The following is a 56160-nucleotide window of genomic DNA, read 5'->3' on the forward strand; positions in this document are numbered from 1 at the left end:
ACCGGGTCCCCGACGTTCTTCAGCCAGGTCGCGACGGTTCCCTCGCTCATCCCCATCCCCCACTGGGGCAGCAGGACTTCTACTCGTGGCATTTTCTTCTCCTTCGGAACAGTGGTTTTTGGTTGACAGCTCAGAGGTGCGGGGCCGGGGAGGCGAGGCGGGCTGCCTCGGACGTGCTCCCGGCCCTCGTGCCGGTGACCCGCCGGATCGCCTCGGCGATGCTGTCCCGGTTCGGGTAGAGCTGCTTCTCCAGGGCAGGGCTGAAAGGGATCTGCGTGTCGGGGGTGGCCACGCGCACGATCGGGGCACGCAGGGACTCGAAGGCCTCCTCGGCGACGATCGCGGAGATCTCCGCGGCCGCGGAGCAGGTGCGGTGGGCGGGGTCGGCGACGACGAGGCGCCCCGTGCGCTGGACCGAGCGGATGACCGCCTCGGCATCGAAGGGGACCAGGGTGCGCGGGTCGATGACCTCGACCGAGAGGCCCTCCCCTGCCAGCGACTCCGCGGCGGCCAGGGCCTCGGGCACGGCGCTGGAGATCGCCACGACGGTGACGTCGTCGCCTTCCCGGGCGGTGCGTGCCTGGCCGAAGGGGATCCGGTACTCCTCCTCGGGGACCTCTCCCTTGGTGCCCCAGAGCATGCAGGCCTCGAAGGTCAGGACCGGGTCGTCGGAGTCGACCGCGGTGCGCAGCAGGCCCTTGGCGTCGTAGGGGTTGGAGGGGACCACGATCTTCAGCCCGGGGACGTTCATGAACATCGGGTAGGGGCGGTCGGAGTGGTGGGCGCCGGTGTTGAGCCCGTAGAACATCGCAGAGCGGAACACGACAGGCATGGAGGCCTGGCCGCCGAACATGTAGCGGTTCTTGGCGACCTGGTTCACGAACTGGTCCATCGCCATGTACAGGAAGCTCGAGTACGAGAGGTCCACGATCGGGCGCAGCCCCGTCATCGCGGCCCCGGCGGCGGCCCCGACGATCACCTCCTCGGAGATGGGCGTGTTGCGGATGCGGTTGGCCCCGAAGAGCTCGAGGAAGTCGCCCTTGTCCTTGCGGGACTTGCCCGCGCCCGTGGTGCCGTAGACGTTCGCTTCGACGTCCTCGCCGATGATCACCACGCGCGGGTCGGCCTCCATGGCCTCGCGCTGGGCGGCGCCGATGGCCCCGAGATAGCTCATGAGGGTCATGACAGGACTCCGATCGGTTCGGTGTAGAGGTCTTTGAAGGCGACGCTGGGGTCGGGGTAGGGGCTCCTGTCGGTGAACTCGACCGCCTCGTCGACCTCGCGCAGGACCGCCGCCTCGAGCTCGTCGAGCTGCTCGGCGGTCGCGGTGCCGTCCGCGATCAGCCGTTGTCGGAACAGGACGATCGGGTCCCGCTCCAGCCACGCCGCCTTCTCGTCCTTGTCCCGGTAGTCGGTCCCGAGCCGAAGGCCCTCCGAGTGCTCGTTGAAGCGGTACGTGATGACCTCCACCAGGGTGGGGCCCTCGCCGCGGCGGGCGCGGTCCACGGCGGCGGCGGCCGCCTCGTAGACGGCCAGGACGTCCTGCCCGTCCTCCACGCGCACGCCCGGGATGCCGAACCCGGCGGCCCGCTCGGCGATCACGCCCGAGGTGACCGTGTGGGCAGGGGTGGAGAGGGCGTACTGGTTGTTCTCGCAGAGGAACACGACCGGGAGGTCCCACACGCCGGCGAGGTTCATCGCCTCGTAGAGGCACCCCTGGTTGGCGGCCCCGTCGCCGAAGAAGGCCAGCGAGACGCGCCCGTTGCCCAGGACCTTGCTGGAGAGGCCCGCACCGGTGGCGATCGGGATCGAGGAGCCGACGATGCCCGACTCCCCCAGGCTCCCGACGGCGAAGTCGGCCAGGTGCAGGGAACCCCCCTTGCCGCCGCAGACGCCGGTCGCCTTGCCCACGAGCTCTGCCATGAGCGGCCCGAGCGGGGAGCCCTTGCCGATCGGGTGCCCGTGGCTGCGGTGGTTCCCGCTCATGTAGTCGCCGTCCCCCAGGGCCATGCAGGCCCCGACGACCTGGGCCTCCTGGCCGATGCTAGTGTGCACCGTGCCGGGGATGTGGCCCCGCTTGACCATGAGCGAGGCCCGCTCGTCGAAACGCCGGATCCGCAGCATCCGCCGCTGCATCTCCAGCAGCGTCTCCGCTGAAAGGTCCATCAGGCTTTCCCTTCGGGTAAATATTCGGATGACGAATTGAAATTTATTCTACGGGTGCATCAAGGGTCCTGCAAGGCATTCACCGCTTCGCTCCCGCTAGTCCTCGAGGGGCTGCAGCAGGGCGTCGATCCTGGGGAGGATGAAGGTCGGTCTCCGCTCGGGCGGCAGCTGGGCTGCCATTTCCTCGGTGCTCTCCCCGGTCAGGACGAGGGCCGAGTCGATGCCCGCGTCGGCTGCCATGGCGATGTCGGTGTGCAGCCGGTCCCCTACCATGAGGCATTCCGCGCCGGGCAGTCCCAGGACGTCCAGGGCCGTCCGCAGCATGAGGGGGGCGGGTTTGCCCACGTTCGCCTCGCATCTGACGCCTGTGCTGGCCTCGATCGCTGCTATGACTGCTGCCGCGTCGGGTTCCCCGCGGCCCTCCGGCATGGGGCAGTAGGCGTCGGGATTCGTCGCCACCAGCCTCGCCCGCCGGTACTGCCAGAGCGCGTCGAAGGCGATCTGCAGCTTGCGGTAGTCGAAGCTGCGGTCGTAGCTGGCGATCACGATGTCGGTCTCGCGGGGGTCCTCGGTGGTGCGGATGCCGGCGGCCCGGATCGCCCTGATGAGCGGCTCTTCGCCGATGACGAAGACAGTTGCCCCTGGGGCCTCTGCGAGCAGCCAGGCGACCATCGTCACCACCGGGTTCACGATGCGGTCCAAGGGCGTGGGCAGGCCGAGCCGGGTGAGCTTGTCTGCGTACATCTGCGGGTCCCGTGTGGGGTTGTTCGACAGGAACAGGGTTTCCCGGCCCGACCGGCGCAGTCCCGTGACGAGTTCATGGGCTCCGGGGAGGAGGCTGTCCCCGAGGTAGATCGTGCCGTCGAGGTCGAAGAGGTATCCGGCGTAGGACCGCAGCGGCGCGGGGGCGAGCCGGCCCGGGGCTGTGCTGGTCATCGTGTGGCCTCTGCCAGTCGGGCGAACAGCTCGCGGTTGGCGCTGTAGATGTCGCGGTAGACGGCATAGAGCTTCTCGTACGCTGCCGCCGGCTCCGGCTGGGGATCGTAGGACCTGCCCGTCCCGCTCATCGCCTCCACAGCAGATTCAATGGACTCGTGGACTCCGACGGCGGCGGCGGCGAGCATGCCCGCGCCGAGGCAGGTGCTCTCCGGTTCGCGCACGACCGAGACGGTGCGCTGCATGACGTCGGCGAGGATCTGGCACCAGAGGGGGCTGCGGGATCCCCCGCCGAGTGCGATGATCTCGGTCAGGGGCTGGGCCTGGGCCTCCTCGGCCCCCGTGGTCAGCAGGCGCTGCTCGAAGGCCAGGCCTTCCAGGAGGGCCCGGTAGACGTGGGCCTTTTGGTGGATCCCGGTGAGGCCGAGGAGGACCCCGCGGGCGTTGTGGTCCCAGTAGGGGGTCAGGGCCCCGGTCCAGTAGGGCAGCGACAGCAGGCCCTCGGCGCCCGGGGGCAGCTGGGCGGCTGCCGTTTCCAGCACCTGCTCAGGGGTCAGGCCGAGCCCGAGCAGGCGGGCGTCGATCCCGGCGAAGTTCTCCACGAACCAGTTCAGGTTCACGGTGCCGCCGCCGATGAAGGTCTCGAGGGTGTAGCGTCCTGGCACGGCCGCGGACAGAGTGCGGTATTCGCGGGCATAGGAGTAGCGGTCGGTGTAGGTGCCGGAGACGATCCCGCTGCCCAGATTCAGGTAGGCGCGTCCCCCGATGGTCCCGCCGGTGCCGAGCTGCGCGCACTGGCCGTCTCCCGCGCCGGCCACGACAGCCACTCCCGAGGAGAGTCCGAGGCGTGCTGCGACGTCGTCGCCGAGGTACCCGAGGATGCTTCCGGGGGGACGCAGCTGGCTGAGGTTGCCGCGTTCGATTCCAGCGGCCTTCAGCAGGGATTCGTCGTAGTCGAAGGTGGACATGTCCACCAGGCCCAGGGGATCAGCTGAAGCCCACGAGGTGAGCCACTGCCCGGTGAGGCGGTGGACGAGGAATCCGTGCACGTCGACCACGCGGCCGATCCGGGCCAGTGTCTCGGGCTCGTGCTTGGCGAGCCAGAGCAGCTTGTACCAGGCGGGAGTGGGGTTGGGGGGCTTGCCTGTGATGTGGTGCACCTCTTCGGTGCCGTATCTGGCGACCTCGTCGGTTGCCCGGGTGTCCATCCAGAGCATGGCCGGCCGGAGGGGAACGCCTCCCTCGTCGACGCAGACGAAGCTCTCGCGCTGATGGGTGATGCACAGGGCTCCGATCCGGGAGGCGTCGATGGTCTGTACGGCGCGGCGGATGGCTTCGGCGGTCGCGGTCCACCAGTCTTCGGCGTTCTGCTCGCCCCACCCCGGGCGGGGCTGGCTGAGGTCGAAGGCCCGGCGCACCTGGGAGAGCACCTCGCCTTCCGCATTCCAGACCACGGCCTTGGCGGCGGTGGTGGAGCAGTCGATCCCGATCACGTGGTCGCGCATCAGGCTCACCCCTGGCCTTCGGCCGCGGCGACGGCCTGGTGGGCCCGCTCGAGGACCTCGCCCACGTCGCCGGGTTCCCACCAGCCCAGGAGGGCCAGCAGGTCGACGACCGTGAAGCGGTTCCGCATCAGCGCGCAGTTCGCCACGGCCCACTGCTGGAGCTCGGGGTCGACGTGCTGGCCGAGGTCAGAGAGCCGGGCCGGGGCCCCGGCCCGGCTCAGGGCGGATGCGATTTCCCCGGGGGGACGCACCAGGCTCCGGAGCTCGTCCTGGTGCTCTGCCCAGTTCCCCACGAGGTCCCGCACTCGGTGGAATTCCCAGGCGACGGCTTCGAGCTTGGCCGAGTAGTCGCTCCAGCATTCCTCAGCCACCTTCAGAGAGGAGTCGACCCGCTCGAAGGCCGCGAGGACCTTCCTGCGGCCCCTTTCCGGGTCGAGAGCCGTCTCGATCGGAGCGATCTGGGGGGCCTGCCGGTCTGCGAGCCTGTCGAAAAGCATGTCCCAGGCGCTGGCTGCGATCACCGCCCCTGCCCCGACCTGGGCCCCGTGCAGGCCGATGGGTCTGCCGTGGCCGGAGTGGTACTGGTCGAGCATGTGGCTGATGAGATGTTCGACCCCGGACAGCACGGCGCTCGTGCCTGCCACCCCGGTGACGATCCCGCGGAGGGCCAGAGCCCTGGTCAGCGCTGCCACAGCGTCGGGTCGGCCTTCCCTGAGCCCGTCGCTGCAGCTTTCGAGGTCGGGGACGACCGAGGCGAGGAGGCGGACGGCGCTGGGGTTGTAGGAGCGGTCTGCGCCCACCATGGACGCGAGCCTCCAGTCGGCCGGGGCGGTGAACATGGAGGTCATCTCCCCGAACCCGGCCCGGTTCATCTTCTCGGGCGCTTCGGAGATGACGTCGGTGTCGGCCACGACCGCCTCCGGCCAGCGCGAGGGGACGGTCCGCTTCACACCGTCCCGGAGGACGACGGAGACGTCGTCGGTGTAGCCGTCCACGGATGCCGCGGTCTGCACGGTGACCAGGACGGGCCCGGCTCCGCGGGCGGAGGCGCGCTGGACGGCGACCTTGGCGATGTCGCTGATGGTCCCGCCGCCGACGGCGACCACGGCTGCCTTGCCGACGACCGCGGCGGAGGCTTCGTCGAGGATGTGGTCGACCACGTGGAGCTCCGAGTGCCCATCGTCCAGCACAGTCCGGGTGACAGGGAAACGCCGCCCCAGCTGCTCCTCCATCAGGTCCTTGACGTCCTCTCCGCGCCGGCTGATCCGGACCGGGTCGACCAGCAGCGCCACTGCGGCGGTCTCCTCTTCCCCGGCTCCGCTGGGCTGCCTTCCCCCGAGGAGCTCGGCGACTGTCTCTGCGACGACCGAGAGGGCCTCGGAGCCGAGGATCAGCCGCTGGATGCCGCAGGCAGCAAGGCTGCGCTCGGGGTCCGCTTCCAGCAGCAGGGGCTCGATCGGTTCGACGGCATAGGTCTTCGCGGGCATTGGGGTCCTCTCGGAATCGGCGGTCAAAGGGCCTTGGGTCAGGCGCCTTGGCGGGAGCGGCTGGCCCGGTCGGTCAGGACTGCGACGATGATCGCGATGCCGATGACGACCGGCTGGAGGTTCGGGGAGACGTTCAGCAGGTCCATTCCGTTGTTGAGCACTCCGATGATCAGGAGGCCGATGAAGGTGTTGAGCATGCCCCCGGAGCCGCCGGAGAGGCTCGCGCCGCCGATGACGACGACCGCGATCACGTTCAGGAGGTCCGCGGTTCCTGCCGTGGGCTGTGCCGAGTCGAGGCGGGAGCCGACGATCATGCCCGCTACTGCGGCCAGGAGGCCGGCGATGACGTAGACGCCGATCTTGATCCGGGTGACGTTCAGGCCCGAGAGCCGTGCTACCTCGGCGTTGCCGCCGATCGCGTACAGGGCCCGGCCAGTGGGCCGGAAGCGGAGCCAGAACGCAGCGACGAGGAAGATGGCGACCATGATCACTGCCTCGAGGGGGATCCCGAGGACGCGGGCGCTCGTGATGGCGAGGAACCAGTCGGGGAAGTCGTTGATCGGGTTGCCGTTGGTGATGTAGAGGGCCAGCCCTGCGGCTGCGGACATCGTGGCGAGCGTGGCCACGAAGGGCTGGATGCGCCCGTAGGTTGAGAGGATCCCGTTGGCCAGGCCGACGCCTGCCCCCACGGCGAGGCCGGCCAGGATGCAGAGCCAGAACGGCAGGCCGACCATGTGGTAGAGCCAGGCGTTGACCATGAGCGAGACGGCCAGGTTCGACCCGACGGAGAGGTCGATCCCGCCGATGAGGATGACCAGGGCGGCGCCGACCGCCATAATCCCGAGGTCTGCGTTCTGGGTGACGATGTTCATGACGTTGTGCCAGGTGAGGAAGTACGGGGAGAGGATCGACAGGGCGATCACCACGACGATCAGGCCCAGGAGGGGGCCGGGGAGGGCGCGCAGCCCCCTGGCCAGGGCGCTTCGGGCACTCGTCGCCGGCCTGGGCTCGGCGGCCCCCTGCGTCGTCGGCTCTGCTTCCGCCTGCTCTGTCCTGAGGGTCGACGGTGTCCCGGCAGCGGCGTGGCGGGTGGTGGTTCGCATGACTGCTCTTTCTATTGCTGGGCGGTAGGGGCGGGCGATGCCGGAGACGGATCCGGTGCGACGGGGGAAAACGGCTCCCCCCCCGCCGAGTGGACGGCCAATTCCATGACGCGCTGGGGTTTTGCCTCGTCCCGGTTCAGGATTCCGCGCTGGCGGCCTTGGGACATGACCAGGACGCGGTGCGAGAGTCCCAGGACCTCGTCGAGTTCGGAGGAGACGACGATGACCGCGATCCCGGAGGCAGCCAGCTTCCGGATGATCTCGTAGATGGCCATCTTCGCGCCCACGTCGACCCCGCGGGTCGGCTCGTCGACGATGAGGACCTTGGGGTCCTTGACCAGCCATTTGCCGATGAGGACCTTCTGCTGGTTCCCACCCGACATCGACTTGACGGGAAGTGCCATGTTGCCGCGTACGTCGAGGCGCTGGCGTTGGGTGGCTGCGACCTTCCGGATGAGCCTCTTGGTCACCAGGCCGCCTCCTCCGGCGATCTCGCGTTCCCAGGGCAGGGTCAGGTTCTCCTCCGCCGTGCGGTCGAGGTTCAGCCCCTGGCCCTTGCGGTCCTCGGGGACCATCACGATGCCCGCCCTGATCGCAGACCTCGGGCTGCTGCACGGGAGGGCCTTTCCTTCGAGGAGGACCTCCCCGGCGTCCAGCCGGTCCACCCCTGCGATGGCCCGGACCACCTCGGTCCGTCCGGCCCCGACGAGCCCTGCGATGCCGAGGACCTCGCCTGCGGAGACTTCGAAGCTGATGTCCTTGAAGGCCCCGCGCCGGCCGAGTCCCCGCACTTCAAGCACGGTCCTGTCCTGGCTTGGCGCGGGGGGGACATGCTCGTAGGTGAACTCGCGGCCGACCATCGCGTTGATGATGGCTTCCCTGGGGACGTCCCCAGTCGGCCAGGAGGCGACTCTGGCCCCATCCCGGAGGCAGACGATCTCGTCCGCGACCTCGCGCACCTCGTCGAGGCGGTGGGAGATGTAGACCACTCCAGCCCCGCTGGCCCGCAGTGCCCGGATCCGCTCCAGCACATGCTCGGTCTCGGACTCGCCCAGAGAGGCGGAGGGCTCGTCGAAGACGACGTACCGGGGCCGACGGCTGAGGGCCTTGGCGATCTCGATCTCCTGCTGGGTGGCCATCGACAGCCCGCGGACAGGGCGCCGCACGTCCAGTCCGACCCCCAGCGAGTCCAGGATGGCCTTGGCTTCGCTGCGGGTCCGCTCCCAGTCCACCCGGCCGCCGCTCTTCGGGAGGCGGCCCAGGAAGATGTTCTCGGCGACCGAGAGATCCTGGATGAGGCGTGTCTCCTGGTGGATCAGCGAGACCCCCTGACGCAGCGCTTCGGCCGGGCTCGACGGGGAGAACTCCTCCCCGTCCAGCAGCATGCTCCCACCGTCGGGCTTCACCACACCCGTGATGATCGAGCTGAGTGTTGACTTCCCGGCCCCGTTCTCCCCCACCAGGCCCACGACATTCCCCGGGAGGACACTGAAGTCGACCGACTTCAGGACAGTCACCCCGCTGTAGGCCTTGACAAGGCCCGAGCACCTCAGGCCGGAGTTCCCTGCTTCATTGCTCACGATTCCTCCCACGATGGCCGTTCAAGGTCCTATGGCGTGCCCGGCGGTAGGATCACTTCATCGACTGAGCGTTGGGCCCGTAGAACGGGTCGTCCTTGTACTGGGCGACGTTGTCCTTGTTGACCAGGACGGTGTCCTGGTACTGCACGGCGGGGATGCTGCTGCCCTTGCCGTTCATGAGGGCGATGGCATTGTCCACCGCCATCTGGCCCATCTTGTAGGGCTGCTGCGCCTCGGTCCCCTGAGTCAGCCCTTGGGCAATCGCATCGAACATGCTCGGGAAGCCGTCGATGCCGACCGAGAAGATGCTCTTGCCGGCGGCCTTCGCAGCCTTGGCCGCCCCGAGCCCCATCGCGTCGCTCTCCCCGAACACCGCCTTGATCTCCGGATGGGCGGTCAGGATGTTCTGGGTCGCGCTGAAAGCCTGCGTCTCGTCCCAGTTCGCCGTCGCCTCCGCGACGACCTTGATCCCCGGATTCTCCTTCAGGGCCTTCTGGCACCCCTGCGTCCGCTGGATCTCGGCCGTCGAGCCCAGGACACCATGGAGGATCGCGATGTCGCCCTGGTCTCCGATCTGCTTGAACATCCACGTGCACAGGTTGTATGCCGCCTTGACACTGTCCGTGGCGATATAGGTGGCGAGCTTGCCCTGTCCCGGGTCGGGCCGCTCGTCCACTGCGACCACAGGAACGTTCGCGTTGTTCGCGGCCCGCACGCCGGCTGCCGCCGAGGTGGAATCCTGGGGCGTGAAGATCAGAGCGCCGACCTGCTTGGTCAACAGGTCGTTCACCTGCTTCACCTGCGCCGTCGAGTCGTTGTTCGCCGAGGTGACGTCGACGTCGTAGCCCTGCTTCTTCGCCTCGTCCTTGATCCCATCGACCTCCGCCACATAGAAGAGAGACTTCTGGTCGGCGACCGACACCCCAATCACCTTCTTGCCCCCGCTGGAGGAGCCTCCGCTGTCCTGCCCACAGGCAGCAAGCGAGAGCACCGCCAACCCGGCCGCAAATGCGGCGCACCCGAGTCGGACAGGCATTCGTGAAGTCATCTGCGTCTCCTTTGTCCTGATGACTTTGCCGCCTTTTGCGGCATCTTTATGCAAGCTGCTAATTCCTATGCGTCGATATTGCGACGCAGCTCACATCCTTGTCAATAGCTCACGGGCCTCCCCGACCCCACGCTGTGGCAGCGCTGACCAGGGTGAAGGTAGTTCACCCCCGACGTCCAGGCCGGCCTGCTCGACAACCCGCGGCTGAGGCCATGCACGCCCAGTTTCACCGCCTGCTCACCGCCCTCGAACACAAGCTCCCGCTCAGCGTCGGGCACCTCAAGACGGCGCGCGAGCAAATCCTCGCCTTCGACGTCCGTTCCGAGCGGGGCTACCGCCAAGGAACGCGAACGCGCGAGCTTCGGGAGGGCGAGGTCTCCGGCGATCCTGCCCCCCGTCGAACCACGCCGGCCTGTCCGCCCTGCTCTCCGGTCGGAGTGCGGCGGAGCAGTCTGCGTCCTGGTCCTGCGGTTGCTTCGCGTCCGTCTGCTCGGGTACTCCAAGACCAGCGAGCGAGGGCCCTTCTCCAGCCTGGCCCCGGGCGGCCCGTGCGCTTGCCACAGGGGCGTCCGCTCCGGTGCAGTCATGATGCGGCTATGGCCGGGGCGGACGTTCCCGAAATTGGGGCCGACAGCTGGGTAGGTACAACGGGCCCAATAAAGCGCAGAGCGGTTGTGAGGGCACCCTCGACGATGCACGCTCATCGGCCGGCCTGGCGGTTGATCAGTCAGGTTCAGCCTTGCCTCTGCCGGTATCGCTCCGGCGGCGAAGGAAGCCACCTGAGTCGACTTTTCGCCGTGGTGCTGGCTGAGAGGACGAAGCCCCGAGACGGCACAAGCGAGCCCAGACCGCTTCGCGATGCGCTCTGCGGCGGCTATGCCCGCTCGGGCAGCCCCTTCTGCCACGGGTGGTCCTGGGGGAGCCCGACGCGTGGGTCGAGGGCGAGCTCGCGGAAGCGTTCGGGCAGCAGGAAGGGCGCCTGTTCGGTGGGTGCGCCGAGGAGGTCCCACCGGTCCTCGTAGCGCTCGAAGACGTCGGCCGAGACGCGGGTCTGGGCGACGCTGGTGCTCCGCCTCCCGGGGGGTGCTCCCGGGTCGATGAGCCAGTCCCGGCGGTGGATCCAGGCTACGGCGGCGACGTGGTCGCGGGGCACGATGAACGTACGGGGTGCTAAGACCGGGTTGTCCCGGAGGGCGACCAGGGCGAACCACTCATGGCGTGACAGCGCTGCCTGCTGCGCCTTGGAGCCCAGGAGCCAATTGGGCCGCTCGCCAGGGCCGGCGGTCTTGACCTGGACTTCTATGGTCCGGCGGGCCTCGCCTTCGGTCCGGACGGCGAGGATGTCGGCGCGCTCGAGCCCGTCGCGGATCAGCGCCGCGGCCCACCCGTAGCGGGAGAGCACGGCGCACACCCAGTGCTCCCCGGCGCTCCCGGTCATCTTGTTCTCAGCCATGCGTTTCTCCTACGCCAACCCGCTGCCCATGCGCAAGCGGCTGCCTGTGCTTGGAAGGCCGGGGTAGTCCGGGGGCCGCTCCTGCTGCCGCCCGGCAGGGACTGGAATGGAGCCGCCGGGGCGGCCTGTCGTTGGCCGCGGTGGTCCTCGGCCGAGAAGCGGGGCGTCGGCAGGCCTGCGGCGCCGGCCCGGCCGTTCCCCGCCGCGCGGCCCGTGCTGTAGCCCCGGGGCGCTCTCGTGGACGAGAGGGAACAATGACCGAGCGCATCCAGGATCCGCGACAGAGCAGCCGGCTCACGAGCGCCGCCGGACGGTCGAGCTGATCCGCCCGAGCTACGGTGGCGATGAGCGGCTTCACCGGCGCGAGCTACCCAAAGGTGGGTGCCGCAGGCCCCCGGGGCCCGGAGGGAGCGGGCCGCCGGGGCAGGGGAGCCGTTCAAGGTGGGCGTGCTCATCGGTGCCTCCAGCGCCCCGGAGCTCGACCGGGCGCAGGCCCGGACCAAGGGGATCGAGCTGCGCCTGCCCTACCAGTCCGACTCAGTGCTGCTCCTCGTCGACATTGCCTCCCTCTCGGATGTCGAAGCTCCCGGAGCGACGATCTTCAGCGCAGGCCGAGGAAGTCACGGAGCCAGAGGTCGATGGACTTCATGGTGTTCAGGTCCACGTTCCCTGCGGTTCCCGTGATTCGTTGGCGGTCGATGGTCCTTGGCTGCTCTGTCATTGCATAGCTTTCTTGGTCGAGACTCAGGTCCGGACCCTGGAGGCGGACGTGGTGAGGCAGTCCACGGTCACGGGTGGTCACGGGAAGGACGACCACCACGTTCGGGATGATCGAGTTGAATTCGTCCGTGGAGATGACCAGAGCCGGCCGATGGCCGGCCTGTTCACTGCCCTTCGTGGGATTGAAGTTGACCCAGACCACCTGGCTCCGTTCCAGATCAGGCATCGGCCAGGCCGTCGCCGGAGGTCTCGTCCCAGACCTGTGTCTCCTGCGCGTACGTGTCGTCCCCCGGAAGACGCCCGTATGCCTCGCGGATCGCCTCGAAGCGCCGTGAGCGCTCATAGCCGTCCAAGAGCTCTGCCAACAGTGCGGCGGCAGAGAGACCCCGCTCTCCGGCATCGTGATTGATTCGGTCTCGCAGCTCGTGCGGAACCTTGATCGTCGTAGCAGCCACAGGACGAGCCTAGCATCAAGGATACCGAAGTAACCATATACGAGTATACAAGTAGGTATACGGTGAAAGAGCCGATCCTCCTTGAGATCCTGCCAAGGGTCAGGGCCAGCGGGCTAGAGCTGTTGCTGCCCTTCGCTTGGTCATTGCTAGTTGGCCGGCCCGGTGACAGAGGCACGCTCTAGTAGACGCCCCGGTTCTAGCGGCGACGTTTTACGACACGCCGACTGCCGGCGGTTCCGGTACCGCCGGCAGGGCTTAAGCAAGGATGGCTGGTATGAGCGAGTCGTACGCAACCCCGAAACTCGACGGCAACCGCGTCGCGTTGCGCGGCCGGGTGCTACCCGACCAACACAAGCGCGCGACCACGGAGGCAACACGCGCGGGCCTCTCTCTGAGCGAGTACCTCGGCGCGCTCATTGACCGCGCCTGCGGTCTACCCAACAAACTCGACAACGACAACGATGGGGAGGCACTCTTCCCGAAGGCCTCTTAACGACTGAGGGCCCGCCTCTCGGCGGGCCCTCGTAAAAGTCTCCCATCACCGCTTTGCTTGCCGGCCGACCGGTGATGGATCCGAAACCCTCCCTTGCGGGTGGGTCCCTTTCGCATACCTCCTGGGAAGGAGTCTGCCCTCTTATGGTAGCCGAAGCTGCCGATCTGACAATCGCATTGGCCGGCGCCCCGGGCGTGTCCTTGGCTGCTCCGGCGGTGAGGTCTGCCCCTATTGAGAAGCACCGGCAGGCGTGGTCTCTGGCTCCGCTGATCGCTGGCCAGCCCTTCTACCGTTCTGGGCGCTGGGTGCGTGGGAAGTTCGGGTACCCCGGTGCTCCACGCGAGATCACCGGTTCGCTGCCGAAGGCTCCGGCGGCGGTGCTGGTGCACGGGGCGGACGGGTCGGTGGCGACGCTGTGCCTGGACTTGGACACCTCGAGCGCAGCCCAGCAGGTCGTGGACGGGGACGCCGGGCGGCTGGGGGCGCTGCTGGCGTCGTGCGGGCTGCGCTGGGTGGAGGACGTCTCCCCCAGTGGGGGCCGGCACCTGTACGTGCCTCTGGCGGAGCGGATGGGCGGTGCTGAGGCCCGGGAGCTGGTGGAGGCGCTGGCCCGGCTGGCACCGAGCCTGGACGCGAGCCCGCACCGCAACCCCTCCACTGGGTGCATCCGCGTCCCGGGCTCGGTCCACAAGCGCGGAGGCCACCAGGAGCTGGTGACTCCGCTGTCGGCCGCGTACGGGGTGCTGCGTCACCGCAACGCCCCCGACGCGATCGGGCGGCTGTGCCGGGCACTGGCCCCGGAGCTGCGCCGCAACCGGGACGAGGCGACCCGACGTGCCCGGGGCGAGGTCTCCCGCCCCCAGCCTCAGGCCCACGGCGCACTCCCTGCCGCAATGGCGCACCCAAGTGGCGGGTGGCAATCCCCGCTGCGGGCAATCGCCGAAACAGGCCTGTACGACCCGGCACGCTACCGGTCGGCCTCGGAGGCCCGGATGGCGGTCCTGAACCACCTCGCCGCGTGCGGGTGGACCCTTCCCCAGGTCCGCGGCGAGCTCACGGGCCAGTTCCCGGGCCTTGCGGCCCTGTACCAGTCGAGGTCCCAGCTCGAGCGGCTCCTGGAGCGCGAATGGGCCAAGGCGATCGAATTCACCGCCAACGACGCCGGGACGAGGAGTGCCCGCAAAAGCGACACAAGCCCCACTGAACCCACCGGGGGGGCAAAAGCCTCGGTGGCCTCGATCCACCAGCTGGTCAACGATCTGGAGAACGTCCTCTACGCGGTGCTCGATGCAAGGTTCCACTCCCTGGGCAGGGAGGGCATCGGGCTGAGGTTCCTCCTGCGCGGAGTGTTGGCGTACATGCGGACGATGGAGACCAATGTCCTGGACGTCGGCTGCCGCACCTTCGCCCTGGCCTTGGGTCAGCACCACGGCACGGTGGCGAGGCTCCTGCGCCGGCTCTCCGAGCTCTCCGACGGCATGGTCACCAAGATCGCCGACGCCCGCCACCGCAACGCCGACGTCTATCTGGTCGAACTCCCGGAGCAGCACAGCCAGACTGCCCGGGACCTGACCTGGCGCCAGGGCAAGATCCACGCCATCAGACCCGTCTTCCGTGCCCTCGGGCCCGCCGCAGCCCTGGCCTACGAGGCCATCGAACGCTCCCGGGTCTCCCCCACCACCGCCGAGGTCGCTCGCGACGCCCGCATCGGGCGCACCACCGCCGAGATCGCCCTGGCCGAGATGGCCGGCTACCAGATGATCCACCGCGACCAGGACGGCCGCTGGCACCTCACAGCCACCACCAGCCTGGCCCAGCTCGCCCACCGACTCGGCGCCGACGCCGACGTCGCCGCCCAGCTCACCCTCCACCGCCTTCAACGTGCGGCCTGGCACGCCTGGCTCGACCGCCACAACCCCGCCCAGGAGATCGCCGAAGCCGACCTCTACGACCCTGAGGCCGAACAGCACTGGATACCCCCAGACGATTCCCCTCGATTCCCCTACTAAGAGCCGGCCTGGGCTTAGCCTGCAGGGTGCGGTGACCAGTGCCAGCAGGCCTCCGCGTGTGGGCGTCGTCGGGTCTCTTGTAGAGCGGATAAAAACGGGGGCAGCGCGGGTGCCATGCGGCAATAAGGCAAGCTTGCAATATTGCAAGCAAGAAATCATGCATCCAATATTGCTGTATTGCTTTGCAAATCGTCTTTTGGTAGGGTTCAAGGAAGGCAAGCAATATGTCTTGCAAGACGCATTGCTTGCATGCAATATTGCAAGCAAGCTTTTTCTCGGAAGGGGGAGCAGGTGGCGCACGTAATCGCTGTAGGGAACCGTAAAGGCGGCGTCGGCAAGACGAGTTATGTCCTCAACCTGGCACACGCGTTGCAGCTGGTCGGCTGCCGGGTGCTGGTCGGCGATCTGGATCCGCAGAGGAACCTCACTGATGTACTGGTCGGGAGCGATAAGGAGTTCGACCTGACGCTCTTCGACGCTATCTACAACGAACAGGCCGGGACGCTTGCACAGGTTGTCTCGACCACCGACTTCCACGGGATCGACCTGCTGCCCGGAGATGAGCAGCTCGCCCGTATCGAGGCAGAGAACCTGATGGCCCCCGAGCAGCGGCTGCGGAACGCAGCAGACGGAGCAGGCCTCGCCGAAGAGTACGACGTGATTCTCCTTGACATGCCGCCCGCCCTTGGCCGGTTGACTCTCAACGGCCTCATCTACGCCAATGAGACCCGCGTCGTTGCTGATGCGGAGGCCTTCAGCGTGAAGGGTGTCGTGAAGTACTTGGAGCTTGTCGACCGGGTGCGGGGGAGCAGTATGTACAACCGCGCCCTTGGGGACCCGAAGATCGTCATCAACCGCTACGCCTCGACCGCCGAGCACAGCTACCAGCGCGAAGCCCTGATCAACGCCTACGGAGACGCTGTGATCGAACCAGCGATCCCACGGACGACAGCGATCGCCGACGGACAGTCGGCGCGAGTGCCCTTGAGCCGGATCTCCTCACGCGGGGCCGTCAAAGCCGGTGAAGCCTATTCAAACCATGCTGCCTCAATCAAGAAGGAGCTGAACCACCGATGAGCGTTAAGCGGGAATCGCAGATTCCCAGCCTCGCAAGAGCGCCCAGGACCGATGTCGTGGGTGCCGTCGCTGCCGGCGCTGAACAGAATGTGTCCGCACCTGCTCAAGAGCCGGCTAGCTCGGCCAACCAGACGGTCCCCCAGGAAGCACCGGCTGCCCCTGCCCCCTCGTCGGCGGCCACACGGCGAAAGAAGCGTGCCGTGACCTTCACGAACAGGCTCGACCCAGAGCTGCTGGATTGGATGGCGGGGTACAAGGACGAAGCCGACACCACGATCGCAGCCATCCTCGACGAGGCGTTGCGGGACTACATCGAGAAGACCACCGGCACCCGCCCTCAGCCATAGATGCTTGCAATATTGCAAGCACCCTCTAAAAAGAGGCGCGGAGGAGCGAGGTGCGGGACCTCTTGGGCGACGCGAGCGGGCCTGCTTACCCTGGCAGGCCCCATTGGATGCGGGATTCGCAGTGCCCGATTCCATCGAACCTGTATACCAACTTCGGCTCCGATTTGGCCCGCTTCGATGATTCAGGAGGACAGGATGAGCGAAGAAATCCCCGGCGTCGTCCGCGAGGCCGATGCGGTCTACGAATCCGTCCGTGCAATCTGCCACGACAGGCGAACTCATCCCGCCCCCACGGTCTACCGGGTGCTGGGGAACCTCAAGGGAGCCAGCGGCCCGATGCTCGCTCAGGCGCTGAACCAGCTCGCCGACGGTTTGGAGCGGTCCCTGGCCGAGCTCGATGTCTACGAGGACGACGGCCGGGATCCGGCCGAGTCCGTTGCTGCGGCCGCAGGACATATGCGCCTGGCTGCTCACTTGGCCGCCGAGCTGGGCGAGCACCTGGCCGAGGCGCAGAACGCCCTCGCCGGACAGGGCTATCGCGAGCCCAGGGAGGACTGAAGCGAGGATGGCCATGTCCGATCTCTGAATCCTCCGGCGGCGCATCCATTAACTAAAGGATCGTTTGTGAGAGACCCGGGTTCGTCTTTGCGCACCTGCGGATTCTTCCCGTTGGTTTGTAACGCGTCCCGCGTACTCACCCTTGCCTTGGTTTTCCCCTGTTTCTGATCAGTCTTCCGTGGGTTGGGAGATCCCAGAGTGCCAGCACGTGGTCGCCTGGTGGGATGTGCCGGTGGCGACGGGATGCGACGGGACGGGCGTCCAAACGCGTGGGGTGGGGGGGCGGGCGCTCGGGGGCGGAGGGCTCCACTGCTGGAGGTTGGACCGGGGGCGGGATCGGAGGACCGCCGGCGCCTTCCCTCCGATGGGTGGAGGCAGAAGGCGCGGCGCTGCCGCGTACACCAGCCTACATCGTTTCCGCTTGGCGGAATCTTGGCGGAGACGGGCGGGTAGTGTGGAAGATGTGGACTACAGCGGTTCGCCCCGGGCGCCCGGGGGCGGGGGGCGGGCGTTTCCGATCCACGCGCTGAGCGCGGCCCTGGGCGAGGACGTGCTGGACCATCCCGAGGAACACGGGTTCGGGGAGTGCGACGCCGAGACGATGGAGCAGCTGCGGCGCGTGCGCGGCGCCCCCGGGGCCAAGGTCCGGATCTACCGGGCGCTGCCCCCCAGGGTGGGGCAGATCAACCGCGGGGACTGGGTGACGCTCTCGAAGGACTACGCCGGCCAGTACGCGATGCGCGATGACGTCGCGGCCAACGACTGGCCGATCGTGCAGGCCGAGGTGCCCGCCTGCACCGTCTTCAGTGACGGGAGGGACCTGGACGGGTACGGCTACGATGGCCCGTCCCTGGCCGGCCTCCGGGACCAGGGTGGTGCCGGAGGCGGGGCGGCCGCGGGGGCAGGGACGCCCTGGGAGGAGGACCAGGAGTAGCCGGCACTCCCGGGGCCCGGGCTGGGTGGGACGCCTGCCAGCACCTGTCCCTCGCGTTGGGATCGGCCTTCAGCGCGGGGGCGTAGACTTGGTGCAAGCGATCGGCGACCTGCCCCTGGCTTCCATGCGAAACGCGCCTTCCGGGTGCGCGCAGCCGATCGAACGGTCTACCCCATCACCGCAGTGTCCAGCACCCCCATCCATCCTGGGCCCGAACAAGCGGCCCACGAGGCCCCGGCGTCCTTCCCGCCCCTGACCCGCGCCTACCTCCAGGTCTCGCAGGCGGTGCGCGAGCGGGGCCTGCTGCAGCGGGCCCCGCTGTTCTACGCGCTCCTGGGCGCTGCCCTTGCAGCCGCCCTGGCGGCCCTCCTGGCCGGTTCGGTCCTGCTGGGTGCGAGCTGGTTCCAGCTCCTGATCGCCGCAGGGCTGGGGATCGTGTTCACCCAGGTCGCCTTCCTGGCCCATGAGGCCGCGCACCGGCAGGTGCTGGGGACGGGGCCGGCCAACGACCAGCTCGCCCGCGCCCTCGCGGCCGTGGTCGGGATCAGCTATTCGTGGTGGGACTCCAAGCACGCCCGCCACCACGCCAACCCCAACCGGGTCGGGCGCGATCCGGACATCGAGGTGGACACAATCTCCTTCCTCGTAGAGGACGCGGCGAAGGCCAGGGGCCTGCGCGGGGTGATCACGCGCCGTCAGGGATGGCTGTTCTTCCCGCTGCTGGCCTTGGAGGGGGCGAACCTGCACTTCCTGAGCTTGCGCCACCTGCTCTCCCGCACACAGGTGAAGGGCCGGTGGACCGAGCTGGCCCTCCTTGCCCTGCGCTCGTCCCTGGTGCTGGTGCCGCTGTTCTGGCTGCTGCCGCCTGGGATGGCGTCCGCGTTCCTAGGGGTGCAGCTGGCGGTGTTCGGCCTCTACATGGGCGCCACGTTCGCGCCGAACCACAAGGGCATGCCCGTGATCGCCCGGGAGGCGAGGCTGGACTTCTTCTCCAAGCAGGTGCGCACCTCGCGCAACGTCACCGGAGGCTGGTGGGCGACCTGGCTCATGGGCGGGCTGAACTACCAGGTCGAGCACCATCTCTTCCCCAGCATGCCCCGGCCGCACCTGGCCCGGGCCCGGGTGATCGTCCGCGAGCACTGCCGCGCCCTTGGCGTCCCGTACACCGAGACCACCCTCTGGCGCTCCTACAGGATCGTGATCGCCTACCTGAACAGGGTCGGGCTCGCGGCCCGGGACCCGTTCGAATGCCCCATCACCGCCGCCTACCGGCGCACCTAGCCTCTCCCCGGCCCCCGAAGGCGCCGCCACCGTCGCACCGCGCGGCGGACGGGCGCCCTTCCCGCGGCGGGGCTCCGCGCCCCGCACCCCCAGAGCTCCATGGCCGAACCGGCAATGGACGAACCGGCCCGCTCCGGCGGCCCCGGCAGCACGACAGGAAGGAACACCCATGGCCACCACCGGCACCGTCAAATGGTTCAACTCCGAGAAGGGCTTCGGCTTCATCACCCCCGACGACGGGACAGAGGACCTCTTCGCCCACTACACCGCCATCGCCGGCACCGGCTACCGCGGCCTCGAAGAGGGCCAGAAGGTCCAGTTCGAGTCCCAGCGCGGCCCCAAGGGCCCCCAGGCGGCGGAGATCAGGGTGCTGCCCTGAGCCGAGGGCGGGCGGCCCAGGAGCCCGCGGACGGCCCCCACCCCTTCCAGGTCCCCGATGACGGGAAGCCGCGCCGGATGGAGGAGGGCGAGCGGCGGATGTACCGACGCATGATCCAGGACGCCGGGTCCGGGCCTCCTGCCGCGTCGCCGCTGCGCCTTGCCGTCCTGCGCCTGGGAGGGGCAGAGGACGGCTGGTGGGAAGCAGTCATCTGCCGCCCCGACGACGTCGAGGCCCTCCTTGGCGGAGAGCTCGCCGACGGGACCCACCTGACCTTCGACGAGCCCGGGCAGCTCATCGCCTGGCTCGCCGAGATCGGCGCCTCCCCGACCCGGCCGGTCCCGCTCAGCGGGCAGGCCCTGGCCGAGTTCGCCTGCAGCATCGAGCTCGCCTGAGAACCCCGCCGCACGGGCGGCTGCGCCCCAGCAGCCGATCCCCCGATCCCGCACCCTCCAGCAGCCAGGAGCCCAGGCCATGAACAGCAACTACGTCCGCGGTGCCTCCGTCACCGCCTCGGCGTCCCAGGACGAGATCCGGAGCATGCTCGCCGGCTCAGGCGCCACCGGTGTCCGGTGCACCTGGGAGGACGGCAGGGCCGCGATCGCCTTCAGTTCCGGCGCCTGCCGGTTCCGGATCGCCCTGGCCCTGCCCCGCGGGGCAGGGGACCCGCTGCAGCCGCCCAGCAGCATCGGCCACGGCGCCAAGTCCGCCCAGGAGGGCGCCCGCCAGCGCTGGCGGGCGCTCTCACAGCTGATCCGGGCGAAACTCGACGCGGTGGCCGCGGGCATCGTCACCTTCGACCAGGAGTTCCAGGGGTACGCGCTCGCCTCCCAGGGGGACGCGCCCTCCCGGGGCGCAGCAGGCGGGCACGGCCAGGACGGCCCCGAGACCGCCATGAGCTCGCCCACGGCCCTGCCCGGCACCGGCCACAGGGGGGCCGGCGATGAATGAGCTCGAAGCTTCGCTGATCATCAGGGCCGGGGCCGAACTGCTCGAGACCGCATCCGGGGACCCGCGGTCGGAGGAAGGCTACACCGCCGTGAAGGCGAACCTCTCCGCAGCGCTGGAGGACATCGCGAACGCGCTGGGGAACTTCGAGGCCGCATCACCCCAGCCCAGCCGCTCGACCGGGTGGGCGCAGGACCTGCGCCGGGTAGCGGACGACCTCGCCGGGCACTAGGCGACACCGCCGCCCCGGCTCGCCATCGTCCCGCCACGGGCGACGGGAAGCCTCCGGCAACCAGGGCAAGACTGCCCCCACCCTGCACGGCCCCTCTGCCCTCGGCGCCCGAGCACCGCGGGTCCTGGGCCGAGCCCGGTCGGACCGGTCCGGAATCGAGTGGGAGGGGCCTCCATCGGAAGGCGATCCTGCGCGTCGGCGCGGGATTCCCCGGCACGGGGAGAGGGCATCGGGCCGCCGGGGCCTCCTCGGCAGGGGCCCTGCCCTGGGATGGGCGCTATCGGCGCCGGTGCGAGCGCCACACGGCACGTGCCTGGGCGATCAAGGACTCCGGAACCGGCCTCGGGCTCACGGCCACTGCCTCCAGGGCCGCCGTCACGTCCGCCCACCACGCCCAATCGCGCACGGTCCCCTGCTCGTCCAGAGCCCGACGGAGGTCGGCCTCGAACTCGCTCCGGGACACCGTCGGGTTCGGGTCGAAGACGAACATGGGCGGGCCTCCAAGCCTGATACCGGCAAGCGTACGCCGACGAGGACCACAGCGGTCACCCGAGAGGCGATCCGGGCCGGCCCAGTCCAGCGCCGAGGCCGGGGGGAGGATTTGCCGGACCGAGGAGGGGCCCCGCAGGCTCACGTGCAGCAGAGCAGGCGCGGCAGGGAATCCGCCCCGATCGGCACTGACTCTGACCGACGTCTCCTGAGATCACCCGAGGCGCTGCCCGGGGCCGATGCGGCCCTCGCCTTCCTCGGAGATCCAACGAGCCGCAACCTTGGGCCACGTCGCCGTCCTCTTCGATGCGCAGGATGAGGTCCACGCCGAAGAGGTGCTCGTGCGGTGCGCAATGCCCGTCGAGACGGGCGGGCTGGAACAGCCGCTCGACCGAGCGCGACGGCCAGAGTACGTCCCCAATCCCGCGGGTCCCTGCTCGAGGGCCGCCCGGCGCCCGTGCAGCTGCCCACGCTCCCTGCTCCGCCCGCCGCCTCCCGTGCCTCGGCCCGGGCCCCGGGGTAGCCCCAAGGCGCAGAGCGCCAATGCCGATCTGCCGCGCATGGCGTGTCAGAGTCTCCCGTTCGGCTTCTTCCCGGCACGCGGATCCGATGCGGCCGGTTTGACCGATGCGACCGGCGGGAAAGACATCCAGAGCGGCTCGGCAGGGTCCGATCCGGCCCGGCGCTCCCGGTGCAGGGCTGTGTGGATCCAAGGGATACGGAGGCGGCGGGTGCAGCCGGTGTTGCAGGCCGCGGCGGACGGTGCCCGGCCGGCCTTGAGCGCCCCGGCGAACTCGGGGCTGCAGGCGAAGCGGGCGAGGCAGCGCGTCCTCGATGCCGCGTACGAGCTGTTCGCCCGGCGCGGGATCAGGCACGTGGGAGTCGATGAGCTGATCGCACGCTCCGGGGTGGCGAAGGCCACCTTCTACAAGCACTTCCGCACCAAGGACGACCTGGTCCTGGCGTACCTGGAGCGCTGGTTCCACGCCCGCACCGCCTCGATCCAGGAGGCGGCCGCCCAGGGCGGGACACCCGACGCTGCCCTGCTGGCGGTCTTCGACGCCTTCGAGAGCTGGTTCCGGGAAGGCGCAGCCGAGACCAGGGCCCTGCTGCAGGTCCTGGTCGAGATGGGCCCGGACCATCCCCTCGGCGCCGCGGCCGCCGAATACATGGACAGGACCCGGGCCCAAGTCGCCGAGATGGCCGGATCCGCAGGGGTGCCCGACCCGGAGGGGTTCGCCTGGAGCGTCCACATCCTGGTCAAGGGAGCCCTCGTGGCCGACCTCGAAGGCGACGAGCACGCCGCCTCGCGGGCCAAGGAGATGGCCACCCTCCTCCTCCACCGCCACCGCCCGCCCCCATACCCCCCACTGGCCCCCCAGCGATGACCGAATGCCCAGCCCGGGCGACGGATCGAGCACGTCTCCATGGAGCCCGGGACGAGGCCAAGCCCCTGGACGCTCTGCCGGGGCGCGGGGTTGGGTGCGCCCCGGGGATGGCTGGGAGCAGGAGCGGCGCAGCGCTGGCGCCTGCCCGGCGGGGAGAGGAGGCTGAGGGAAACGCGCCCAGAGGCCGTGGGCGGGGTTGGTGCCGAGGGGGCACGTGCCCTGTCGAAGCGTCAGTGGCTGTTCTTCGGGGTTCTGAACTGTCGGGCGTCGTCGAGCTGCATCGGCCAGTGGCCTGTGATGATCCCTCGGTGCGAGACGAATTCGTATTCGTCGTCCCTGGACTCGGCGCGGTCGGCGACGATCAGGCGGACCTCTTCGAAGTTGCGGGCGCGCGGGTCGTTGAAGAGCCGGGTGGCGTGGCGGTTGCATACGCTCACCTGGGTGGGGGAGGGGAAGGCAGCCGTGATCGCGTCCCTGGGCGTGAACCTGCCGCCCCTGGGGTCGCCCGTCCCGCTCTGCGCGGCGGTGCGACCGTCCCACCATCGCTGTCCTGCCTGTCGCAGGGCCGTCTCCTGGTCCACCTCGACGTCGAGGATGGTCAGCTTCGCGTAGTCGTTCCAGGCCAGCTCTTCGATGTACTCGCCTCCGAGCCCTTCCCAGGTCAGGGTCCCCTCGATCACGACGTTCTCCCGTTCTTCGAGGGCCCGGTGGAGGACGTTGCGGGCAAGGCGCGCGGACTCGGCGTGCACGAGGGCTGCAAGCTCGTTCAGGAGGAGGGGATGGCCGTCTGCCAGCGTCCGCGAGAGCAGGTCGTCGTAGATGCCGTCGTTCTGTGCCTTCTCGAGAAGGATCAGCTTGAGGATGTCGGCGTCGACCACCCGCCACCCGGGGCCGCCGAAGCCGTGGGATTCCAGGAGGGTGGATTTGCCGGCGCCCGGGGGTCCCGCCGTGACCACGGCCGCCAGGCCCTCGCGTTCGACGTCGGGGTCCAGCTCGAGGTACTGCTCGATGACTGCAGCCTGGAACCGGCGCCGGCCGAAGTCGTCCGCGGCGTAGAGCCTGGAGGTCGCGCGCGGGGAGGCCTTGCCGAGTTCGGCACCTGGCGCCGTGAGGAGGTTCAGCTCGCGTTCGACCGCGTTCCGGGATCCGCCCACCTCAGGCGGCGGTGTCCGGTCGTACCCGCTCGACCAGCCGTCTGTAGTCCTCCTCGCCGAGCAGGCCTCGGAGCATCGCCTCCGTTACCTGTTCCCAGGTGCCGGAGGAGTACTGGCCCAAGGGGTTGGCCGGTTCTGCGTCGACCGAGAAGGTGTACGGCCAGGACAGGAGCTCGCCCATCAACTCGTCGTGGCTGATCCTTCCTGTGACCCAGAGGAGGATGACCTCTCGCGGCGTCCGCTCAAGCATCTTGGGGAAGTCGGAGATCTTGCGCAGGATCCGGTGCACCTCGGGCTGGGAGATGCCGGCGTCCCGGGCGATCGCCGTCTGGGACTCCTTCTGCTTCGAGGCCTCGCTCACCCCTCTGAGGAGGTGGAGGCGGGCCAGCTCGCGCTCGGCGTAGCTCTCCTGCAGGGCGTTGTGCGTCTTCAGCATTGCCGGTTCGTCACCTTCCTCCGAGAGTCCTATACATTTCGTATAGACGACGATAGTCCGCCAGAGCCGAATGCGACAGGGGCGAGGGGGAGCGGCTTGCCGGCACCCTGGGACGGACCCTGGCATCGGCAGGTGCCGATGCCTAGGTGAACGGTGGCGCTCAAGAGCGATCGGTCGGTGCCGCTAACTCAAGAGCGCTCGGGATCGCCTGTAGAACGTCGCTCGGGACATTCCGAGGTCGCGGGCAACCTGGGCTGCGGGCTCGCCGGATTCGACCAGGCGGAGGGCGTTCCTGATTTGGCTGTCGGTGATCCGGCGGGGCCGGCCGCCGAGGTCCTTCCCGGCCTCCCGGCGCTTGCTGATGGAGTCGATGACGCGTTCGCGTTTGATCTCGTGCTCCATCTGGGCCAGGGCGGCCATGATCGTGAACAGCATCGACCCCATGGGGGTTGCGGTGTCGACGTCGCCGCCGCCGAGGTTCAGTACGCGCAGGCCCGCGCCCCGGCCGCGGAGCTCGTCGGCGAAGGCGAGCATGTTCTGGGTGGAGCGCCCGAGCCGGTCCAGAGTGGTGATCACGAGGGTGTCGCCCTCGATCAGCGCCTCGAGCGCCTTGTCGAACTGCGGCCGTGACGCCCGCGCACCCGATACGCCGTGGTCGACGTAGAGGTCGTCGCGGCGGACGCCGGCCGCGAGGAGGTCCGCCTGCTGCCGGTCGGTGGACTGCTGCCGCGTCGAAACGCGCGCGTAGCCGATCAGCTTCACCAAGGACCGCTCCGATGTGTCTCGTAACGAATGATGGACAAGCCGATTTAACCAGAAGGTTTCGAGGCATGGTTACGAGAATCGCCGTCCTCGAATAAACTCCTACGCCTCCGCGGAAAACAAGGGTAGTGCCGCCGCGGCCGTCACCAGCTCGGCGAGACGTCTCGTATCCCTAGCCATCCAAGACGACGCGAAGTCTGGTTATGGGGCACCGAGCGATCGCAGAGGGCCTAAGGGTCCACTGAAGTTCACACGGGCTGCCGTGGATCTCTGGGCCTCGATGGTCCGGAACGTGAGGCTGCCGGGTTCTTGGGCTCCTGGGATGCTGGACCGGCTCCGCTCGACACCCTGGGGTGGAGGCCGCGCGGTGCGGCGGCGGGGACGGTGCAGGCCTCGGACCGGCGTAGCGTCGGTTCGGGGCCTGCGGTCCAGTGCGGGGTTTGGTTCAGGGCATGTAGGTCACGCCGTGGGGGACGACGCTGGTGCCGGAGATCGCCAGCGGGGCGAGGGTTCCGTCGTTCAGGTTCAGGCGGGCGAGGTAGTTCGCCGGGGTGGGGACGGGCGGGGTGTTCGCGTTGCCCGGGGTGACCGCGGTGTACGCGGCGCCTCGGACGAGGGGGCCGTCGACGATGTCCACGGTGTCGGCGTGGGAGTCGGTCACGACCAGCCTGCCGCCCTCGTGGGTGGCGAAGGTGGTGTCGTCGACCGATTGGGCCAGGTTCAGCACCTGCAGCGGCGCGCCGGGGGCCAGGCTGGGGGCGAAGACGGCCTGCTGGTCGCCCTGGGCGTCGAGCATGAAGTCCCCGCCGAAGCGTTGGGCGGCGGCTGGGACGACGGTGTTCGAGTCCGGGTCGGTCAGGGCGAGCTGGGCGGTGCCGGAGTGGCCGGCGTTGGCGACGGCGGCGGTGCTGTCGGTGTTGATCGCGGTGTTCTCGACGTGGGCGACGCCGTTGTCCTTGAGGGTGATGCGGTACAGGGCGGGGCCGCCGGAGGGGTTCGAGGCGCTGGTGTAGATGGCGCCGTGGAAGACGCTGACGGCGTCGGTCCCGCCGCCGTGGGGGAGGGCCTCGTCGTAGGTGTAGTGCTGGATGGCTCCGTCGAGGTTCACGGTGTACAGGCTGCTGTTGCTGTCTTCGTTCACGGTCAGGAGGACACGGCTGTTGGCTGCGTCGGCGCCGAGGCCGTCGATCTTGCCGGTGATGTTCCAGGTCTGCTCGATCTGCCCGCTGGGCTTCATCTCCACCAGGGTGCTCTGCTGCGGGGTCCCGGCGGCGGGGCCGTCGGAGGGCACACCGTTCTGGAAGCCCACGAAGATGTGCGGGCCGATGAACGTCACGTCGTCGGGGGAGGACCAGCCGTGTGCCTTGCCGTCCAGGATCACGCGGGAGTGCAGGGCGGGTCCGGCCGCCTCGGCGGGAGCGGCAGCCGCCAGGGTGCCGATTCCTCCCGCCGCGGCTAGGGCCACGGCGCCGACGACGCTTGCGAGTTGGGTCTTCTTCACCGGGGGATCTCCTTGAAGGGGGCTGCCGCAGCCGTGGCGGGGGCGGACGGGTCCGAACACAGACGGGTGCGAACATATACGCCCCGGGTTGCCGGAAGGTGAACGGCACGACGGCGGCGGACGCGGCCTCCCCGGACCTGTTCGTTGACCAGTCCCCGGTCTTGGGCCGGGCAGCGCCAGGGCAGCGGGGGCCGCGTGCTCGGGCAGCGGCGCTGCGCTGCCTGTCGGGGGCGCCCTGCCCGGGCTGGAGGTGCCGGACGAGGACGAGAGCAATGCCCAGCGGCATGACCCGGACGGCCCCCGCCGCCCCAGCCGAGGGCGCCGACGTCCCGGCCCTGCGATCGACGCGCGTGACGTTCGGCAACGTCCGGACGGCTGCCGCGGCGGTTGTGAGGCGGTGTGGAGCGGCCGACATGCCCGAGGGCATGGATTGCCGGTGACGGCAGGGGAAGCCAGCTGAAGCGGATCCCAAGGGTTGTCGACGACCGGGCCGCCGGCCCGCGCGGGCCGGTCCGGGCTCCTAGTGGGTGAGGCCGGAGACGAGGTTGATGGTGGTGGCCAGGACGATCGCTCCGAGGAGGTAGGACAGGAGGGCCTGGCGCAGGGCGGTGCCGCGGATCGCGTCGGTCTTCAGGTCGGTGTCGGAGACCTGGAAGGTCATCCCGACGGTGAAGGAGAGGTAGGCGAAGTCCATGTACCGCGGCGGCTTGTCCTCGTTGAAGTCGACCCCTGCCCGGTCCCGGTAGTAGATCGAGGCGTACCGGAGGGCGAAGAGGGTGTGGACCAGGAACCAGGACAGGGCGATGCTGCCCAGCGCCAGGGCCACGATCGCCTCCTTGGCGTGCCCCTGGGCGTTGGAGGCATCCAGCAGGATCAGGGCGACCCCGGCGAAGCTGGCCACGGTCGCGGCCAGGACGAGGGCGTCGGAGAAGGCCCGGCCCGGGTCCTCGCGGCGGGCGTGCGCCGCAGTCGCTGCGGGACCGAGCCGGCCGATGACGGCCCAGACCCAGACCAGGTAGGTGGCCGAGGCGGCCGCCCAGCCAAGCGCCGGGGCGTAGGCCCAGTTCTCCGTCAGGCCCACCAGCAGCGCCGTGCCCAGGCCCACGGCGAGCATCACGGCCAGCCGGAGCCGGGAATGGTGGGCGACCGAGTCGAAGTCGCGGTGCTGTTCCTCTGAGACCGCAGAAGCGTCCATGCGCCGATCATGGCACACCCAGCCCTGGGTGCTCACCCGCCGCGGCCGCCTCGCCGCCCTGCCAGCGCCCCCTCCGGCTGACCTCGACCCGGAGACTCAGGCTCCGGGGCCCGGACGGAGCGGGGCAATGGTGCTTGCTCTGCCCCGGTCCGGGGGAATGTGCATCTCGGGAAGGCTGGATTCGGCGGAGGAGGTCGCGGGTGGCAGGCGGGGAAGGCGGCAGTCGGGAGGATCTGGTCCACGAGGCCGGCCGGGAGACGGTGCAGGAGGGGCGGTTCCGGCAGTACGTGAGGCTGCTGGGCCCTGGCCTGGTGACCGGGGCGGCTGACGACGACCCCTCGGGTGTGGCAACCTACGCCCAGGCGGGGGCGAGCTTCGGCAACGGGATGCTCTGGACGGCTCCGGTGACGCTGCCGATGATGATCGCCGTCCAGGAGATCTCCGACAGGACGGCCCTTGCCACGGGGGAGAGCCTGGGGACCCTGGTCCGGCGGAAGTTCTCCCGGAGGCCGCGCATCGTCATCGGGATCCTGGTCGTGGCCTTGCTGGTGGCCAACACCCTGAACATCGCCGCGGACCTGATGGCGATGGGGCAGGGCATGGAACTCCTTGGCGCCGGACCCGACCACCTCTGGGCCGCCGTCGCCGGTGTCGCCATCGCCCTGACCTTGATGACGGGGTCCTTCGCCGTCATCGCCAAGGTGTTCAAGTGGCTGTGCCTTGCCCTCCTTGCCTACGTTGGCGTCCTGTTCGTCGCCAAGGTCGACTGGGGCGATGTCCTCGCAGGCCTGGCTGGCTTCCAGTTCCGCTGGAGCTGGGACTATCTCGGCCTGCTCGTCGGCGTGCTCGGCACGACCATCTCGCCCTACCTGTTCTTCTGGCAGTCCGCCCACCGGGTCGAGGAGATGCGGGCCGAGGACCTCGGTGGCCAGCACCCCGTCGCACTCCCCGACCGGGACGACAGGCTGGCGCGGCAGAAGCTGCACTCGGCCCGCGCCGACGTCTTCACCGGCATGTTCTTCTCGGTCCTGGTCATGTTCGCGATCATCGCGGCCAGCGCCGCCACTCTCGGGCAGAACGGCACCCAGATCAGCAGCGCCGCCGACGCGGCCAAGGCACTCGAGCCGATCGCAGGGCCGGCGGCGAAGGCGCTGTTCTCGATCGGGTTCATCGGCACCGGGTTCCTGGCCATCCCCGTCCTGGCCGGCTCGGCCTCGGTTGGCCTCGCCGGCCTGCTGGGCACCCGGTGGGGCTTCGACCGCAGCCCCCGCAACGCCAGGGTCTTCTACAGCCTCCTCGGCGTCGGGATCGTCGGCGGGATCATCCTCGCCCTCTTCCTGAGCGACCCCATCGGGCTGCTGGTCTTGGTCGCGGTCGTCAACGGGATCGCAGCCGCCCCGTTCCTGATCGTGACCATGCTCGTCTCCGGCGACCGGAAGATCATGGGCGACTACGCCAACGGCAAAGTGGCAGCCACCATCGGCTGGGCCACCGCAGGGATCATGGCGGTCGCCGGCGCGGTCGGGGTATGGACGACGCTCACCGGCCAGGGATCGTGACCGGCAGCGGAGTTCAAGCTATCTCGCAGTGCCTGACGTGCGTCCTCATGAGCGCGGGTGCGGGGAGATCAGGGCGGCGGCGGCGACGGCGAGGGGCATGATTGGCTGGTGCCAGAGGACGGTCAGGGCGCAGCCGGCGGCGTAGACCGCGAGGGTCGCCAGCCGCAGGACTGCTTTTCCCGGGCGGCGAGTACGGCTGGAGGGCTGCCGTGACCGGGGAGGCAGGAAAGTGCAGGCCGCCGCAGGGACGGGTTCCTCCTGTGCGATGAGCTCCACGAGCGCGGCCGGGACCCCCGTGAAGCGTGACACTTCCCAGTCGGGAAGGCCGCGTGCGAGCAGGCGGGGCACGAGCAGGACGCGCAGGCTTGGCCGTTCGCGCGGTCTGCGGCTCAGCCCCCTCTCATCCATACGGCCCACTGTCCTCCGAGGCGGCCTGCCCCGCCAGAGGCCTTCAGCTCTCGGAGCCGGTCTCCCGGTGGTTCGACTCGCGGCGCGACCAGTCCTGCGGGATGGCGGCCTCGAGGGCGTCGTCGACGGTGATCAGCCCTAGGATGTGCCGGTCCTCGGAGATGACGGGCATGGTGAGGAGGTTGAAGTCGGCCATCCGTGTCGTGACGTCTATGACGTCGTCTCCCGGGGAGGCGACCACGACGTCCAGGTCGGCGACCTCGGCGAGGGTGAGGCCGGGGTCGGCCTGGACTGCCTTGACCAGGGTGAGTGCGCCCTCGAGCGCGCCGTCTGGAGCGAGGGTGTAGATCGTGGTGAGGGCCTGCGGCTGGACGAGCCGGGCGCCGCGGACGGCGGTGAAGGCATCGGCGACCGTGGCGGTGGAAGGCAGGGCCAGGAAGTCGGTGCCCATCAGGCCCCCGGCGGTGAGGTCGTGGTAGCCGAGCAGCCTGTGGACGCGGGAGCGCTGGGGCTCGGGCAGGAGGTCGAGCACGGGGACCCGCCGTTCCTGGGGCAGGTCCATGAGTGCGTCGGCGGCGTCGTCGGCCTGCATGCGGGCCAGGACTTCGGCGACTTCGGCGTCGGAGCGGTCCTTGAACAGTTCGGACTGGGAGTCCTCGTCGAGTTCTTCGAAGACGTCGGCCTCGAGCTCGGGGTCCTCGTGGACTTGGGCGAGGAGCTCGTCCTGCTCGTGCTCGTTGGCCTCCTCGATGATGTCGGCGATCTGGGCTGGCTTGAGCTCGGGGATGCGGCCTGTGGCCAGACGCACCTGGGCGGACTCGGCGTGGCCGATGAGGGGCTCGAAGTCCTTCCAGTCCCGGGGCGGGTGGGCCGCGTGGCGCGGGCCGAGGCTGAGCCAGCGGCGGCGGTGGACGTCGAGGCCGGTGGCTGCCCAGCCGTCCAGGACTGGGGTGAGCTGGATGTCGTAGGCCTTGACGAACGCTGCGCGGGAGACGTCGATGAGGCGGTGTCCCAGGACGTCCTCGGACAGGAGCACTTCGCCTTCGCGGCGGCGGAACTCGCGCAGGTCAACGGTGCTCACGGCGAGCTGGATCCGGTCTGGCGCGAGGGCGGCCAGGTCGGCGGCGGAGACGAACACGCGTGTGCCGCCGACGGCGACGACGAGCCCGGTGACGAGGGGGTAGTCGTCGTGGCGGAGGCGGACGATCAGGTCGGCCAGGCTGCCCATGCGGTGCCCGTCGGAGTCGGTCACGGGCTGGCGCAGCAGGGCGGAGAGGGAGACGGCGGCGGTGGGTGCTGCGGTGGTCATCGGGTGCCTTTCGGTGCACTTCGGTGGCTTCTCGAGGCGACTGTACGTCACCCCGCGCGCGCTGGTGAGGAGGTGGGTCAGGCGCTGCCGAGGGCGAGCTGGACGACGCGGACGACGACGAGGATCATCGCCACGATCAGGTACACCCAGAGCACTCCGAGGCCGAGGCGGCGGGTGAGTGAGAGCTGCGGGCGTTCGAGCAGGGCGAGCGGGGGCATGCGCCAAGTGAGCCGCTGGGAGCGGTCGACGGCGGGCTCGGCCGCGATCTGGCCCGTTGCCCGGGCTCGGAGCCTGAGGGTTCCGAGTATCGCGGCCGCGAGGACGGCCAAGACCACGCCTCCGATGAGGATCCCGATGATCGCTCCGCCATCAATGCCGGGGAACAGCGTTGCGGCGGTGAGGACGACGGAGAGGATCACGAGGATCGCGATGACGATCGACGTGAAGATGTTCATCGCCTTCCCGTTGACCCACGGGCCCATGACGGCCCTGTCGTTGCACAGCAGCAGGAGGAACAAGGTCGCAGAGGGCAGCAGCACGCCGGCGAGGACCTGGACACCCACCGTGAGGAGCCCGAGCGGGCTGCCGGGAATGACGACGACGATCGCGGAGATGAGGATGATGCCGGCGAAGGCGGCGTAGAAGCCCTTGGCCTCGCTGACCTTGCGGTGCAGGGAGTGCTTGAGCCCGAGGACGTCGCCGAGCGCGTACGAGGTCGAGAGGCCCACGGCCGCGGCTCCGATGATCGAGGCGTCGATCAGGGCCAGGGCGAACAGGATCCCCGCAAGGTGGCCGACGTACTTCCCCAGGCCTTCGGCAACGCCTCCGGCGTCGGTGAACTGGCCGAACTCGGGGCGGCCGGCGAAGGTGAAGGCGGTGCAGGAAATGATGGCCCCAGCCGCTATCACCACGATGACGATCCCGATCCAGAGATCGGCCTTCTCGTACTTGATGTAGCGCGGGGTGATGCGCTTGTCGATGACGTAGGACTGCTGGAAGAACAGCTGCCACGGGGCGATGGTCGTGCCGACGATCGCGATGATCAGGAGGGTCACATCCGAGATGCTCGACCCCGAGGGCACACCGGGGATGAGGAAGCCCTGGGCGATCTGGCCATAGTCCGGGGAGGACATGAAGAAGATGGGCACGAGCAGCAGCGAGCCGAACACGAGGACCATGCACACGCGCTCGAAGCGCTGGAACGAGCCGGTGCTCGTAGCGCCGACGACCACGAGGGCGGCGACGATCACCCCGGGGATCTTGGGGACGCCAAGGTACGAGAGGCCGATGCTGATGCCGATGAACTCCGTGACGATCGTTAGGGCGTTGAGGATGAACAGATCGATCACGCTGAACGCGCCCCAGAACTTTCCGAAGCGCTCCACGATGAGCCGGGCGTGCCCCACGCCGGTCACAGCTCCGAGCCTGAGCACCATCTCCTGGTTCACGTACAGCACGGGAACCAGGAGAAGGAGCGTCCACAGCAGGCTCGTGCCGTAGTCCTGGCCGGCCTGGGTGTAGGTGCCGAAGGCGCCCGCGTCGTTGTCGCCGACCATAACGATCAGGCCCGGCCCGATGATGGCCAGGAGGGTCTTCAGGCGCGCCTTCCAGCTCGACTGGACCGAGGCGTCGTCCAAGCGGATCGTGCCGAAGGCGCCTTGGATGTCCCCCACGTGGGCGGAGTCGAGCACAGCCGAGCTGGCCACAGCTGTCTGTGAGGGTCCCGGCGGCGAGGGGCGGCGGTGGGTGGGGTTCGTCTTGGGCATGGGATGACCTGCTTCCTCCCGGCGGCAGCCGGGGACCGGTGAAGCGGGCACGCCGAACGCGCCAGGCCAAGGCCATGGTCGGCATGCAGAAAGGACAGGGGGAAGTGCGCTGGCCGGACTGCGGGTCAGCGGGTGCGCGAGGAGGTACTACTATCGCCGCTCGACAAGGCGAACCACCTCCTGCACGTCGCTTCCCACATGCCTGGGCTGGCCCCGGGCAGGGCGCCCGGGGTGCCCTTCCTCGTAAGACCTTTGGCACTTCGCGTCGTGACCCTCGAAGGAGGGAGCCAATCGGGGTTGCCCCTTGGATCCGGGGCAGCCTGTCCTGACCGGAGGCGTCTCTCGACGTTTGGGGTCGCTGGCTTGTTTCCGCGAAGGAGCCTCAGCTAACGAACGGCACCTTGCGTCCACATGATACCCGCACAAGCGTGGACCGTCCTCCCCACCGAGGCGCCGCTGTGGCTCAGCGTCGCGATCGAGACCGCCGCGGCAGGTCCCTGTCACCTGACGGGCGTGACCAAGACGAGGACGACGATGACGATACCCCAGGCCTCGCAGAGCTCATGGGCACTATCGAGACTGCGATCAGCGAGCTCACGCGCACGAGTCAAGACATGGCGCCAGCCATCGAGGCACTCGGTAGGGCGACCACGAGCCCCACACCGGGTGAAGGCCAGACTGTTCAACAAATGCAGGCTTGGAGCTTACGCGCAGCGCGAGCGTTCAAGGAACCTGCGGAGCGGGTCAGTGAGATCGGTGAACGCATGTTCAACACGACAAAGGAGCTTGATGTGGACATGCAGCGACTGCGACGTATTGCAGTCGAGTTGTCTTCCGTCAGCCCAGACTTTGCCGCCAGTTACAACACGATGATCAACCAGCTGGCAGGAATCGATGTCGTGAGCGCACAACTCGACGAACTCCTCGTCAAGATGAAGCCCGCAGAATACCTTTCCGTTGCCCTCCGGAAGTCGCTGCGGCCAGCGCGCAGAGGCCTCACTCGCATAACAGACAGTCTGCACTTGATTGAGACTTGGCAGCCGATTGAGGTTGCCATAAGCGAGTAGACCCGGAAGCCCGGGGAGCGCTGTATGTGCTCGTCCTGTTCGCGATCTACAGGAGACCGGCACCTCAGCTCAATGCCACACCTCCAATTCGACTCATAACCTGAACGTCTCGCAAGCTATTGCGATCGAAGACGTCGCGACCCGTCCCATCAAGGGCAGAACTCCGCTTCTTCTGGGATGAGCGGCGTGAGACACATTGATGGGACCAGTGCTCGCCAGGGCGCTTCAGGTGCCCCCGAAGGGATCGGCTCACCGCAGTAGGCCGCCATTTAGCGATCACAGATCACCGCCAAACAGCGATCAAGTCCACAACTTTCCGGGCAAGCGTCGAGAGGGTCGAAGGTGATGGCCAGCGGTCCCATCAAAGGAACCTTTGACAGGACACCTTCTTATGCTGCCTCCCCCATGACAAAGCCGGTGTGCGGCAGCTGCACCGGCGGCATTCAACTTAGGAGGCTTCCTTCGGGGAGAGCATCAACTCGACGAAGTGGTTGCTGCCTGGGCTCCATCGCTGCCGTCCGTCGGCGTAGACCACGGCATGGCCCAACACAGGGGCTGGCTGGAGATTCGCCCCCTCACTGCCACCTCGGCTCTGCATCTGAGCCGGAATGAATGTGACCGCTACGCTGCCGGTCAGTCTTCCACCGAGCAGCTCGAACATCTGCCTTGGCAGCGTCCACATCACGCCCTGCATCAATCCGTGTTCCTTGGAAGCGAAAGTCACCTTGCCTGCCGACCATTCAAACCCTTTGACGTCCGGGGGGACGCTGCCGATCTGAAGCTTCGCCAATGCAGCCAAAGCCGGCGCGGCAAGCGCTGCGGCTGGGCCGACTACGGGGACGACACCAAGACCAGATGCGATCGTCGCCGCACCGTTGACGACGGGCTGCAGCTTGCTCCATTCTGCGGCGGCTTTTTCGGTCCAGGCCGCTTGATTTGCGACAGGGCTGAGGTATTTCACGCTTGATGTGATCTCGTTGATGCGCCAGCCCTTCTCAACGGGGAAATACAGGTAGACGCGGGCCGCGGTGTCTTCAAGGTGCTTCCAGATAGGCTCATCGCTTGGACGTTCGGGCCAAAGGTGGTGGTGCTCCGGCGCGGATCCTGTGTGCCCGAGAGTCCACCAGTACTCATATGTCCGCCCACCTTTGTCGACTTCATTGGGCGGGGGGAGGACTTCGGCTGCCGCAAGGCTGACGAGAGGTTCAGTCTCACCGTAGATCTCGAAATAGAAGGGGTCCTCTTCCTTATCCCAGTTGGTCAAGTCGACTGGGTGCCGGTTCATCTCGATCATGATTCCCCCTGTTCCGAGAACCTCTGCTGGTCCGCTCCGTTTGGTGACCATCTTGCCGCAAGTCGGAGAGCTGGAAGGGCTGGGGCAGGGGCGTGCGGTTGAGCCGCGAGGCCATAGGAGGGCTTCGTTGTCAGTCTGTCTCCGATCGAAGGCACTGCTGGCGCCGATTGCGAGGGGCGAGTCGTTCAGGCGCTTGGACTGGACCTTCACTAACACTGCGTTACTATTGATGCATACCGCCCGACCCCTCTGGGGTCGGGTTTATTTTTGCCATCTGCCTGACTTACCAGCCGTTCGGACGCGTGATCTTGGGACCGAGCGAGGCCGGCATCTGGGCTCTGCGCAGGTCTGTTGCTGTCAGCTGGTACCACCAATGACCGCCTGGTCCCGCGTTTGGGTCCCCGTTTAAGGCGCCGGCTGGATAGTTCTTGGTGGGGTTGACCAGGCCCACTGGGACGGAGTCGCGGGCAACTTCGATTGGCTTCTTCAGGTCACTGTCGTTGCTGACGACGACGGCAGCGTCCACGTTCTGCCGCAGGACGTCGAGGAGAAGGTGAGTCGCCACATTCACATCGCTGCCCTTCTCCTCTCGCCTGGATACGGAGGCGATGAAGGTCGCTCCGGGAACGTCGCCGTTTGTGTTGTCCCTGACCATAAGCGGCCAGGTTGCCTGGCTGATTATCGGACGCCCGCCCTTGCCTGCAGTGGCCAGAGGGCTGGTCGCGATCCTCTCGACGTACGTGCCGTACTCGAACACGTCCACTGCGCCGCTGGCATTCAGAGCACGGAGGTAGACGTCCTGGTCCTTCTGACCCGAGGTGTTGCCCCGACCCTTGATCCTGGCCGTGCAGTACACGACATGCAGGTCATGCGGCGTGGACCACCCCGAGGCGGCTGTGATCACGTTGCCGGCCAGTGCCCTCACATCGAGCCACCTCCACCCGGCGGTCCCACGGCCGCAGAGGCCTCTGCCCCCGTAGTAGAGGTTGTACCCGTCGATGTACACGCCGATCTTCATTCCATGGATTCTGCCAGCAGTGGCTGGATCATGAACTCGGCACCAGTGGACCCGCGGCCGGCTGCGGATCCTCGGGGCAGTCGCACCGCCGCCAGCTACGCCGAGAACGGAAGTGTCAGGTTGAGCGACCAGATCTACAACGCAGCAGCCATGCACGAGCGCTTCTCCGATCTCTCAGAGATGCGCGCTTACGCCCGCAAGATGATCGGCCATTGGGACCGGTCGCGGGAGAAGCCCTTCAACATGAAGTCCGAGTTCGACATCCAAAGCGGTGGCCCGTTCATCTGGAGCTTCGCGAACCATGTGGTCAACCTGATGCGGACCGTCATCGAGCTCTCCGAGAAGGACCGGATGCTCCACGCGATGCCGCTGATCCGACTCATGGTCGAGAACGCCATGACCGCGATCTGGCTCTACCTCGAGCCGAGCAATGCCAGGGCGATCATCAAAGAAGGCTTCCGGCAGAGGCGGGCCGCCTTCGCGAACTTGGTCGAGACCGAGGCCGAAGGATTCGGCCAGTCCGACATCGACGAGATAGACGGCGTCCTGGCAACACTCGACATCGACCTTCCCTCATTCGAGCAAAGATGCCGCCACATCGTCGGCGGTCTCCAGATCTACGTCCACTGGCGGCTGCTGAGCACCTACAGCCACGCCGGGATGGGCCTCGGGGATTTCTACCTGGAAGGGATCAGCGAACCACCCGGGCTGGCCTTCGCCCCCCACGCAAAGCTCCGAGGACACGAGTCATGGCTCGGCACAGCACTCTGCATGCTGCTCGCGGCGATGAAGGTGTGCAACCTCATCGACGGCAAAGGAAGCCTGAAGTCGCAAATCGAACAGGCCGAGAGGAAGATCGGGTACCAATGGAATTCGCGAAGGCGCCTGCAGCGGACAAGAAGAAAACGAGAGCTCAGAAGGGGCAGGGCTAGATCCTTCCTGCCTGCAGATCTGCCTTCGCCCGGGTCGTGGTTGCGGTTGAGAGACTTGTTGCTCGTTGACGGCGACAGCGGGCCCGTCTCGCGCACGCCTGCAGTGTGTGCCAGCGCTCCGAGTGGCTCTTACACCGGCGCTGGCTTTGCTGTTCGAGATGGTCCGGGAAGTAGATTGAGGGGTGCTTTTTGCTGCCTCGGTGATCGTGAACTATCCAGGCGGCCCGGATCCGCTCTGGTCCCTCATCAGCGGAGCCATCGGAGCGGTATTCGGCGGCGCCGCGGCGTTCCTCGGAGTGCTCTTCACCCAACGGCACGAGAACAGGCGCGCGGCCCTTGCGGATGAACGGCGTCGGAGGATGACAAACTGGCGCGATTGCGCGCTCTCTACGTCCCTTACGTCGACTTCTCCCATGCGGTCGAGCTCGTCAGGCGCGAGAAGGCCTTCGTCTACTCGGGGGAGACGAAGGAGACGCGCGACAAGCGGCACGACCGGCTCCTGATGAAGGCAATCAACCGGGCTGTCGAGGTTCAGGCCGCGGCGACCCTTGAAGACGGCGCCGAAGGTGTGCTGAGTGCGGCGGGTGACGCCTACATCGCGATGGACGCTTACATCCGAAGCGTGCGGAACGAGTTCCAGGAGAGCGGAACCGAATACGCCAAAAGGGTCGATGCCGAAGCCGATGCCCTGGCTGAAGCAGCGAAGAGCCTTCGGCAGGCGGCGATCGACGATATCAAACGCCTCGACGTCTCCGTGGAGAAGTAGCCGCTTCGCCCCCCCCGCCCGACCGGGTCTGAACCGCTCTCCCCTCCAACACACGTGACCATTCCAGTTTCGGAGCAACCGGTGTCTGGTGACCCGCGGCGGTTCGAGGCTGTCCACGGCGGCCGGCAGCGGCAGGCGAGGATCGGAGCTAAGGGGGCTGGCCGCTGTGGGCAGGCGGTGGGGCGGTTCCTGTCGTCCACGCGTGTGCAGGAAAAGCCGCGGAGCGATGGAGCTTTTGCTGTGCACATGGGGACGAGAGGTCAGGAAGGATTCTCGGCCATCTTGGCGCTGTCCAGGTCTTCTTCTGCGGGGCCTCGGCCCTTCCGCTGAGGCTCCCTCAATAGGGCTCTTTCGACGTCTCTGAGATTCTTCCTCGAGAGGATTTCCCGGAAACTCACGGTTGGTCGCACGAGGGACGATCCGAGGACCCTGCGTTCCTTCCATGGGCTGTCTGCCAGCATGAGGATGAAGCGTGCGCGGTGCCGCGCGGTGCCGCGCGGTGCCGCGCACTATGGCGGTTGCGGTGAATCCGAAGAGGGCAAGGTCGAAGACTGCCATGCCCCAAATGATTGATTGGTTGTCGGCGAAACCGATCTTGGGTGGCGGTCCACCGATGATGCCACGCACGACCATGAAGATGGCGTATCCCATGGCGCAGAGGAAGGTCCATGAGACTGCTAGTCGGTGGTTCGGCCTGCGATCCAATGCTGTTGCTGCGATTTCCAAGGCGATCTTCGTGCGCGCTACTTCTAGGGCGCGGGCTTCAGCGGTTTCTGCCTTGACCAGTTTCGCGGCGGCGTCGATCTCTTCGAGACGATTGCGTAGCCTGTGCGAGCGTCGGAAAGGTGCGAAGCTCGCCAGGATCGCGGACAGGCCGCTGCCGCCCAGGAGGGCGGCGATGAGTGTTGCCCACTCGGCTACGTGCTGCCCCTACCCTTCAGGGCTGGCCGGCTCGTCGGCAGTGGTCGGAGGCTGCACGGAGGGCTCTTCTTCCGTGTCCTTGGCGGGGCGGGATTCTGAGGAGGTTTTCGCCTTCCGGGGGCGTCCGCCGACGCTGATGGTCGGGGCTTCGATCCCGAAGGCCTTCAGGTCCGGTTCCGACCAGCCCAGCTTTACGGCTTGACGGTGTGCGGCGAGGTGCTGGCGCTCTGCTGCCTTCAGGTCTGCCCGCAGGTCGGCGACTCGCTTGGCTGCTTCGGCGTAGGCCTTCACGGAGGTCACCCTGGCATGGCGGTCTTCTTCCAGCTTCCGCTGGGCGGCGGCTTCGATCTGCTCGATGTCCATGCGGCAACCCTATGCGCTGGGGCCGCGGGCACCTTGGGCTGACGCGCCGCAGAGACCGACCTGGGGTCGGGGGTTCCGGGACCACTTGTCCAACGGTTTCAAAAACCTCAGACCCCCCCCGGGGAGGAGCAAGCTATACATTTACCCGGGGGTAAATGGCGTGTCGTCGCGCGCTTGCGCTGGCTCCTTTGCCAGACTGGCGTCTGGGTCCCCGACATTCGGGGTCGCTGCGCTGACAGGGGAGGGAGTGGTCGTGGCCGAGTCGAAGACGGTTCATCGTTTGGGCAAGTCGCGCCGCGACAACACCCCGGGTGGGCGGTCGAAGAGGATCGATGTCTACGTCACCGAGGCCGAGAAGGCCGCACTGATCGTGCGCGCCTCTCAGGCGAACGTGAGCGTCCCGCGGCTGCTGTTCGAAGGAGCCTTCGCCGAGGCGGGAGAGACCGCCCACGACCGGCGGAATCTGGCGGCGGAGCTGCTGGGAATCCGCACTCTTCTGGGTGCGGTGTCGAACAACGTCAACCAGATCGCCCGCCACGCCAACGCGACCGGTGAATTCCCCGAGGACGCCGCTGCGGCAGTGGCGGCGGCGCGCCGGCTCATGGCCCGGATCGACGAGGCCGTGATGCAGGTGATGCGCCCGTGATGCCGAACGTCACCAAGGGCGAGCGGATGGTCGGACTCATCAACTACCTCGTGGGCCCGGGCCGCGCGAACGAGCACAGGGACCAACGCCTGGTCGCCGCCTCCGACATCATCGTCGGCGCCGAGGCCGGGCAGCCGCTCGATGCAGAGTCGGCCCTGAAGCTGGGACGCGAGATGGACATCCCCAAGGCCGTCTTCGGCGCCGGCAAGCCCGGCGCCAAGCACGTCCTCCACATCTCGCTGAGCCTGCCCGCCGACGAGGGCCAGCTCGACGACGAGGCATGGGGGAAGATCGCCCACGGCTTCGCGGAGAGGATGGGCTTCACCGGGGCCGACGGGAAGCCGCCGTGCCGGTGGATCGCGATCCACCACGGACCCAGCAAAGCCGGCAACGACCACATCCACCTCGCGGTCTCGATGGTGCGCGAGGACGGCACCCGGTGGAGCCAGCACAACGACTTCAGACGCGCCCAGGCCGCCTGCGCCGAGCTCGAAGCCGAGCACGGGCTGCGCGTCGTCCGGGGTGTCCATTCCGAGCGCGGCTACCACCCCAAGGAGCGCGAACGCGCCAACGCCAAGGGCGCCCCCGAGCTGGACCGCGACCGCCTCCAACGCGCGCTCCGTGCCGCGTCCACTGCGAGCATGGACGAGGCCGAGTTCGTCCGCCGCCTGCGCCGCACCGGCATCCTCGTCCGCCCCCGCTTCGCCCACGCAGACACCGCCACGGTGACCGGCTACTCCGTCGCGCTCCGCCCCCACAACAAGGCAGAGAGGCCCGTGTGGTTCGGCGGGGGAAGGATCGCCCGCGACCTGGCCCTCCCGCAGCTGCGCAAGGGCTGGACCAGCACTGGGGAAAGCATCGCGGCTGCGAGGGCCGAATGGCAGGCAGCCGCCAACGGGAAGCGCCCGACCACCCAGGGCCGCGAGGCCCGAGTGCCCACCGCAGCCGAATGGGAGAAGGCCACTGCAGAGGTCGGGGAACTGTTCGAGCGGATGAAGGCGATCCCGCTCAACGATGACGCGCTGTGGGCGCAGTTCGCGCGCGAGACCTCCGGTGCGTTCGCGGCCTGGAGCCTGCGCACCGAACCTGTTCCCGGACCGCTCGCCGAGACAGCCAAAGCCCTCTCCCGCACGGCCCAGCTGCGCGGCTTCCCACCGCGGACCGAGCACGCACCGATGCCCAGCGCGAAAGGCGCGGGCATGCTGCTGATGCAGACCGCAGTGGGGCCCTCCACAGCAGCAGGCCACGCTCTCCTGCTCGCCCAGCTGCGCAACACCATGCGCGCCGTCTTCGACATGCACACGGCGGCGGGCCGGCTCCGGGACGCCGAGCGGATCAGGGCCGCTGCCGTGGAGAAGCTCGCCGCCGTGCGCGGGGACCTGAAGACGCTCAAGGACCAGCACCAGGCAGGCCGGTTCGAGGCAGCCCCCGCCGTCGAGAGCGAGCAGGAGAAGGTCCAGCGCCTCCTGCGCCAGTCGTTCCCGACCAGGCCGGGCACCGCGGCAGGGAGCACGCCGGAGAGGGCACCGGGCACCAGGAAGCTGCCCGGCAGGGGCGGCCGCGACCAGGGGATCAGCCGCTGAAAGAGGGCCTGAGAGCCGAAAGGATTCGTCTTCTTCCCTTTGAGAGGCTGTAGAGCGTCCCGTGGAGCGGACGAACCCGGCTGGCCAAGGTTGCTGAGCGGTAAGGCGACTGGTCGGTCAGACGATGTTGTATAGAGCCTTTGCTTCTTCGTGGGTCGCGATGGGTCGGCCGACTTCTCGGGCGATCTCCTGCGCCTGTTGGAGGAGTTCGAGATTGGTGGGGTTCCTAGCGGGGTCGTAGAAGAGTTCGAGTCCTGTCTTGACGTGGCCGCCCAGTTCGATGGCCCGGCGGAGGAGGCTGGTGTCGTCGAGGGCGCCCTGTCCCCAGACGGAGATGTACCAGGGGTGCTTGACTTGGGCTTCCTCGATCATCCAGAGGTAGTAGTAGAGGCTCTCGAGGCTAGGCTTCATGCCGTTCGTGGCGATGGGCTCGAGAGCGGTGAGGCCGTAGTCGCCGATGAGGTAGAAGTCCCACATCGAGCCTGGCGTTGAGAGTCCCCTGTTCACGTAGTGCATGGCGTGGCGCAGGTGCCCGGGCTCGTAGACGCCGAAGACCATGGGGACGGAGCGTTCGCGGCACATCTTCACCTGACTGGCGATCCGGCGGTAGTTGAAGCCGAATTCGGGGCCCGAGAGGTAGCCGTCCTCGTCGACGTCGGTGGCGAAGAGGGTCAGGCCCGTGTCGACGCAGGCGATCCGGACGTTCGCCCCTTCGGCGAGGAGGGGGACGTGCTCGAGCCCATGTTCGTGGGGCAGGAGGCGGAGGTTGTTGCAGGTGGTCGGGTACCAGGTGATGTCGGGGTGCTTCTGCAGCACCGTGTCCCAGGTGCGCATGTAGTCCTTGTAGGCGTTCTCGCCGAGGAGGTCGAAGCTGGTGTTGTGGGCGTGGATGGCGCCGGCTCCTGCTTCCCAGCAGCGGATCGCGTCCTCGGCGATCTCGTTGTAGGTGGTCGGCGTGTTCGGGTTCATCTCCTTCGTTCGGATGCCGTTGATGTGGGATTCGATGACCACTGGGTAGTCCCAGTGGGGTTCCATCTCCGCATACTTGTCGAGAGCGGTGGCCATATTTGCCTCCTGGGGTGTGGTTGGAGTCCGGTTGCTGCCCGGAACGCGGTCTACGTCTCGGCGGCGAGGAGGCTCGCGGCCTCTTGCCGGGTGGTGCCTGAGGATTCGATGTGGGCGAGCTGGGGCGGGATCTCGCGGCCCTTCTTGCGCATGGCGGTCGCCCAGAGGCGACCGGCGCGGTACGAGGAGCGAACGAGGGGCCCGCTCATGACGCCGAGGAACCCGATCTCCTCGGCCTCCTGGGAGAGCTCGAGGAACTCCTGCGGCTTGACCCAGCGGTCCACGGGGTGGTGCCGCTCGGAGGGGCGCAGGTACTGGGTGATGGTGAGCAGGTCGCAGCCGGCCTCGTAGAGGTCGCGCATGGCCTGCGAGACCTCCTCGCGGGTCTCGCCCATCCCGAGGATGAGGTTGGACTTCGTGACCATGCCCCGGTTCCTGCCCTGGGTGATGACGTCGAGGGAGCGCTCGTACCGGAACGCCGGGCGGATGCGCTTGAAGATCCTCGGCACTGTCTCGACGTTGTGCGCGAAGACCTCGGGCTGGGCCTCGCAGATCGCGGCGATGTGCTCCGGCTTGCCGGAGAAGTCCGGGATGAGGATCTCCACGCCCGTGCCGGGGTTGAGCTCGTGGATCTTGCGGATGGTCTCCGCGTAGAGCCAGGTGCCCTCGTCCTCGAGGTCGTCGCGTGCGACGCCGGTGACGGTCGCGTAGCGCAGGCCCATGGACAGGACGGAGCGGGCGACCTTGGTGGGCTCGAAGCGGTCCAGGGGGGAGGGCTTGCCGGTGTCGATCTGGCAGAAGTCGCACCGCCGCGTGCACTCGGAGCCGCCGATGAGGAAGGTGGCCTCCTTGTCCTCCCAGCATTCGAAGATGTTGGGGCAGCCGGCCTCCTCGCACACCGTGTGGAGGCCTTCCTTCTTCACCTGGTTCTTGAGCTGGATGAACTCCGGGCCCATGTGGACCTTGGCCTTGATCCACTCGGGCTTGCGCTCCACGGGCGTCTCGGCGTTGCGCTGCTCGATGCGCAGCAGCCGGCGCCCCTCGGGTGCGAGCGTCACAGGAGTGCTCCTTCAGCCCTGACTTGGACGCGATGTGCCAGCGTCAGGGTGGTGATGGCGTCTTCGGTCTCCTGCCGGATCCGTTGGGCGTCCCAGCCGAGATGGGGCGCCAGGTTCTCGGCGATCTCCGAGACGAGACGGGCGGTCACGAGGCCGCGGAAGGCCAGGGAGGTGCGGCGGATGAGTACGTCGATCGCGTGTCCGACGTGCTCGTGCTCGGCCATGTAGGCCAGTTCGCGGGTGCTGAGCTCGTCAGTGCTGGCCAGCGGGCGGTCGTCGCCGGAGGCGAGGTAAGCGGCGACCTCGGCCGCGCGGGTGCCGTAGCGCTCGAGCAGTACCTCGGCGCGCTCTGGGGCGATGCCGGGGGCGAGATGGGAGGCGATCCAACGGCGCCGAGCGGCCGGGTCAGCAGGGTAGTCTGTGCCGCCGCCTATGGGGAGTTCTGCGGTGCTCGTGCGCCGCTCCAGGCCCAGCTCGTGCAGTACCTCGTCCGCGAGGTGCTCGGAGAGCGCCCGGAACGTGGTCCACTTGCCTCCGACAAGGCTCAGCCGTACCGGGCCTCCTGCTGGGGCGTGGCGTTCGATGCGGTAGTCCCGGGAGACGAAGCCGGGTGCGGCATCGTCGTGGCGCGGGAGCGGCCGGACTCCGGAGAAGGTGTAGACGATCTGCTCCCGCCGGACATCGACGTCGGGGAAGACATGGCGGGTCAGGTCGAAGAAGTACTGGATCTCGTCCTCGGTGCACACGGGGGCCAGGTCATCTCCGGCGAAGATGTCCGTGGTGCCGACCAGGACGCGGTCCCCGATCGGGTAGATCAGCACGATACGCCCGTCGCTGTGCTCGAAGAAGATCTCCCGCCCCCCGGCCGCGGCGAGCAGCTCCGGGGAGTCGAGAACGATGTGGGATCCCTTGGTCCCGCCCATGAAGCGGGTGGGCGACCCCAGGGCCTCGTTGGTCCGGTCGGTCCACGCCCCCGTGGCGTTGACGACGACGTCTGCGTACAGGGTGAACTCCTCGCCGGTGAGCTCGTCGTGCAGCTGCACTGCTCCGCTGTCGTCCGTCCCGACTGCGGCGAGGTAGTTGGCGGCCCTCGCCTTCTCTCCTCCGGCTTTCAGCCCCTCCTGCAGGACGTCGAGGGTGAGCCGCTCGGGATTGTGCACCGAGGCGTCGAAGTACGTGGCGGTGCACTTCAGGTCCGGCCGGAGGCGCGGGAGTTCGGCCAGGGCCTTCCTCCGGGAGAGGAAGCGGTGCCGTGGGACGGAGCCGCCTTCACGGGAGAACGCGTCGTAGAGGGACAGGCCCGCCTTGACCAGCAGCGCTCCCCTGGATCGGGGTTTGCCGGAGCGGTGTGTGAGGAAGCGGCGGGGGGCGTTCAGGATCCCGGAGAACATGCTGAACAGCGGGATGGTGGTCTGCAGCGGCTTGACGTAGTGCGGTGCGATCCGCAGGAGGCGGTTGCGCTCGACGACGGATTCCCGGACGAGGCGGAACTCGCCGTTCTCCAGGTAGCGGATGCCGCCGTGGATCATGTGCGAGGACGCCCCGGAGGCCCCTTGGCAGAAGTCTCCCCGCTCGGCGAGGACCACGTCGACGCCCTGCAGGGCCAGGTCGCGGAAGGTCCCGACGCCGTTGATCCCGCCGCCGATGACGAGGACCTGGGCGCGGGGCCGGCGCCGGATCGACTCGATGCTGGATCGCACGGCAGGGTCAAGGGGCATTGCGTCCTCCTGAAGCAGCGGCGAGCCGGCCTGCTGCGGGCTCGGCCTCTCGGTAGCGGTCGGGGAAATCGGACGGGAGGGCGGAGTTCGATCCCAGGGGGAGGATTCTGGACAGTTCGTCGACGACAGCCTCCCGGAGGTCCCCGACGGTCGCACCGGGGGCCGAGTCGGCTACGCATCCCACGGACTCTTCCCGGAAGTCCAGGCCGAGCATCCCGTAGGCCTCGCCCAGCACGCTGCGGGCCGGGCTTGCGTCCTCCACCATCACCACGGCGCTGAAGAGGTAGCCGTGCTTGGTGATCCGCTGGCCGGTTCCGGCCAGCTTGGTCCGCCCGGAGTCGTTGACGCTGAACTCACCGGTGCAGTATTCGCCGGGGACGGGGCCCACCTGTGCGTCGACTCCGAGGCCCTGCAGGGACCGGGCGAGGGCTTCCCCGAAGAGCCGGAAGCGGTGGCGGATGTGGGATCGGGCCTCGGGGTGGGGTGCCCACAGGTGGATGACGAGGTCTCCGGGGCCGTAGACCGCGAGATGCCCCCCGACCGGGCGGATGATCGGCGCGAATCCCTTGGATTCCAGCCACGCCTGGGCAACCGGGTGGCCGTCGAGCATGGAGTCCCTCCGGCTGAACGCTGCCGTCGGGGCGGGCCTGGCAACGTTGAGCTCGCCACGTGCGCCCCGGGCGAGGGAGGCCAGACCGGAATGCACGAGCTCCATGTCCGCCCGGCCTGCCCTTGGACGCCCGTCCTGGACCAGCGCCACCGGGCCGCTCCCGAATGCCTCCTCGCTCATGCTCCTGGACCCTTGGCCCTGGCCGCCGGGACCCCGGCGGGCTTCCCGGTCACGGTCGAGACGGCCTCGCGCCACCCGCCGTACAGTTCCTCTCGGCGGTCCTCTGCCATCGTTGGCTCGAAAACCTTCTCGGCCTGCCACCCTGCGCCCAGGTCGTCCCGGTCCCAGCGGCCGACGCCCATGCCGGCCAGATGGGCGATGCCCAGGGCCGTGCGCTCGAGTTCGGCCGGGCGATGGACGGGAATGCCGAGGATGTCCGCCTGGAACTGGCACAGGAGGTCGCTGCGGGCGGCGCCTCCGTCCACTTTGAGCTCGGGGACGGGGAATCCTGCCGCGCAGAGGACGTCGATGTTGTCACGGGTCTGGTAGGCCATCGCCTCCACCCCGGCGCGGACGATGTGCTCGGCACCGCTTTCAAGGGTCAGGCCGACGATGCTCGCCCTCGCATCGCGCGACCAGTGCGGAGCGCAGAGGCCGGCGAAGGCGGGGATGACGTAGACCCCGGCCGTGTCCGGCACCCGCTGGGCGATCTCCTGGATGTCGTCTTCGGGCCTGAGGATCCCGAGCCGTTCGCGCATCCACTGGAGCGTCTGCCCGCAGTGGAAGACGACGCCTTCTATCTCGTACGCCGTCGCCCCGTCCGCAGTCCAGCCGACGCTAGCGGTCAGCCCGTCGAGGACGGAGGGCGTGGGTCCGCTGTTGGCGGTGAGGACCCCGGCGGTTCCATAGGTGTTCTTCACGGATCCGGCCTCGAAGCAGGCCTGCCCGAACATCCCGGCCTGCTGGTCGCCCATGATCGCCATGACAGGCACGCTGGCGCTGCCTGGGAGCCCGATGTCCGCCGGTCGGAGCTCGCCGAAGTGGGAGTCTGAGGACAGGGCAGGAGGCAGCAGGCGGTGGGGGATCGCGCAGGCCTCGGTGAGCTTTTCGTCCCAGTCCAGGGTCTCGAGCGAGAACAGGGCGGTGCGAGATGCCTCGCTGTGGTCCGTGAAATGCGACCTGCCCCCGGTCAGCTGCCACAGCAGCCAGGTGTCCACGGTGCCGGCCGCGAGCTCGCCGCGCTCGGAGCGCTCCCTGACACCGGGGACGTTCTCGAGGATCCAGGCCAGCTTCGCTGCCGTGAAGAACGAATCGTTGAACAGGCCGGTCCTGGCCCTGAATTCGGTGTCGAGCCCGTCGAGGCGCCACCGCTGGACGATCTGGTCGGTCTGCTTGGACATCCACATCAGGGCCGGGTGGACGGGCTCCCCGGTGCGCCGGTCCCAGACGAGGCAGGTCTCGCGGTGGGTGGTGATGCCGATCGCGGCGATGTCGTCGGTGGTGGCGCCGGCCTTGGCCATGGCGGTCTCCATGCTCGCCCGCTGCGCGTTCCACAGTGCGAGGGGATCGAGCTCGACCCACCGGGGTCTGGGGAAGGTCGGGGCGAGAGGGTTGCGTGCTTCCGAGACGATGGCCCCGTCGGGGTCCACCAGCACGGCGCGCGCGCTGGTGGACCCTTCGTCGAGGGCCATGACATAGCGGGCGGTCATTGCTGCGAGCCTTCGAGGGAATCGCTCCTGGATGCCTCGGCGCGGCCGGGGACCGCGAGCCGGGTGAGCCATTCGCGGTACTCGGCGACCTCCGATGCCTGCCGTTGCCTGTCCCACCCCATCCTGGCGCCCAGGATCTCTGCGGCGGCTTCGGCGATCTGGTCGCCGTGGTCGGGTTCGAAGGCCAGCAGCATCCGACGGGCGAGCACGTCCGTGAGTGTCCTGGCGAACTCGTGTCGGACGGCGAAGACCAGCTCGGCCCTTATTGCCCCGGTCCTCGGGTGCAGGACCTCTGCCAGGGCGGGGTCGTCGTCGGCTTCGGCCACGACATCCAGGGCCCGGCTGCCGTACAGGGCGAGGAGGCGCCCGACCGTCTTGGCAGACAGGCCGCGTCCGAGGAGGTGGGTGCGGGCCCCCTCGGCGTCGCCGGCCGCACCGGGAAGGGGCAGGCTCGAGGTGACGCACTTGGGGCTCTTCCGGCCCAGTCGCCTGAAGACATCGTCGACGGCGTCCTCGGCGAGCTGGCGGTAGGTCGTGAGCTTTCCCCCGACGACGGTGACGAGCCCGGGCAGATCGGGGGCGTGGTCGTGGAGGACGTGGCTGCGGGGGACCTCCCACTCCTCCACGTCGGGGGCGTAGGGCAGGGGACGGACGCCCGAGTAGGTGAACAGCACATCCTCTGGCCCCAGGTGCGCTTGGGGGATCAGCTCGTTGACTTCGGCCAGCAGGTACTCCATCTCCTCCACGTCGCACCTGGCCTCCCCTGGGTCCTCGTCGAAGCGGAGGTCTGTGGTGCCGATGAGGTAGCGGCCCATCCAAGGGATCACGAGGACGAGCCGGCCGTCCTTCTTCGACTCGTAGTAGACGACGTCCGCGGGTGCGCCCGGGAAGGGCTCCACGACGAGGTGGCTGCCCTTCGTCCCTCCGTTGAGGCGAGGCTGGGGGGGAGCGCCGCGACGGAACACGCGGTCGATCCAGGGGCCGGCTACGTTGAGGACGACCGGCGCGTGGACATCGTGCACTTCTCCGGTGAGCATGTCGCGGAACCGGACTCCGGCGACGCGTCCGCCGCTGAGGATGGGCTCTTCGACCCGTGCCTTGGTCCTGATCACCGCTCCTGCCCCCGCGGCGGCCACGGCCACCTCGGTGCACAGCCTCTCGGCGTACTCGACCTGCCCGTCGGTGAACACGACGGACCCGCGCAGTCCCGAGGGGGCGATCCCGGGGAACCGGCGAAGGGTCCCCTCCTCGCTCAGCACCTCGTGGCCCTGGGTCTTCTTGTCGAAGGAGAGGGCGTCGTAGACGAGCATCCCGATCCGGATCAGCCACGCGGGGCGGCGGCTGTGGGAGTACATTGGCATGATGAGCCGCAGCGGCTTGACCAGGTGCGGGGCGAGGCGGAAGAGGCGTTCGCGTTCGCGCAGCGACTCGCGCACCAGGGCGAAGTCGCGATGCTCCAGATAGCGCAGGCCCCCATGGACCAGCCGTCCGGACCAGGCCGAGACGCCGCTGCAGATGTCGTCCTGTTCCAGCAGGATGGCCCGGAGTCCCCGGACTGCCGCGTCCCGGGCGATTCCGAGTCCGTTGATGCCAGCCCCGATGACGATGAGGTCGTAGGGTGTACTCGGCTCCTCCATTGGCGGCTTCCCTCCCATGGGAACATGCTCTAGAATAAATATTTGTGCATCGCATGGACATTTATGAGTCTCAGGGGAGGCAGGGTTCCTGTCAAGACCCGCCGAGCCCAGCTCCAGTCCCGCCTGCCCCATAACCCCCCAGGACCACCCTCCGCCGAGCCGGAGCCCGAGCAGTGCAAGGAGCTGATCCAGATGGCCGATGTCGACACCCAGCGGCTGATGATCAAGGTGGCGCGGCTGTACCATACGCACGGCATGCGCCAGACGGACATCGCCAAGCGGCTGCAGATCTCCCAGTCCCGCGTCTCCAGGCTCCTGGCCCAGGCAGAGGAGGCGTCGATCGTCCGCACGGTCGTGGCCGTGCCGCAGCACATCCACGCCGAGCTCGAGGAGCAGATCGAGGCCCGCTACGGGCTCAGCGAGGTCCACGTCGTCGACGCGGTCAGCCGCGACGAGGCCGAGCTGACCAAGGACCTCGCCCACACGATGGCGTACCTGCTCTACGATCTGGCCTTCGAGGTCCGCACGATCGCCTTCACCTCCTGGAGCAGGACGCTCAGGCTCATGGTCGAGGCACTCCTGCCGTTGCGCACCAAGTGCGAGAACGTCGTCGAGACCCTCGGCGACCTCGGCCCCCCCGACCTGCAGCATGACTCGGCGCGCTCGACCCAGCAGTTCGCCTCGCTCACGAGTGGGCAGCCGGTCTTCCTGCGCACTCCGGGAGTCGTCCCGACTGTCGAGATCAAGGAGCTCCTCCTTGACAGGGACCCCTACGCGCGCCGCGCGCTCGAGATGCTGGACTCGGTCGACCTCGCCCTTGTCGGCATCGCAGCGGCCGAGATGGATCCCCAGCTGGGGTCCGGGGAGAACTTCTTCACGGACGAGCAGTACGCGCGCGTCCGCGAGCTCGGCGCCGTGGGCGAAGTCTGCCTGCACTTCCTCGACGCCGACGGGAACCCGATCGAATCCGGGCTCGAGGACCTGGTTGTCGGAATCACCCTCGACCAGCTGCGGAACGCACGCCACCGCTGGGCCGTGGCAGGGGGCGAGAGGAAGCACGAAGCCATCCGGGCGGCCCTGCGGGGCGGCTGGGTGGACACCCTCGTCACAGACTCCGCCACCGCGGAGTTCCTGTTGGCCGAGCGGCAGCCCAGCTCCGAGCGGCCGACTGCGCCGACGGCTCTGGCCGGAAGCTGAGCCCGAGCCCATATCGTCATTCAAGCCGCGGTGCCAGGTGCCAGAAGAGGCGCGGCCCTCAGGCGGGACCGCGACGGCCGCCTGCCGGGCGCCATCGGCTGTGACTCTTGACACACGCCGCCCGGCCACTTCATCCTGTGAATGGTTATCCGAATTCCAGATATTTATTTTCTGCTACCGAGGAGGCTGGGCATGGCGGCGCACAGAGAAGGCGAGGTCCGCCCGTTCACCATCGCGATTCCCGACGACGACCTCGAGGACATGAACGAGCGGCTGCGCCGCACCCGGTTCCCCGAGGACTTCGCAAACGAGGACTGGCGCTACGGGTACAACGGCGCATACCACAAGCAGCTCGTGGACTACTGGATCGAAGAATACGACTGGAGGGACGTCGAGCGGCGCATGAACGAGCTGCCGCACTTCAGGACCGACCTGATGGGAGTCCCGCTCCACTTCATCCACGTGAAGGGCAAGGGCCCCGCCCCGATGCCCCTGCTGATCCACCACGGCTGGCCGTGGACCTTCTGGGACCTGCGCAAGGTCATCGGCCCCCTCTCGGATCCGGCGAGCTACGGAGGCGACCCGGCCGACTCGTTCGACGTCGTCCTGATCTCGCTCCCGGGCTACGGCTTCTCCTCGCCTTTGAAGGAGCCCGGATGGAACTTCTGGCGCACGGCCGACCTCGAGAACGCCCTCATGAAGGACGTCCTCGGGTATGAGAAGTACGCCACGGCCGGGGGCGACTGGGGTGCGCTGATAGCGCAGCAGCACGGGCACAAGTACGAGAAGGACGTCTACGGCGTCTATACGCACTTCCCCGCCCAGATGAGCCACTACCTCGCCGACCACCCTGACGCCCCCCCTGGGGTGAAGTTCGACCCGGTCCTGGGCCTGCCCGACGCGAGCGAATACGACGACGCAGAAGAGAAGGGCTGGTTCGACCGCGGAAGGCTCTTCGTGCAGAAGGAGAGCGGGTACGGCGAGATCCAGCTGACCAAACCGCAGACCCTGGCCGCCCTGGTCGCCGACTCGCCCGCCGGGCAGCTGGCATGGATCACCGAGAAGCGCTACTTCTGGGGCCTCGAGGAGCGCGGCGTCGGAACCGAGGCCTTCGAGAGGGTCTGGCCCAAGGAGGACCTCGTCACCACCGCCGCCGTCTACTTCCTCACCAACACCGGAGGGACATCCTCCCGCTACTACTGGGAATGCCGGGGCAACCCCTGGCGCCCGAGCCACGAAGGCTTCCCCGTGGTCGGGGTGCCCACGGCCGTCAGCATCTACCCGGGCGAGATCTACAAGCCCCCACGGAGCTGGACCGAGAAGTACTTCAACCTCCAGCAGTACCGGGTGCACGAGGAGGGCGGCCACTTCGCCCCCCTCGAGGTCCCCGAAACCTACGTCGACGACGTCCGCACCTTCTTCCGCAGCTTCCGCTGACCCCGTCCGAAGGGGAGGAGCACGCCCTCGCAGGCTCCTCCCCTTCTGCGCGCCCGGCCTCTGTGACGCGGACCTGGCCGTCCCTTGACACCCGACGTGACGCGGCGCACACTCGAAGCATTCAAATGCGGAGTATGAATATATATCTTCTCCGTATACCCAAGGGCCTCTTTCACGAAGGAGTCACTGATGCCCCTCAAGACCACTATCCGACGGCGCTTCGCGGCGGCCGCGGTGGCCGCAGGGCTGCTGGCGATGACCGCCTGCTCGTCTACGGCGAACAGCGCCTCGCAGCCCATCGACAAGAAGGACATCGTCCTGGTCGCCTCGGTCATCAACACCACCAACCCCTACATGGCTTCGATGATCCAGGGAGCGCAGGCCCTATCGAAGAAGCTCGGGGTCCCGCTGCAGATCGTCGACTCCGAGGGCAGCTCCCAGACCGAGATCTCGAAGATCCAGGCGATCCTGGCCCAGGGCAAGAAGGTTGCCCTCATGGTCAACACCGTCGCGAGCTCGGATGCCCCGACGATCGTCAACGCGGTCAAGGCGGCCGGCGGCTACGTGAGCATCTGGTGGAACAAGCCCGACGACTACGAGCCCTGGAATGTCGGGAACAACTTCGTCGCCTTCCAGAAGTACTCCGGGGTCCAGAGCGGCGAGTGCACGGCCAACGCCCTGGCGAAGAGCCTCAACGGCAAGGGCAACATCGTGGCGCTGGCCGGCGTGCAGGACAGCACGACGAGCCAGACCCGCGTCGCAGGCCTCAAGGAGGCGCTGAAGGCCTACCCGAACATCCACCTCCTCGACACGCAGCCGGCGAACTGGGATCCCCAGCAGGCCCTGCAGGTGACCCAGAGCCTGCTGGCCAAGTACGGCAACCAGGTCAATGGAGTCTGGTCCGCGGACGACGGCATGACGGTCGGCTCCATCCAGGCAGTTCAGAACGCCGGGCGCATCAACGACGTCAAGTTCGCCTCGGACGGGCTCTACCCGCCGGAGATCAAGGACATGCAGGACCACATGGGCAACGACGCGATCGTCGGGGAGACCTTCCACCGCGGCTACATGGCCGCCGCCATAGGCCTCTACACCGCGTACCAGGCGGCCACGGGAGCCATCGACCCCTCGAAGCTGCCGCACGAGAAGCGCGACAGCCTCTTCCAGCTCGAATGCGTCACCCCGCAGAACCTCTCCGACTACACCAAGTACGACGACCCCAACTACATCAGCAGCTGGATGGACAGCCTGATCAAGGACGGCCCGTGGAACACCCCGCCCACCCCGCTGGTGGCCGGGGGCCCCGAGAAGCTGCCCTGACAACAAGGCCGCTGGTCCCAGCCAATGGCCCCCGCGCCCGGTTCTTCGGACGCGGGGGCGCCAACCCCGGCAACCCCAAGGTGATAGCAATGACAGAAAAGGTCAGCGGGCCCCGGCTGCTCGAGCCCCAGCCCGCGAACAGGGGGCCGGAGGCCCGCCCCCACCGGCGCCTCCAGCTCAAGAGCCTCGGCGAGGTCGCCGCCCTCATCGCGCTCATCGTGGTGTTCGCGGCGCTGAACCCGACTTCCTTCCTCACCCCGCAGAACATGCGGACCATCCTCGAACTGGCCTCGCTGCCGCTGGTCGTCGGCGTCGGTTCCACCCTCGTGATCCTCACCGGCTCCATCGACCTCTCCGTCGAGGGCGTGATGGGGGCCGGGGGGATGACCTTCGTCCTGCTCACGGCCAACAGCCGTGGCACGGCAGACCTCGGCTTCTGGGCCCTTCCCGCGGCCCTGCTGGTCGGCATGGGGCTCGGGCTGCTCATCGGGCTGGTCCACACTGCCCTGAAGGTCCCGTCCTTCATCGTCTCCCTGGGCACCTGGTTCATCGGGCTCGGCATCGCGACCCTCCTCTACGGGGACTCCGGCATCCCCTTCCTCTCGGACGCGGCCCTGAAGTCCTGGCCCACCCGGCTGACCATCGGCCTCCCCAACGCCTTCCTCCTCGCCGCAGTCATCGTCCTCGCCGGCATTGCCGTCACCCGGTTCACCCGTCTGGGCCGTTTCGCCTACGCGATCGGGAACAACGAGGAGATCGCGCGCGCCAACGGGATCCCGGTGGGGCGGTACAAGGTGTACATCTTCGTCGCCGCAGGCGCCTGCAGCGCTGCTGCCGGCATCCTCGCCAGCCTCCAGCTCGGCCAGGGCTCCTCGACCGTGGGGAACGGGAACCTCTTCACCACGATCGCCGCCGTCGTCATCGGCGGCACCTCCCTCGGCGGAGGCAGGGGAGGAATCCTCCGCACCGCCGTCGGGGTGCTGATGCTGACAGTGCTGAACAATGGGCTGATCCTCAGCGGCGTCAGCCCCAACCTCCAGTCCGCCGTCTCCGGAGCCGTCCTGATCGCGGCTGTCCTTGCCGCAGCCTGGCCCCATCGGAGCAGATTGAGGATCGTCAAATGACCAACGCACCCCTGGCGCCCGCCACCGGGCTCCACACCCCGGCCCTCAGGCTCACCAACGTCGTGAAGTCCTTCGGCGCCGTCCAGGCCGTCCGCAATGTCTCCCTCGAGGTCCCCCGCAACGAGGTGGTGGGCCTGATCGGCGAGAACGGCGCCGGCAAGTCCACACTCCTGAAGATCCTCACAGGCCTCCACCAGCCGGACTCAGGCACGATCGAGGCCCATGGGCGCCGGGTGAACTTCCGTCGCCCCCAAGACGCAGTGGCCGCGGGAATCGGTGTGGTCCACCAGGAGCAGTCCCTGCTGACCAACCTCTCCGTGGCGGAGAACATCGCCATGAACGCCCTCTCGTCCAAGGACGCCGCGACGCGCTACGGGATCTACCGCTGGTCACGGCTCAACAGAGAGGCGGCGCAGGTGCTAGCCCGCGTCGGCTCGTCCGTCGACCCCCGGACGACCGTGGGCGACCTGTCCTTCGTCGACCGGCAGATGGTGGAGATCGCCAGAGCCCTCAGGGTCGATGAGGCCGTCCACGCCTCGCCCCTCGTAATCCTCGACGAGCCCACCTCGGTGCTCGAACGCAGCGAGACGGAGATCCTCGAGCGCGAGATCCGGGCCCTGAAGCGAATCGGCTCCGTCCTGTTCGTGTCCCACCGGCTCGACGAGATCCTGCGCATCTGCGACCGCGTCATCGTGATGCGCCACGGCCAGGTCGTGGCCGACCGCCGCCGGGAGGAGGTGACGGAAGACGACCTCTTCAGGCTCATGGTCGGCAAGGAGGCGACTGCCAGGACTCGGCAGAAGGCCGCCCAGAACCCTGCCGCCCCCGTCATCGAGGTGAGGGGTCTGGGGCGCAGGGGGAGCTTCAAAGACATCTCCTTCTCGCTCTCCCCGGGCAGCTGCCTCGCCATCGTCGGAGCCATGGGCTCCGGCCGCGAATCAGTCAGCCGCGCCCTTTTCGGCGCCGAGCCGTTCGACTCCGGCACGATCGAGATCGCAGGGAAGCCCGCCCGGTCCTGGTCCATCCGCCGGGCCGTCCGCTCGGGCCTTGCGTACATCCCGGCGGAGCGGAAGGTGGAGGGCATGGTCGGGGGGCTCAGCGCCGCCGAGAACCTCGCCCTCGCCCATCCCGGGCCCGCAGCGTGGGGGCCGTTCCTGAAGCGCAGGGAACAGGCCAAGGGTGCCGCAGAGTGGTTCGAGCGCCTCGACGTGCGCCCCCGGGACCCACGCCTGCCACTGGGGAGCTTCTCCGGAGGGAACCAGCAGAAGGTCGTCCTGGCCAAGTGGCTCTCGGCCAAGGAGAGCAAGGTGCTCGTCCTCGACCACCCCTTGCGCGGCCTCGACCCAGGAGCTGCCCAGACGGTGAACGAGCAGATCCGCACCGCCCAGAGCGGCGGCGCCGCAGTCGTCCTCCTGCCCGACACGCTCGAAGAAGCCCTCGAGATGGGCGACCAGGTGCTGGTGATGCGCGACGGCGAGGTCACCGCCCGCTTCGACCTCTCCACCGACTCCCCCACATCCCTAGACCTGCTGGAAAAGATGGTGTGAACCAGATGACCGACAACGCCGTTCTCCAACCTGAACCGCTCTCAGCCGCGCCCCCGACGCCGAAGGGACCCACCCGCCCCCGCCGAGCCGGCATCTGGCGCTCCATCGGCCCGCTGGCAGTCTTCGTCGCCCTCCTGGTGCTCGTTGCCGTCCTGACCCCCACCTTCCTCACGGGCGGCGGCCTGGGCATCCTCACCGTCACCGCCGCGCCCATCCTGCTCGTCGCCCTCGGGCAGGCGATGGTCCTCAACGTCGGCTCCATCGACCTCTCCAACGCCGCATTGGTCGTCTTCTCCGCGATGGTCCTCGCCCAGACGCTCGGACCGCTCGCGGCCGCGGCGCCCCTGCTCACGCTGGCCCTGATGACGCTCATCGGCGCCGCGAACGGCTTCCTGATCGCCTTCGGCCAGATCCCCTCGTTCGCCCTGACCCTCGGCACGCTGGGCATCCTGCAGGCCGCCTCGCTCGAG

General features: G+C 68.3%; 54 protein-coding genes and 1 riboswitch (1 of these 55 only partly in view). Of the genes, 25 read left to right on the top strand and 29 right to left on the bottom strand.

What is annotated here, in order from left to right; translation table 11 throughout:
* Positions 1–130: 130 nt before the first annotated feature.
* The 11 genes from L0M17_RS21785 to L0M17_RS21835 form a co-directional block, all read right to left on the bottom strand.
* Positions 131–1183, bottom strand: coding sequence for an alpha-ketoacid dehydrogenase subunit beta (locus L0M17_RS21785; RefSeq protein WP_241056735.1), 1053 nt, complete (start codon positions 1181–1183; stop codon positions 131–133).
* Positions 1180–2166 carry a thiamine pyrophosphate-dependent dehydrogenase E1 component subunit alpha gene (locus L0M17_RS21790; RefSeq protein WP_241056736.1) on the bottom strand — a complete coding sequence of 329 codons (987 nt, stop codon included), beginning with the start codon at positions 2164–2166 and terminating at the stop codon, positions 1180–1182. Before L0M17_RS21790 ends, L0M17_RS21785 begins: the two co-directional genes overlap by 4 nt.
* Positions 2167–2262: 96 nt before the next feature.
* Complete coding sequence (locus L0M17_RS21795) at positions 2263–3102, bottom strand: HAD-IIA family hydrolase (RefSeq protein ID WP_241056737.1); 840 nt, start codon at positions 3100–3102, stop codon at positions 2263–2265.
* The gene (locus L0M17_RS21800; RefSeq protein ID WP_241056798.1) at positions 3099–4607 is read right to left on the bottom strand and encodes a xylulokinase; all 1509 of its coding nucleotides are present in this window, start codon (positions 4605–4607) and stop codon (positions 3099–3101) included. The genes L0M17_RS21795 and L0M17_RS21800 overlap by 4 nt, the downstream gene beginning before the upstream one ends.
* Before the next feature lie 5 nt (positions 4608–4612).
* Positions 4613–6094, bottom strand: a complete 1482-nt coding sequence (locus L0M17_RS21805) for an iron-containing alcohol dehydrogenase (RefSeq protein ID WP_241056738.1) — start codon at positions 6092–6094, stop codon at positions 4613–4615.
* A 38-nt stretch (positions 6095–6132) separates the two neighbouring features.
* A complete protein-coding gene (locus L0M17_RS21810) occupies positions 6133–7197 on the bottom strand; it encodes an ABC transporter permease (protein WP_241056739.1) in 1065 nt (354 codons plus the stop codon).
* A gap of 11 nt (positions 7198–7208) precedes the next feature.
* Positions 7209–8777: a sugar ABC transporter ATP-binding protein gene (locus L0M17_RS21815; protein ID WP_241056740.1), complete on the bottom strand. Its 1569-nt coding sequence runs from the start codon at positions 8775–8777 to the stop codon at positions 7209–7211.
* Positions 8778–8829: 52 nt separating this feature from the next.
* Complete coding sequence (locus tag L0M17_RS21820; protein ID WP_241056741.1) at positions 8830–9825, bottom strand: substrate-binding domain-containing protein; 996 nt, start codon at positions 9823–9825, stop codon at positions 8830–8832.
* 874 nt (positions 9826–10699) lie between these two features.
* Positions 10700–11278: a hypothetical protein gene (locus L0M17_RS21825; protein WP_241056743.1), complete on the bottom strand. Its 579-nt coding sequence runs from the start codon at positions 11276–11278 to the stop codon at positions 10700–10702.
* Positions 11279–11879: 601 nt separating this feature from the next.
* The gene (locus L0M17_RS21830) at positions 11880–12224 is read right to left on the bottom strand and encodes a type II toxin-antitoxin system PemK/MazF family toxin (RefSeq protein WP_241056744.1); all 345 of its coding nucleotides are present in this window, start codon (positions 12222–12224) and stop codon (positions 11880–11882) included.
* Positions 12217–12453: a hypothetical protein gene (locus L0M17_RS21835; RefSeq protein ID WP_241056745.1), complete on the bottom strand. Its 237-nt coding sequence runs from the start codon at positions 12451–12453 to the stop codon at positions 12217–12219. The genes L0M17_RS21830 and L0M17_RS21835 overlap by 8 nt, the downstream gene beginning before the upstream one ends.
* 274 nt (positions 12454–12727) lie before the next feature.
* Between L0M17_RS21835 and L0M17_RS21840 the strand changes: the two genes are divergently transcribed.
* The 11 genes from L0M17_RS21840 to L0M17_RS21890 all read left to right on the top strand — a co-directional run bounded on the left by L0M17_RS21840 (position 12728) and on the right by L0M17_RS21890 (position 20711).
* Positions 12728–12946 (top strand): hypothetical protein, encoded by a 219-nt coding sequence (locus L0M17_RS21840; RefSeq protein WP_241056746.1) that lies wholly within the window; start codon positions 12728–12730, stop codon positions 12944–12946.
* A gap of 143 nt (positions 12947–13089) precedes the next feature.
* Entirely contained in the window at positions 13090–14955 is a 1866-nt protein-coding gene (locus tag L0M17_RS21845; protein WP_241056747.1) for a hypothetical protein, read from the top strand.
* Positions 14956–15246: 291 nt separating this feature from the next.
* Positions 15247–16032 carry a ParA family protein gene (locus L0M17_RS21850; protein ID WP_241056748.1) on the top strand — a complete coding sequence of 262 codons (786 nt, stop codon included), beginning with the start codon at positions 15247–15249 and terminating at the stop codon, positions 16030–16032.
* Between the two features lie 200 nt (positions 16033–16232).
* On the top strand, positions 16233–16379 hold the full coding sequence (locus L0M17_RS21855) for a hypothetical protein (RefSeq protein WP_241056749.1): 147 nt from the start codon (positions 16233–16235) through the stop codon (positions 16377–16379).
* Positions 16380–16574: 195 nt separating this feature from the next.
* Positions 16575–16937 carry a hypothetical protein gene (locus L0M17_RS21860; RefSeq protein WP_241056750.1) on the top strand — a complete coding sequence of 121 codons (363 nt, stop codon included), beginning with the start codon at positions 16575–16577 and terminating at the stop codon, positions 16935–16937.
* A gap of 463 nt (positions 16938–17400) precedes the next feature.
* Positions 17401–17871 carry a hypothetical protein gene (locus L0M17_RS21865; protein WP_241056751.1) on the top strand — a complete coding sequence of 157 codons (471 nt, stop codon included), beginning with the start codon at positions 17401–17403 and terminating at the stop codon, positions 17869–17871.
* A gap of 183 nt (positions 17872–18054) precedes the next feature.
* Positions 18055–19152: a fatty acid desaturase family protein gene (locus L0M17_RS21870; protein WP_241056753.1), complete on the top strand. Its 1098-nt coding sequence runs from the start codon at positions 18055–18057 to the stop codon at positions 19150–19152.
* Between the two features lie 169 nt (positions 19153–19321).
* Positions 19322–19531 carry a cold-shock protein gene (locus tag L0M17_RS21875; protein WP_241056755.1) on the top strand — a complete coding sequence of 70 codons (210 nt, stop codon included), beginning with the start codon at positions 19322–19324 and terminating at the stop codon, positions 19529–19531.
* Positions 19532–19629: 98 nt separating this feature from the next.
* Positions 19630–19926, top strand: a complete 297-nt coding sequence (locus L0M17_RS21880; protein WP_241056756.1) for a hypothetical protein — start codon at positions 19630–19632, stop codon at positions 19924–19926.
* Positions 19927–20005: 79 nt separating this feature from the next.
* On the top strand, positions 20006–20482 hold the full coding sequence (locus L0M17_RS21885) for a hypothetical protein (protein WP_241056757.1): 477 nt from the start codon (positions 20006–20008) through the stop codon (positions 20480–20482).
* Complete coding sequence (locus L0M17_RS21890; RefSeq protein WP_241056758.1) at positions 20475–20711, top strand: hypothetical protein; 237 nt, start codon at positions 20475–20477, stop codon at positions 20709–20711. Before L0M17_RS21885 ends, L0M17_RS21890 begins: the two co-directional genes overlap by 8 nt.
* Positions 20712–20988: 277 nt before the next feature.
* Here L0M17_RS21890 and L0M17_RS21895 read toward each other — a convergent pair whose 3' ends face one another.
* Complete coding sequence (locus tag L0M17_RS21895; RefSeq protein WP_241056759.1) at positions 20989–21201, bottom strand: hypothetical protein; 213 nt, start codon at positions 21199–21201, stop codon at positions 20989–20991.
* A gap of 730 nt (positions 21202–21931) precedes the next feature.
* On the opposite strand from L0M17_RS21895, the gene L0M17_RS21900 reads away from it, so the two are divergent.
* On the top strand, positions 21932–22588 hold the full coding sequence (locus L0M17_RS21900) for a TetR/AcrR family transcriptional regulator (protein ID WP_241056760.1): 657 nt from the start codon (positions 21932–21934) through the stop codon (positions 22586–22588).
* Between the two features lie 230 nt (positions 22589–22818).
* Here L0M17_RS21900 and L0M17_RS22835 read toward each other — a convergent pair whose 3' ends face one another.
* The 4 genes from L0M17_RS22835 to L0M17_RS21920 form a co-directional block, all read right to left on the bottom strand.
* Positions 22819–23742: a zeta toxin family protein gene (locus L0M17_RS22835; protein WP_241056761.1), complete on the bottom strand. Its 924-nt coding sequence runs from the start codon at positions 23740–23742 to the stop codon at positions 22819–22821.
* A 1-nt stretch (position 23743) separates the two neighbouring features.
* The gene (locus L0M17_RS21910; RefSeq protein WP_241056762.1) at positions 23744–24178 is read right to left on the bottom strand and encodes a hypothetical protein; all 435 of its coding nucleotides are present in this window, start codon (positions 24176–24178) and stop codon (positions 23744–23746) included.
* 183 nt (positions 24179–24361) lie between these two features.
* A complete protein-coding gene (locus tag L0M17_RS21915) occupies positions 24362–24943 on the bottom strand; it encodes a recombinase family protein (RefSeq protein ID WP_241056763.1) in 582 nt (193 codons plus the stop codon).
* Between the two features lie 442 nt (positions 24944–25385).
* A complete protein-coding gene (locus L0M17_RS21920; RefSeq protein ID WP_241056765.1) occupies positions 25386–26441 on the bottom strand; it encodes a hypothetical protein in 1056 nt (351 codons plus the stop codon).
* 272 nt (positions 26442–26713) lie between these two features.
* Between L0M17_RS21920 and L0M17_RS21925 the strand changes: the two genes are divergently transcribed.
* On the top strand, positions 26714–26881 hold the full coding sequence (locus L0M17_RS21925; protein ID WP_241056767.1) for a hypothetical protein: 168 nt from the start codon (positions 26714–26716) through the stop codon (positions 26879–26881).
* Positions 26882–26961: 80 nt separating this feature from the next.
* On the opposite strand, the gene L0M17_RS21930 is transcribed toward L0M17_RS21925, so the two are convergent.
* Positions 26962–27636, bottom strand: coding sequence for a DUF1345 domain-containing protein (locus L0M17_RS21930; RefSeq protein WP_241056768.1), 675 nt, complete (start codon positions 27634–27636; stop codon positions 26962–26964).
* A 200-nt stretch (positions 27637–27836) separates the two neighbouring features.
* Between L0M17_RS21930 and L0M17_RS21935 the strand changes: the two genes are divergently transcribed.
* Positions 27837–29195 carry an Nramp family divalent metal transporter gene (locus L0M17_RS21935; protein ID WP_241056769.1) on the top strand — a complete coding sequence of 453 codons (1359 nt, stop codon included), beginning with the start codon at positions 27837–27839 and terminating at the stop codon, positions 29193–29195.
* A gap of 45 nt (positions 29196–29240) precedes the next feature.
* On the opposite strand, the gene L0M17_RS21940 is transcribed toward L0M17_RS21935, so the two are convergent.
* The 3 genes from L0M17_RS21940 to L0M17_RS21950 form a co-directional block, all read right to left on the bottom strand.
* Complete coding sequence (locus L0M17_RS21940; RefSeq protein WP_241056770.1) at positions 29241–29603, bottom strand: hypothetical protein; 363 nt, start codon at positions 29601–29603, stop codon at positions 29241–29243.
* Between the two features lie 43 nt (positions 29604–29646).
* A complete protein-coding gene (locus tag L0M17_RS21945; RefSeq protein WP_241056771.1) occupies positions 29647–30912 on the bottom strand; it encodes a magnesium transporter MgtE N-terminal domain-containing protein in 1266 nt (421 codons plus the stop codon).
* A gap of 77 nt (positions 30913–30989) precedes the next feature.
* Positions 30990–32678, bottom strand: a complete 1689-nt coding sequence (locus L0M17_RS21950; protein ID WP_241056772.1) for an NRAMP family divalent metal transporter — start codon at positions 32676–32678, stop codon at positions 30990–30992.
* A 230-nt stretch (positions 32679–32908) separates the two neighbouring features.
* Positions 32909–33079, bottom strand: a riboswitch (M-box (ykoK) riboswitch).
* A 162-nt stretch (positions 33080–33241) separates the two neighbouring features.
* Between L0M17_RS21950 and L0M17_RS21955 the strand changes: the two genes are divergently transcribed.
* Complete coding sequence (locus L0M17_RS21955; RefSeq protein ID WP_241056773.1) at positions 33242–33745, top strand: hypothetical protein; 504 nt, start codon at positions 33242–33244, stop codon at positions 33743–33745.
* 448 nt (positions 33746–34193) lie between these two features.
* On the opposite strand, the gene L0M17_RS21960 is transcribed toward L0M17_RS21955, so the two are convergent.
* Both L0M17_RS21960 and L0M17_RS21965 read right to left on the bottom strand, forming a co-directional pair.
* Complete coding sequence (locus L0M17_RS21960) at positions 34194–35039, bottom strand: hypothetical protein (protein ID WP_241056775.1); 846 nt, start codon at positions 35037–35039, stop codon at positions 34194–34196.
* A 283-nt stretch (positions 35040–35322) separates the two neighbouring features.
* On the bottom strand, positions 35323–36057 hold the full coding sequence (locus tag L0M17_RS21965; protein WP_241056776.1) for an NYN domain-containing protein: 735 nt from the start codon (positions 36055–36057) through the stop codon (positions 35323–35325).
* Between the two features lie 120 nt (positions 36058–36177).
* Here L0M17_RS21965 and L0M17_RS21970 point away from each other — a divergent pair, with 120 nt between their 5' ends.
* Complete coding sequence (locus L0M17_RS21970; RefSeq protein WP_241056777.1) at positions 36178–37335, top strand: DUF5677 domain-containing protein; 1158 nt, start codon at positions 36178–36180, stop codon at positions 37333–37335.
* A gap of 30 nt (positions 37336–37365) precedes the next feature.
* Complete coding sequence (locus L0M17_RS21975) at positions 37366–37755, top strand: hypothetical protein (RefSeq protein WP_241056778.1); 390 nt, start codon at positions 37366–37368, stop codon at positions 37753–37755.
* 930 nt (positions 37756–38685) lie between these two features.
* On the opposite strand, the gene L0M17_RS21980 is transcribed toward L0M17_RS21975, so the two are convergent.
* On the bottom strand, positions 38686–39039 hold the full coding sequence (locus L0M17_RS21980) for a hypothetical protein (protein ID WP_241056779.1): 354 nt from the start codon (positions 39037–39039) through the stop codon (positions 38686–38688).
* 253 nt (positions 39040–39292) lie between these two features.
* On the opposite strand from L0M17_RS21980, the gene mobC reads away from it, so the two are divergent.
* Together mobC and L0M17_RS21990 are read left to right on the top strand one after the other, a co-directional pair.
* Positions 39293–39685, top strand: a complete 393-nt coding sequence (gene mobC / locus L0M17_RS21985; RefSeq protein WP_241056780.1) for a plasmid mobilization relaxosome protein MobC — start codon at positions 39293–39295, stop codon at positions 39683–39685.
* The gene (locus L0M17_RS21990; RefSeq protein WP_241056799.1) at positions 39685–41268 is read left to right on the top strand and encodes a relaxase/mobilization nuclease domain-containing protein; all 1584 of its coding nucleotides are present in this window, start codon (positions 39685–39687) and stop codon (positions 41266–41268) included. Before mobC ends, L0M17_RS21990 begins: the two co-directional genes overlap by 1 nt.
* 117 nt (positions 41269–41385) lie before the next feature.
* Here the strand turns inward: L0M17_RS21990 and L0M17_RS21995 are convergent, their stop codons facing one another.
* The 6 genes from L0M17_RS21995 to glpD are packed head-to-tail and all read right to left on the bottom strand — an operon-like array spanning position 41386 to position 49065.
* Positions 41386–42333 carry a beta-keto acid cleavage family enzyme gene (locus L0M17_RS21995; protein ID WP_241056781.1) on the bottom strand — a complete coding sequence of 316 codons (948 nt, stop codon included), beginning with the start codon at positions 42331–42333 and terminating at the stop codon, positions 41386–41388.
* Between the two features lie 50 nt (positions 42334–42383).
* Positions 42384–43391: a lipoyl synthase gene (gene lipA, locus L0M17_RS22000; RefSeq protein ID WP_241056782.1), complete on the bottom strand. Its 1008-nt coding sequence runs from the start codon at positions 43389–43391 to the stop codon at positions 42384–42386.
* Positions 43388–45109, bottom strand: a complete 1722-nt coding sequence (locus tag L0M17_RS22005; protein WP_241056783.1) for a glycerol-3-phosphate dehydrogenase/oxidase — start codon at positions 45107–45109, stop codon at positions 43388–43390. The genes lipA and L0M17_RS22005 overlap by 4 nt, the downstream gene beginning before the upstream one ends.
* The gene (locus tag L0M17_RS22010; protein ID WP_241056784.1) at positions 45099–45899 is read right to left on the bottom strand and encodes a lipoyl protein ligase domain-containing protein; all 801 of its coding nucleotides are present in this window, start codon (positions 45897–45899) and stop codon (positions 45099–45101) included. Before L0M17_RS22010 ends, L0M17_RS22005 begins: the two co-directional genes overlap by 11 nt.
* On the bottom strand, positions 45896–47428 hold the full coding sequence (locus L0M17_RS22015) for an FGGY family carbohydrate kinase (protein WP_241056786.1): 1533 nt from the start codon (positions 47426–47428) through the stop codon (positions 45896–45898). Before L0M17_RS22015 ends, L0M17_RS22010 begins: the two co-directional genes overlap by 4 nt.
* Positions 47425–49065: a glycerol-3-phosphate dehydrogenase gene (gene glpD / locus L0M17_RS22020; RefSeq protein WP_241056788.1), complete on the bottom strand. Its 1641-nt coding sequence runs from the start codon at positions 49063–49065 to the stop codon at positions 47425–47427. Before glpD ends, L0M17_RS22015 begins: the two co-directional genes overlap by 4 nt.
* A 192-nt stretch (positions 49066–49257) precedes the next feature.
* Between glpD and L0M17_RS22025 the strand changes: the two genes are divergently transcribed.
* The 6 genes from L0M17_RS22025 to L0M17_RS22050 all read left to right on the top strand — a co-directional run.
* Positions 49258–50262 (top strand): sugar-binding transcriptional regulator, encoded by a 1005-nt coding sequence (locus L0M17_RS22025; RefSeq protein WP_241056789.1) that lies wholly within the window; start codon positions 49258–49260, stop codon positions 50260–50262.
* Positions 50263–50454: 192 nt separating this feature from the next.
* On the top strand, positions 50455–51699 hold the full coding sequence (locus L0M17_RS22030; protein ID WP_241056790.1) for an epoxide hydrolase family protein: 1245 nt from the start codon (positions 50455–50457) through the stop codon (positions 51697–51699).
* A 189-nt stretch (positions 51700–51888) separates the two neighbouring features.
* Positions 51889–53019, top strand: a complete 1131-nt coding sequence (locus L0M17_RS22035; protein WP_241056792.1) for a sugar ABC transporter substrate-binding protein — start codon at positions 51889–51891, stop codon at positions 53017–53019.
* 89 nt (positions 53020–53108) lie between these two features.
* Complete coding sequence (locus L0M17_RS22040; protein WP_241056793.1) at positions 53109–54143, top strand: ABC transporter permease; 1035 nt, start codon at positions 53109–53111, stop codon at positions 54141–54143.
* A complete protein-coding gene (locus tag L0M17_RS22045) occupies positions 54140–55690 on the top strand; it encodes a sugar ABC transporter ATP-binding protein (RefSeq protein WP_241056794.1) in 1551 nt (516 codons plus the stop codon). Before L0M17_RS22040 ends, L0M17_RS22045 begins: the two co-directional genes overlap by 4 nt.
* Before the next feature lie 5 nt (positions 55691–55695).
* On the top strand, positions 55696–56160 hold the 5' end (the start) of the coding sequence (locus tag L0M17_RS22050; RefSeq protein WP_241056800.1) for an ABC transporter permease. Its footprint extends 552 nt past the window's final position; only the first 465 of its 1017 coding nucleotides appear in the window; its start codon is at positions 55696–55698; its stop codon lies beyond the right edge, outside the window.

This window comes from Sinomonas terrae (assembly GCF_022539255.1).
Taxonomy (GTDB): domain Bacteria; phylum Actinomycetota; class Actinomycetes; order Actinomycetales; family Micrococcaceae; genus Sinomonas; species Sinomonas terrae.

Excerpts from the sequence above, each read along its gene's own strand:
- L0M17_RS22030 (WP_241056790.1), top strand. The coding sequence starts at position 50,455 with ATGGCGGCGCACAGAGAAGGCGAGGTCCGCCCGTTCACCATCGCGATT.
- L0M17_RS21880 (WP_241056756.1), top strand. The coding sequence starts at position 19,630 with ATGTACCGACGCATGATCCAGGACGCCGGGTCCGGGCCTCCTGCCGCG.
- glpD (WP_241056788.1), bottom strand. The coding sequence starts at position 49,065 with ATGGAGGAGCCGAGTACACCCTACGACCTCATCGTCATCGGGGCTGGC.
- L0M17_RS21790 (WP_241056736.1), bottom strand. The coding sequence starts at position 2,166 with ATGGACCTTTCAGCGGAGACGCTGCTGGAGATGCAGCGGCGGATGCTG.
- L0M17_RS21910 (WP_241056762.1), bottom strand. The coding sequence starts at position 24,178 with ATGCTGAAGACGCACAACGCCCTGCAGGAGAGCTACGCCGAGCGCGAG.
- L0M17_RS21795 (WP_241056737.1), bottom strand. The coding sequence starts at position 3,102 with ATGACCAGCACAGCCCCGGGCCGGCTCGCCCCCGCGCCGCTGCGGTCC.
- L0M17_RS21860 (WP_241056750.1), top strand. The coding sequence starts at position 16,575 with ATGAGCGAAGAAATCCCCGGCGTCGTCCGCGAGGCCGATGCGGTCTAC.
- L0M17_RS22035 (WP_241056792.1), top strand. The coding sequence starts at position 51,889 with ATGCCCCTCAAGACCACTATCCGACGGCGCTTCGCGGCGGCCGCGGTG.
- L0M17_RS21945 (WP_241056771.1), bottom strand. The coding sequence starts at position 30,912 with ATGACCACCGCAGCACCCACCGCCGCCGTCTCCCTCTCCGCCCTGCTG.
- L0M17_RS22025 (WP_241056789.1), top strand. The coding sequence starts at position 49,258 with ATGGCCGATGTCGACACCCAGCGGCTGATGATCAAGGTGGCGCGGCTG.
- L0M17_RS21950 (WP_241056772.1), bottom strand. The coding sequence starts at position 32,678 with ATGCCCAAGACGAACCCCACCCACCGCCGCCCCTCGCCGCCGGGACCC.
- L0M17_RS21805 (WP_241056738.1), bottom strand. The coding sequence starts at position 6,094 with ATGCCCGCGAAGACCTATGCCGTCGAACCGATCGAGCCCCTGCTGCTG.
- L0M17_RS21995 (WP_241056781.1), bottom strand. The coding sequence starts at position 42,333 with ATGGCCACCGCTCTCGACAAGTATGCGGAGATGGAACCCCACTGGGAC.
- L0M17_RS21980 (WP_241056779.1), bottom strand. The coding sequence starts at position 39,039 with ATGGACATCGAGCAGATCGAAGCCGCCGCCCAGCGGAAGCTGGAAGAA.
- L0M17_RS21845 (WP_241056747.1), top strand. The coding sequence starts at position 13,090 with ATGGTAGCCGAAGCTGCCGATCTGACAATCGCATTGGCCGGCGCCCCG.
- L0M17_RS21925 (WP_241056767.1), top strand. The coding sequence starts at position 26,714 with ATGCCCAGCGGCATGACCCGGACGGCCCCCGCCGCCCCAGCCGAGGGC.
- L0M17_RS21875 (WP_241056755.1), top strand. The coding sequence starts at position 19,322 with ATGGCCACCACCGGCACCGTCAAATGGTTCAACTCCGAGAAGGGCTTC.
- L0M17_RS21890 (WP_241056758.1), top strand. The coding sequence starts at position 20,475 with ATGAATGAGCTCGAAGCTTCGCTGATCATCAGGGCCGGGGCCGAACTG.
- L0M17_RS21940 (WP_241056770.1), bottom strand. The coding sequence starts at position 29,603 with ATGGATGAGAGGGGGCTGAGCCGCAGACCGCGCGAACGGCCAAGCCTG.
- L0M17_RS21965 (WP_241056776.1), bottom strand. The coding sequence starts at position 36,057 with ATGAAGATCGGCGTGTACATCGACGGGTACAACCTCTACTACGGGGGC.
- L0M17_RS21960 (WP_241056775.1), bottom strand. The coding sequence starts at position 35,039 with ATGATCGAGATGAACCGGCACCCAGTCGACTTGACCAACTGGGATAAG.
- L0M17_RS22045 (WP_241056794.1), top strand. The coding sequence starts at position 54,140 with ATGACCAACGCACCCCTGGCGCCCGCCACCGGGCTCCACACCCCGGCC.
- L0M17_RS21885 (WP_241056757.1), top strand. The coding sequence starts at position 20,006 with ATGAACAGCAACTACGTCCGCGGTGCCTCCGTCACCGCCTCGGCGTCC.
- L0M17_RS21840 (WP_241056746.1), top strand. The coding sequence starts at position 12,728 with ATGAGCGAGTCGTACGCAACCCCGAAACTCGACGGCAACCGCGTCGCG.
- L0M17_RS22005 (WP_241056783.1), bottom strand. The coding sequence starts at position 45,109 with ATGCCCCTTGACCCTGCCGTGCGATCCAGCATCGAGTCGATCCGGCGC.
- L0M17_RS22040 (WP_241056793.1), top strand. The coding sequence starts at position 53,109 with ATGACAGAAAAGGTCAGCGGGCCCCGGCTGCTCGAGCCCCAGCCCGCG.
- L0M17_RS21810 (WP_241056739.1), bottom strand. The coding sequence starts at position 7,197 with ATGCGAACCACCACCCGCCACGCCGCTGCCGGGACACCGTCGACCCTC.
- L0M17_RS21895 (WP_241056759.1), bottom strand. The coding sequence starts at position 21,201 with ATGTTCGTCTTCGACCCGAACCCGACGGTGTCCCGGAGCGAGTTCGAG.
- L0M17_RS21825 (WP_241056743.1), bottom strand. The coding sequence starts at position 11,278 with ATGGCTGAGAACAAGATGACCGGGAGCGCCGGGGAGCACTGGGTGTGC.
- L0M17_RS21785 (WP_241056735.1), bottom strand. The coding sequence starts at position 1,183 with ATGACCCTCATGAGCTATCTCGGGGCCATCGGCGCCGCCCAGCGCGAG.
- L0M17_RS22010 (WP_241056784.1), bottom strand. The coding sequence starts at position 45,899 with ATGAGCGAGGAGGCATTCGGGAGCGGCCCGGTGGCGCTGGTCCAGGAC.
- L0M17_RS21955 (WP_241056773.1), top strand. The coding sequence starts at position 33,242 with ATGGGCACTATCGAGACTGCGATCAGCGAGCTCACGCGCACGAGTCAA.
- L0M17_RS22015 (WP_241056786.1), bottom strand. The coding sequence starts at position 47,428 with ATGACCGCCCGCTATGTCATGGCCCTCGACGAAGGGTCCACCAGCGCG.
- L0M17_RS21800 (WP_241056798.1), bottom strand. The coding sequence starts at position 4,607 with ATGCGCGACCACGTGATCGGGATCGACTGCTCCACCACCGCCGCCAAG.
- L0M17_RS21820 (WP_241056741.1), bottom strand. The coding sequence starts at position 9,825 with ATGACTTCACGAATGCCTGTCCGACTCGGGTGCGCCGCATTTGCGGCC.
- L0M17_RS21830 (WP_241056744.1), bottom strand. The coding sequence starts at position 12,224 with ATGCCTGATCTGGAACGGAGCCAGGTGGTCTGGGTCAACTTCAATCCC.
- L0M17_RS21990 (WP_241056799.1), top strand. The coding sequence starts at position 39,685 with ATGCCGAACGTCACCAAGGGCGAGCGGATGGTCGGACTCATCAACTAC.
- L0M17_RS21930 (WP_241056768.1), bottom strand. The coding sequence starts at position 27,636 with ATGGACGCTTCTGCGGTCTCAGAGGAACAGCACCGCGACTTCGACTCG.